This window comes from Dactylosporangium sp. CS-033363, assembly GCF_050942475.1.
Taxonomy (GTDB): domain Bacteria; phylum Actinomycetota; class Actinomycetes; order Mycobacteriales; family Micromonosporaceae; genus Dactylosporangium.
The window spans coordinates 4801726-4857210 of record NZ_CP192032.1; the positions used below are offsets into that span (position 1 = coordinate 4801726).

57 protein-coding genes (2 of these 57 cut by a window edge) are annotated in these 55485 nt (G+C 73.4%); 21 read left to right on the forward strand and 36 right to left on the reverse strand.

All coding sequences use genetic code 11. The features are described 5' to 3' along the window. A protein-coding gene (locus tag ACQPZ4_RS22215; RefSeq protein ID WP_433064325.1) for a transketolase crosses the window boundary here: on the reverse strand, window positions 1-751 show its 5' portion. It extends 1121 nt beyond the left edge of the window; 751 of the gene's 1872 nt are visible here — the first part of the coding sequence; the start codon lies at window positions 749-751; its stop codon lies beyond the left edge, outside the window. A gap of 114 nt (window positions 752-865) precedes the next feature. On the opposite strand from ACQPZ4_RS22215, the gene ACQPZ4_RS22220 reads away from it, so the two are divergent. The 6 genes from ACQPZ4_RS22220 to manD all read left to right on the forward strand — a co-directional run bounded on the left by ACQPZ4_RS22220 (window position 866) and on the right by manD (window position 7041). Beyond that, window positions 866-1849: a LacI family DNA-binding transcriptional regulator gene (locus ACQPZ4_RS22220; RefSeq protein WP_433064328.1), complete on the forward strand. Its 984-nt coding sequence runs from the start codon at window positions 866-868 to the stop codon at window positions 1847-1849. 75 nt (window positions 1850-1924) lie between these two features. Beyond that, window positions 1925-3088: an extracellular solute-binding protein gene (locus ACQPZ4_RS22225; protein ID WP_433064331.1), complete on the forward strand. Its 1164-nt coding sequence runs from the start codon at window positions 1925-1927 to the stop codon at window positions 3086-3088. Continuing rightward, window positions 3085-4128 carry an ABC transporter ATP-binding protein gene (locus ACQPZ4_RS22230; protein WP_433064333.1) on the forward strand — a complete coding sequence of 348 codons (1044 nt, stop codon included), beginning with the start codon at window positions 3085-3087 and terminating at the stop codon, window positions 4126-4128. The genes ACQPZ4_RS22225 and ACQPZ4_RS22230 overlap by 4 nt, the downstream gene beginning before the upstream one ends. Continuing rightward, on the forward strand, window positions 4128-5000 hold the full coding sequence (locus ACQPZ4_RS22235; RefSeq protein ID WP_433066605.1) for an ABC transporter permease: 873 nt from the start codon (window positions 4128-4130) through the stop codon (window positions 4998-5000). The genes ACQPZ4_RS22230 and ACQPZ4_RS22235 overlap by 1 nt, the downstream gene beginning before the upstream one ends. Beyond that, entirely contained in the window at window positions 4997-5830 is an 834-nt protein-coding gene (locus tag ACQPZ4_RS22240) for an ABC transporter permease (protein WP_433064336.1), read from the forward strand. The genes ACQPZ4_RS22235 and ACQPZ4_RS22240 overlap by 4 nt, the downstream gene beginning before the upstream one ends. 2 nt (window positions 5831-5832) lie before the next feature. Continuing rightward, window positions 5833-7041 (forward strand): D-mannonate dehydratase ManD, encoded by a 1209-nt coding sequence (gene manD / locus ACQPZ4_RS22245; protein ID WP_433064339.1) that lies wholly within the window; start codon window positions 5833-5835, stop codon window positions 7039-7041. On the opposite strand, the gene ACQPZ4_RS22250 is transcribed toward manD, so the two are convergent. Beyond that, a complete protein-coding gene (locus tag ACQPZ4_RS22250; protein ID WP_433064342.1) occupies window positions 6997-8238 on the reverse strand; it encodes an MFS transporter in 1242 nt (413 codons plus the stop codon). The two genes, manD and ACQPZ4_RS22250, sit on opposite strands and share 45 nt — an antisense overlap. Before the next feature lie 51 nt (window positions 8239-8289). Between ACQPZ4_RS22250 and ACQPZ4_RS22255 the strand changes: the two genes are divergently transcribed. Next, window positions 8290-9876 (forward strand): methyl-accepting chemotaxis protein, encoded by a 1587-nt coding sequence (locus ACQPZ4_RS22255; protein ID WP_433064344.1) that lies wholly within the window; start codon window positions 8290-8292, stop codon window positions 9874-9876. A gap of 8 nt (window positions 9877-9884) precedes the next feature. Continuing rightward, entirely contained in the window at window positions 9885-10373 is a 489-nt protein-coding gene (locus ACQPZ4_RS22260; RefSeq protein ID WP_433064347.1) for a chemotaxis protein CheX, read from the forward strand. Here ACQPZ4_RS22260 and ACQPZ4_RS22265 read toward each other — a convergent pair. From ACQPZ4_RS22265 to ACQPZ4_RS22275, 3 genes are all read right to left on the reverse strand, one after another. Next, window positions 10337-11923: a copper resistance CopC/CopD family protein gene (locus ACQPZ4_RS22265; RefSeq protein ID WP_433064349.1), complete on the reverse strand. Its 1587-nt coding sequence runs from the start codon at window positions 11921-11923 to the stop codon at window positions 10337-10339. The genes ACQPZ4_RS22260 and ACQPZ4_RS22265 overlap by 37 nt on opposite strands. Before the next feature lie 116 nt (window positions 11924-12039). Next, a complete protein-coding gene (locus tag ACQPZ4_RS22270) occupies window positions 12040-12288 on the reverse strand; it encodes a CsbD family protein (RefSeq protein ID WP_433064352.1) in 249 nt (82 codons plus the stop codon). A gap of 10 nt (window positions 12289-12298) precedes the next feature. Continuing rightward, window positions 12299-12880 (reverse strand): TetR/AcrR family transcriptional regulator, encoded by a 582-nt coding sequence (locus tag ACQPZ4_RS22275; RefSeq protein ID WP_433064355.1) that lies wholly within the window; start codon window positions 12878-12880, stop codon window positions 12299-12301. Window positions 12881-12956: 76 nt separating this feature from the next. Between ACQPZ4_RS22275 and ACQPZ4_RS22280 the strand changes: the two genes are divergently transcribed. The 4 genes from ACQPZ4_RS22280 (at window position 12957) to ACQPZ4_RS22295 (ending at window position 15159) form a co-directional block, all read left to right on the forward strand. Then, entirely contained in the window at window positions 12957-13079 is a 123-nt protein-coding gene (locus ACQPZ4_RS22280) for a hypothetical protein (RefSeq protein ID WP_433064357.1), read from the forward strand. Further along, the gene (locus ACQPZ4_RS22285; RefSeq protein ID WP_433066608.1) at window positions 13079-13570 is read left to right on the forward strand and encodes a DUF2269 domain-containing protein; all 492 of its coding nucleotides are present in this window, start codon (window positions 13079-13081) and stop codon (window positions 13568-13570) included. Before ACQPZ4_RS22280 ends, ACQPZ4_RS22285 begins: the two co-directional genes overlap by 1 nt. A 5-nt stretch (window positions 13571-13575) precedes the next feature. After that, window positions 13576-13908, forward strand: coding sequence for a hypothetical protein (locus ACQPZ4_RS22290; RefSeq protein WP_433064359.1), 333 nt, complete (start codon window positions 13576-13578; stop codon window positions 13906-13908). Between the two features lie 75 nt (window positions 13909-13983). Further along, the gene (locus ACQPZ4_RS22295; RefSeq protein WP_433064361.1) at window positions 13984-15159 is read left to right on the forward strand and encodes a sensor histidine kinase; all 1176 of its coding nucleotides are present in this window, start codon (window positions 13984-13986) and stop codon (window positions 15157-15159) included. Between the two features lie 95 nt (window positions 15160-15254). Here ACQPZ4_RS22295 and ACQPZ4_RS22300 read toward each other — a convergent pair whose 3' ends face one another. Further along, complete coding sequence (locus tag ACQPZ4_RS22300; protein WP_433064363.1) at window positions 15255-15947, reverse strand: SDR family NAD(P)-dependent oxidoreductase; 693 nt, start codon at window positions 15945-15947, stop codon at window positions 15255-15257. An 82-nt stretch (window positions 15948-16029) separates the two neighbouring features. On the opposite strand from ACQPZ4_RS22300, the gene ACQPZ4_RS22305 reads away from it, so the two are divergent. Both ACQPZ4_RS22305 and ACQPZ4_RS22310 read left to right on the forward strand, forming a co-directional pair. Continuing rightward, complete coding sequence (locus tag ACQPZ4_RS22305; RefSeq protein ID WP_433064366.1) at window positions 16030-16677, forward strand: TetR/AcrR family transcriptional regulator; 648 nt, start codon at window positions 16030-16032, stop codon at window positions 16675-16677. Next, window positions 16677-17672 carry an aldo/keto reductase family protein gene (locus tag ACQPZ4_RS22310; protein WP_433064369.1) on the forward strand — a complete coding sequence of 332 codons (996 nt, stop codon included), beginning with the start codon at window positions 16677-16679 and terminating at the stop codon, window positions 17670-17672. The genes ACQPZ4_RS22305 and ACQPZ4_RS22310 overlap by 1 nt, the downstream gene beginning before the upstream one ends. On the opposite strand, the gene ACQPZ4_RS22315 is transcribed toward ACQPZ4_RS22310, so the two are convergent. From ACQPZ4_RS22315 to ACQPZ4_RS22330, 4 genes are all read right to left on the reverse strand, one after another. After that, on the reverse strand, window positions 17659-19035 hold the full coding sequence (locus ACQPZ4_RS22315) for a hypothetical protein (protein ID WP_433064371.1): 1377 nt from the start codon (window positions 19033-19035) through the stop codon (window positions 17659-17661). The two genes, ACQPZ4_RS22310 and ACQPZ4_RS22315, sit on opposite strands and share 14 nt — an antisense overlap. A gap of 65 nt (window positions 19036-19100) precedes the next feature. Beyond that, the gene (locus ACQPZ4_RS22320) at window positions 19101-20240 is read right to left on the reverse strand and encodes an MFS transporter (RefSeq protein WP_433064373.1); all 1140 of its coding nucleotides are present in this window, start codon (window positions 20238-20240) and stop codon (window positions 19101-19103) included. Between the two features lie 4 nt (window positions 20241-20244). Beyond that, the gene (locus ACQPZ4_RS22325) at window positions 20245-21387 is read right to left on the reverse strand and encodes an RNA polymerase sigma factor (protein WP_433064376.1); all 1143 of its coding nucleotides are present in this window, start codon (window positions 21385-21387) and stop codon (window positions 20245-20247) included. Further along, complete coding sequence (locus tag ACQPZ4_RS22330) at window positions 21384-21791, reverse strand: YciI family protein (protein WP_433064379.1); 408 nt, start codon at window positions 21789-21791, stop codon at window positions 21384-21386. The genes ACQPZ4_RS22325 and ACQPZ4_RS22330 overlap by 4 nt, the downstream gene beginning before the upstream one ends. 133 nt (window positions 21792-21924) lie before the next feature. Between ACQPZ4_RS22330 and ACQPZ4_RS22335 the strand changes: the two genes are divergently transcribed. Beyond that, on the forward strand, window positions 21925-22791 hold the full coding sequence (locus ACQPZ4_RS22335; RefSeq protein ID WP_433064382.1) for a DUF72 domain-containing protein: 867 nt from the start codon (window positions 21925-21927) through the stop codon (window positions 22789-22791). On the opposite strand, the gene ACQPZ4_RS22340 is transcribed toward ACQPZ4_RS22335, so the two are convergent. Continuing rightward, entirely contained in the window at window positions 22788-23033 is a 246-nt protein-coding gene (locus ACQPZ4_RS22340) for a hypothetical protein (protein ID WP_433064385.1), read from the reverse strand. The two genes, ACQPZ4_RS22335 and ACQPZ4_RS22340, sit on opposite strands and share 4 nt — an antisense overlap. A 140-nt stretch (window positions 23034-23173) precedes the next feature. Between ACQPZ4_RS22340 and ACQPZ4_RS22345 the strand changes: the two genes are divergently transcribed. Further along, window positions 23174-24433, forward strand: coding sequence for a helix-turn-helix domain-containing protein (locus ACQPZ4_RS22345; RefSeq protein WP_433064388.1), 1260 nt, complete (start codon window positions 23174-23176; stop codon window positions 24431-24433). Here the strand turns inward: ACQPZ4_RS22345 and ACQPZ4_RS22350 are convergent. The 4 genes from ACQPZ4_RS22350 to ACQPZ4_RS22365 form a co-directional block, all read right to left on the reverse strand. Continuing rightward, on the reverse strand, window positions 24421-24714 hold the full coding sequence (locus ACQPZ4_RS22350; RefSeq protein ID WP_433064391.1) for a hypothetical protein: 294 nt from the start codon (window positions 24712-24714) through the stop codon (window positions 24421-24423). The two genes, ACQPZ4_RS22345 and ACQPZ4_RS22350, sit on opposite strands and share 13 nt — an antisense overlap. Before the next feature lie 124 nt (window positions 24715-24838). Beyond that, window positions 24839-26044 carry a helix-turn-helix domain-containing protein gene (locus ACQPZ4_RS22355; RefSeq protein ID WP_433064393.1) on the reverse strand — a complete coding sequence of 402 codons (1206 nt, stop codon included), beginning with the start codon at window positions 26042-26044 and terminating at the stop codon, window positions 24839-24841. 18 nt (window positions 26045-26062) lie between these two features. After that, on the reverse strand, window positions 26063-27562 hold the full coding sequence (locus ACQPZ4_RS22360) for an NADH-ubiquinone oxidoreductase-F iron-sulfur binding region domain-containing protein (protein ID WP_433064395.1): 1500 nt from the start codon (window positions 27560-27562) through the stop codon (window positions 26063-26065). Next, the gene (locus ACQPZ4_RS22365) at window positions 27555-28346 is read right to left on the reverse strand and encodes a hypothetical protein (RefSeq protein WP_433064398.1); all 792 of its coding nucleotides are present in this window, start codon (window positions 28344-28346) and stop codon (window positions 27555-27557) included. Before ACQPZ4_RS22365 ends, ACQPZ4_RS22360 begins: the two co-directional genes overlap by 8 nt. 128 nt (window positions 28347-28474) lie before the next feature. Between ACQPZ4_RS22365 and ACQPZ4_RS22370 the strand changes: the two genes are divergently transcribed. Together ACQPZ4_RS22370 and ACQPZ4_RS22375 are read left to right on the forward strand one after the other, a co-directional pair. Continuing rightward, complete coding sequence (locus tag ACQPZ4_RS22370) at window positions 28475-29203, forward strand: DUF4142 domain-containing protein (RefSeq protein WP_433064400.1); 729 nt, start codon at window positions 28475-28477, stop codon at window positions 29201-29203. A 35-nt stretch (window positions 29204-29238) separates the two neighbouring features. Further along, window positions 29239-29568, forward strand: a complete 330-nt coding sequence (locus ACQPZ4_RS22375; protein WP_433064403.1) for a LuxR family transcriptional regulator — start codon at window positions 29239-29241, stop codon at window positions 29566-29568. A gap of 2 nt (window positions 29569-29570) precedes the next feature. On the opposite strand, the gene ACQPZ4_RS22380 is transcribed toward ACQPZ4_RS22375, so the two are convergent. The 18 genes from ACQPZ4_RS22380 to ACQPZ4_RS22465 form a co-directional block, all read right to left on the reverse strand. Further along, the gene (locus tag ACQPZ4_RS22380) at window positions 29571-30266 is read right to left on the reverse strand and encodes a hypothetical protein (protein WP_433064405.1); all 696 of its coding nucleotides are present in this window, start codon (window positions 30264-30266) and stop codon (window positions 29571-29573) included. Window positions 30267-30297: 31 nt separating this feature from the next. Further along, window positions 30298-31116 carry an alpha/beta fold hydrolase gene (locus tag ACQPZ4_RS22385; RefSeq protein ID WP_433064408.1) on the reverse strand — a complete coding sequence of 273 codons (819 nt, stop codon included), beginning with the start codon at window positions 31114-31116 and terminating at the stop codon, window positions 30298-30300. Continuing rightward, on the reverse strand, window positions 31080-32012 hold the full coding sequence (locus tag ACQPZ4_RS22390; RefSeq protein WP_433064411.1) for a glycosyltransferase family 9 protein: 933 nt from the start codon (window positions 32010-32012) through the stop codon (window positions 31080-31082). The genes ACQPZ4_RS22385 and ACQPZ4_RS22390 overlap by 37 nt, the downstream gene beginning before the upstream one ends. Beyond that, a complete protein-coding gene (locus ACQPZ4_RS22395; RefSeq protein ID WP_433064414.1) occupies window positions 32009-32686 on the reverse strand; it encodes an SDR family oxidoreductase in 678 nt (225 codons plus the stop codon). Before ACQPZ4_RS22395 ends, ACQPZ4_RS22390 begins: the two co-directional genes overlap by 4 nt. Continuing rightward, window positions 32683-34014 (reverse strand): PfkB family carbohydrate kinase, encoded by a 1332-nt coding sequence (locus ACQPZ4_RS22400; protein WP_433064417.1) that lies wholly within the window; start codon window positions 34012-34014, stop codon window positions 32683-32685. Before ACQPZ4_RS22400 ends, ACQPZ4_RS22395 begins: the two co-directional genes overlap by 4 nt. Further along, window positions 34011-34595 (reverse strand): D-sedoheptulose-7-phosphate isomerase, encoded by a 585-nt coding sequence (locus ACQPZ4_RS22405; protein WP_433064420.1) that lies wholly within the window; start codon window positions 34593-34595, stop codon window positions 34011-34013. Before ACQPZ4_RS22405 ends, ACQPZ4_RS22400 begins: the two co-directional genes overlap by 4 nt. Next, entirely contained in the window at window positions 34592-35788 is a 1197-nt protein-coding gene (locus ACQPZ4_RS22410; protein WP_433064422.1) for a glycosyltransferase, read from the reverse strand. The genes ACQPZ4_RS22405 and ACQPZ4_RS22410 overlap by 4 nt, the downstream gene beginning before the upstream one ends. Further along, complete coding sequence (locus tag ACQPZ4_RS22415; protein WP_433064425.1) at window positions 35773-36720, reverse strand: glycosyltransferase; 948 nt, start codon at window positions 36718-36720, stop codon at window positions 35773-35775. Before ACQPZ4_RS22415 ends, ACQPZ4_RS22410 begins: the two co-directional genes overlap by 16 nt. Then, window positions 36717-38282, reverse strand: a complete 1566-nt coding sequence (locus tag ACQPZ4_RS22420; protein ID WP_433064427.1) for an HAD-IIIA family hydrolase — start codon at window positions 38280-38282, stop codon at window positions 36717-36719. The genes ACQPZ4_RS22415 and ACQPZ4_RS22420 overlap by 4 nt, the downstream gene beginning before the upstream one ends. Next, a complete protein-coding gene (locus ACQPZ4_RS22425) occupies window positions 38279-39169 on the reverse strand; it encodes a glycosyltransferase family 2 protein (protein ID WP_433064429.1) in 891 nt (296 codons plus the stop codon). The genes ACQPZ4_RS22420 and ACQPZ4_RS22425 overlap by 4 nt, the downstream gene beginning before the upstream one ends. After that, window positions 39166-40812, reverse strand: coding sequence for a carbamoyltransferase family protein (locus ACQPZ4_RS22430; RefSeq protein ID WP_433064432.1), 1647 nt, complete (start codon window positions 40810-40812; stop codon window positions 39166-39168). Before ACQPZ4_RS22430 ends, ACQPZ4_RS22425 begins: the two co-directional genes overlap by 4 nt. 144 nt (window positions 40813-40956) lie before the next feature. Next, a complete protein-coding gene (locus tag ACQPZ4_RS22435) occupies window positions 40957-42090 on the reverse strand; it encodes a SigB/SigF/SigG family RNA polymerase sigma factor (protein WP_433064435.1) in 1134 nt (377 codons plus the stop codon). Between the two features lie 23 nt (window positions 42091-42113). After that, window positions 42114-43991: a CheR family methyltransferase gene (locus ACQPZ4_RS22440; RefSeq protein ID WP_433064438.1), complete on the reverse strand. Its 1878-nt coding sequence runs from the start codon at window positions 43989-43991 to the stop codon at window positions 42114-42116. Window positions 43992-44000: 9 nt separating this feature from the next. Beyond that, on the reverse strand, window positions 44001-44744 hold the full coding sequence (locus ACQPZ4_RS22445) for an STAS domain-containing protein (protein ID WP_433064441.1): 744 nt from the start codon (window positions 44742-44744) through the stop codon (window positions 44001-44003). Then, complete coding sequence (locus ACQPZ4_RS22450; RefSeq protein ID WP_433064444.1) at window positions 44741-45760, reverse strand: chemotaxis protein CheB; 1020 nt, start codon at window positions 45758-45760, stop codon at window positions 44741-44743. Before ACQPZ4_RS22450 ends, ACQPZ4_RS22445 begins: the two co-directional genes overlap by 4 nt. Before the next feature lie 66 nt (window positions 45761-45826). After that, window positions 45827-46375, reverse strand: a complete 549-nt coding sequence (locus ACQPZ4_RS22455; RefSeq protein WP_433064447.1) for a dihydrofolate reductase family protein — start codon at window positions 46373-46375, stop codon at window positions 45827-45829. A 35-nt stretch (window positions 46376-46410) separates the two neighbouring features. After that, the gene (locus ACQPZ4_RS22460; protein WP_433064450.1) at window positions 46411-46656 is read right to left on the reverse strand and encodes a hypothetical protein; all 246 of its coding nucleotides are present in this window, start codon (window positions 46654-46656) and stop codon (window positions 46411-46413) included. A 126-nt stretch (window positions 46657-46782) separates the two neighbouring features. Continuing rightward, window positions 46783-48198 (reverse strand): carbohydrate-binding protein, encoded by a 1416-nt coding sequence (locus ACQPZ4_RS22465; protein WP_433064452.1) that lies wholly within the window; start codon window positions 48196-48198, stop codon window positions 46783-46785. Between the two features lie 232 nt (window positions 48199-48430). Here ACQPZ4_RS22465 and ACQPZ4_RS22470 point away from each other — a divergent pair, with 232 nt between their 5' ends. Beyond that, a complete protein-coding gene (locus tag ACQPZ4_RS22470) occupies window positions 48431-48820 on the forward strand; it encodes a hypothetical protein (RefSeq protein ID WP_433064455.1) in 390 nt (129 codons plus the stop codon). Here ACQPZ4_RS22470 and ACQPZ4_RS22475 read toward each other — a convergent pair. Further along, complete coding sequence (locus ACQPZ4_RS22475; protein ID WP_433064458.1) at window positions 48792-49607, reverse strand: SCO6745 family protein; 816 nt, start codon at window positions 49605-49607, stop codon at window positions 48792-48794. The two genes, ACQPZ4_RS22470 and ACQPZ4_RS22475, sit on opposite strands and share 29 nt — an antisense overlap. Window positions 49608-49835: 228 nt before the next feature. On the opposite strand from ACQPZ4_RS22475, the gene ACQPZ4_RS22480 reads away from it, so the two are divergent. Next, the gene (locus ACQPZ4_RS22480; RefSeq protein ID WP_433064461.1) at window positions 49836-54224 is read left to right on the forward strand and encodes a CHAT domain-containing protein; all 4389 of its coding nucleotides are present in this window, start codon (window positions 49836-49838) and stop codon (window positions 54222-54224) included. 12 nt (window positions 54225-54236) lie between these two features. Here the strand turns inward: ACQPZ4_RS22480 and ACQPZ4_RS22485 are convergent, their stop codons facing one another. Continuing rightward, on the reverse strand, window positions 54237-54629 hold the full coding sequence (locus ACQPZ4_RS22485) for a hypothetical protein (RefSeq protein ID WP_433064464.1): 393 nt from the start codon (window positions 54627-54629) through the stop codon (window positions 54237-54239). Between the two features lie 22 nt (window positions 54630-54651). Next, window positions 54652-55086, reverse strand: a complete 435-nt coding sequence (locus tag ACQPZ4_RS22490) for an NUDIX domain-containing protein (RefSeq protein WP_433064467.1) — start codon at window positions 55084-55086, stop codon at window positions 54652-54654. Between the two features lie 26 nt (window positions 55087-55112). On the opposite strand from ACQPZ4_RS22490, the gene ACQPZ4_RS22495 reads away from it, so the two are divergent. Beyond that, on the forward strand, window positions 55113-55485 hold the start of the coding sequence (locus ACQPZ4_RS22495) for a hypothetical protein (RefSeq protein ID WP_433064469.1). It continues 623 nt past the right edge of the window; only the first 373 of its 996 coding nucleotides appear in the window; the start codon lies at window positions 55113-55115; its stop codon lies off the right edge, out of view.

Sequence of the window (55485 nt, forward strand, 5' to 3'; positions counted from 1 at the left end):
AGCCCTTGCCCTTGACGGTCTTGGCCAGGATCACGGTCGGCGCGTCGCCGGGGTCGGTGGCCTCGGTGAGGGCGTCGTCGACGGCGGCCAGGTCGTGCCCGTCGACGGCGATGACCCGCGCGCCGAAGGCGTCGGCGCGGGCGGCGTAGGCGTCGAGGTCCCAGCCGAGGTCGGTCTCGCCGCGCTGGCCGAGCCGGTTGACGTCGACGATCGCGATGAGGTTCGACAGCCGGTAGTGCGACGCCTTGTCCAGCGCCTCCCAGATGGAGCCCTCGGCCATCTCGCTGTCGCCGCACAGCACCCACACGCGGTAGGGCTCGCGGTCGAGGTACTTGCCGGCCAGGGCGACGCCGACGCCGTCGGGCAGGCCCTGGCCGAGCGAGCCGGTGGCCACGTCGACCCAGGGCAGGATCGGCGTGGGGTGGCCCTGCAGGCGCTGGCCGAAGCGGCGGTACCCGTGGATGAGCTCCTCGTCGCCGACCACGCCGACGGCCTTGAAGACCGAGTACGCCAGCGGGGACGCGTGGCCCTTGGAGTAGATGAGGTGGTCGTTGCGCGGGTCGTCCGGGTGGTCCCAGTCGTAGCGCAGGTGCCGGGCGACGAGCACGGCGAGCAGGTCGGCGGCCGACATGCTCGATGTGGGGTGGCCGGAGCCGGCGCTGGTGGAGGCGCGGATCGCGTCGACGCGCAGCTGGGCCGCGAGCTCGGCGACGGTGTCCAGGCCGATGTCCGCCCTCGTGATCGTGGTCATGCGCGGTGCCCTACCCGCGCCGCGCGGGACGGTGAGCGAGGGAACGGGTGAAAAGACTCCTTGACAAGATTCTGAAAAGGTTTGCAGAATCGCGGTAATCGATGGGAGGCATCGATGCCGGTAACGATCAAGGATGTGGCGCGCGCCGCCGGGGTGTCCGCGTCCACGGTCAGCCGGGCCCTGGCCACCCCCGACCTGGTGCGGGCCGGCACCCGGCTGCGCGTGCAGCAGGCCGTGGCCGCGCTCGACTATCACCCGAACCGGGCCGCCCGCGGGCTGATCACCGGGCGCACCGGCAACCTCGGGCTGCTCGTGCCCGATCTGGCCAACCCGTTCTTCCCCGGCGTGGTCAAGGGCGTGCAGGCCCGGGCCCGGGAGTTCGACTACGCCGTGTTCCTCGCCGACACCGACGAGGACGCCACCGCCGAGGCCGGGCTGGTGCGCAACCTCAGCAAGCAGGTCGACGGGCTCATCCTGTGCTCGCCGCGGATGGGCGAGGACGAGGTCCGGGCCCTGGCCGGGGACACCCCGATCGTGCTGCTCAACCGCCGGGTCGGGCGGATGCCGTCGGTCACCGTGAACAGCGCCGACGGGCTGCGGCACGCGATCGGGCACCTGACGGCGCTCGGGCACCGGCGCGTCGCGTACGTGCCGGGACCGAAGAACTCGTGGTCGAACCGGGAACGTTTGCGGGCGCTGCGGCAGGTCGCGGCGGCCGCCGGCGTCGAGCTCATCGAGACCGGCAACGTGGCGCCGCGCTTCGCCGGCGGTGTCGCCGCGGCCGACCAGGTGCTGGCCACCGGGGCGACGGCCGTCTTCGGCTACAACGACCTGGTCGCGATCGGCATGCTCAGCCGGTTCGCGGCGCGCGGCGTCGCCGTGCCCGGGCGGATCAGCGTCATGGGCTTCGACGACATCGTGCTCTCCGAGATGGTCAGCCCGGCGCTGACCACCCTCGCCCAGCCCAAGGAGCAGACCGGCAAGGCCGGCGTGGACCTGCTCCTGCAACTGCTCGACGACCCCGCCCACCCGGTCCAGCGCCGGGAACTCGAGTCACACCTGATGGTTCGCGACAGCACCGGAGCCGCCTCGCAATGAGCGACAGCACCGGAGCCGCCCCTCAGTGAAGGGAATCCCGCCATGTCCCTCACCAGCAGTACAAAACGAGCGCTTGTGCTTGTGTCAGTCGTCGCCCTCGCCGCCTGCGGCGCGCCCGACAAGCCCGCCGGCACCACCGCCGAGAGCGGCGGCACCGTCCCCGACACCCCGAGCGCCCCGGTCAGCCTCAACATCCTCGACGTGGCCGGCAACCTGCAGCTCACCCAGGGCATGATCGACGAGTTCACGAAGGCGAACCCGAAGGTCATCTCCAAGGTGACGTACTCCAAGGCCACCGCCCCCGAGCTCGCCGGCAAGATCAAGGCCCAGCAGGACGCCGGCCGGGTCGACATCGACCTGGTCCTCACCGGCGTCGACGGCCTCGCCGCCGGGATCGACCAGAACCTGTGGCTGCCGATCGCGGGCAAGACCAGCGCCGACTACCTGCCCGGCGCGGCCGCGATGCAGAAGCTGGCCGGCGAGTTCGGCGTCACCGTCACGTACTACCCGTCCGGCCCGCTCATCGAGTACCTCCCGGCCAAGGTGCCCAGCCCGCCGAAGTCCGCGCAGGAGCTGCTCGAGTACGCCAAGGCCAACCCGGGCGCGGTGCAGTACGCGCGGCCCGCCAACTCCGGCCCCGGCCGCACGTTCCTGATGGGCCTGCCGTACCTGCTCGGCGACAAGGACCCCAAGGACCCGACCGCCGGCTGGGAGAAGACCTGGGCGTACCTGGCCGAGCTCAACAAGTACGTGACGCTGTACCCGTCCACCACCAGCGAGACGATGAAGAGCCTGGCCAACGGCTCGGCGAAGATCATCGCCAGCACGACCGGCTGGGACATCAACCCGCGCGTGCTCGGCCAGGTGCCCAAGGAGGCGGCGATCGGATCGCTGCAGGGCTTCCACTGGGTCACCGACGCGCACTACGTGACCGTGCCGAAGGGCGTGTCGGCCGACAAGCAGTCCGCGATCCTGCTGCTGCTCAAGTCCATGCTCACCAAGGAGCAGCAGGCCAAGGCGTACGACAAGGGGTACTTCTACCCGGGCCCGGCGGTCAAGGACGTGCCGCTGTCCCTCGCGCCCGCCGACAGCCAGAAGGCCATCGCCGACTTCGGCCGGCCCGAGTACGAGTCGCTGATCGCGAACAACCCGCTCGAGACGCCGCTGGACGCCAAGGCGCTGGTGGCCGCGTTCGACAAGTGGGACCGCGAGATCGGCGGCGCGAAGGTGAACAAGTGACCACGTTCGACACGTTGCGGCTGGATGGCGTGACCCGGCGGTTCGCCGGGCACGCCGCCCTGGCCGGGCTCAGCCTGGACATCCGCAAGCACGAGTTCATCGCCCTGCTCGGCCCGTCCGGCTGCGGCAAGTCCACCGCGCTGAACTGCCTGGCGGGCCTGCTGCCGCTGTCGGACGGCAGCATCTGGCTCGACGAGCGCCGCCTCGACACCCTGCCGCCGGAGCGGCGCGGCTTCGGCATGGTGTTCCAGAACTACGCGCTGTTCCCGCACCTGAGCGTCCGTCGCAACATCGCGTTCGGGCTGCAAATGCGGCGGCTGTCCCGCGACGAGATCCGGCGGCGCACCGACGAGGCGATCCGGCTGGTGCGCCTCGAGGACCACGCGGCCAAGCTGCCCGGCCAGCTCTCCGGCGGCCAGCAGCAGCGCGTCGCGATCGCCCGCGCCGTCGTCGTCTCGCCGTCGCTGGTGCTGATGGACGAGCCACTGTCCAATCTGGACGCGAAGCTGCGGCTGGAGATGCGCACCGAGATCCGGCGGCTGCACCAGCGCCTCGGCCTCACCACGGTGTACGTGACGCACGACCAGGAGGAGGCGCTGTCCCTGGCCGACCGGCTCGTGGTGCTGCGCGACGGGCGGGTGCAGCAGATCGGTACACCCGAGGAACTGCACACCCGGCCCGCGAACCCGCACGTGGCCGACTTCATGGGCTTCCGCAACCTGCTCCAGGCCCGGGCCGAGCACGTCGCCGGAGACCAGGTCCGGATCAGGATCGAAGACCAGACCTTCTCCGGTACCGCCATGAGCGACATCAGTCCCGGCGACCCCGTCATCGCGGCGGCCCGCCCCGAGGACCTCGCCCCGGCCGAGGACGGGCTGCGGTGCGTCGTGGAGGTCGTGGAGTACCAGGGAAGGGAAATGGCCGTCGAGGCACGCAGCGCGGCCGGGCTCCTGCTGCACCTGCGCACCACCGCGCGGCTGGCCCCCGAGGACCCCGTCGGCCTGACGTTCAGGAACCTGCTCGTCTACAAGGCGGCGTGATGGTCGCCCTCAAGCACCGCCTCGCCGAGCGCGGCGTCGACCGGCAGCTGTGGCTGCTCGCCCCGGCCGCCGCGTTCGTGGTCCTGCTGTTCATCTACCCGTTCGCCTACGGCGTGGGCCTGTCGTTCCAGCCGGAGAAGGGCGGCCCGTTCGAGGCGTACCGCAGCTTCTTCGCCGACGCCTACGACCGCGACACGATCTGGATCACCCTGCGCATCGCGCTGCCGGCCGCGATCGTCAACGTGGCCGCCTCCGTCCCGATCGCGTACCGCATGCGCGGCCGTTTTCACGGAAAACGGGCCGTCACCACGCTGCTCGTCGTGCCCATCACGCTCGGCACCGTGCTCACCGCGCAGGGCCTGCTCAACTACCTCGGCCCGACCGGCTGGCTGAACCGCACGCTGCTCGACGCCGGCCTCATCGACACGCCGATCCGGCTCATCCACAACTCGTGGGGCGTGTTCCTGTCCCTCGTCATCACCGGCTTCCCGTTCGCGTTCCTGCTGGTGCTGTCGTACCTGTCCGGCATCGACCCCACCCTGGAGCGCGCGGCGGCCACCCTCGGCGCCGGCTGGTGGCAGCGGTTCCGGCGGATCACGCTGCCGCTGCTCGCCCCCGGCCTGGCGACCACGTTCTGCCTGACGTTCGTGCTGGCCTACAGCGTGTTCCCGTCGGCCGTGCTGGTCGGCGATCCGGCGGGAGAGACCCGGGTCATCGCCTTCGCCGCCTGGCAGGCCCGCTACCAGCACTACGACTTCGCCCAGGGTTCGGCCATCGCGATCGTGATGGGGCTGGTCGAGCTCGTCGTGATCGGGGCGGTGCTCGGGGCGCGCTCGCTGCTGTACACCGGACCGACGGGAGGCAAGGGATGAGCCGGCGGATCGTGGCCAGCCCCGCGGCCTGGCTCGTGTGGGGCGTCGTCATCTTCTTCATGCTCAACCTGGCCGGGGTCGTCGGCTCGGTGCTCGTCAGCTCGTTCGGGAAGCAATGGTTCGACACCTGGCTGCCCCAGGGCTATACGACGCAGTGGTACGCCCAGGCGTGGGACGAGTTCGGCCTGCTGCACGTGCTGCTGGTGACCCTGGAGGTCTCCCTGGCCGTCGTCGCGGTCTCGCTGCTGATCGGTGTCCCCGCCGCCTACGTGCTGGCCAGGCGCCGCTTCCCGGGGCAGCGCATCGTGTACCTCGCGTTCCTGCTGCCCATCCTCATGCCCCCGATGACGTACGGGATTCCGCTCGCCACGGTGCTGTACAAGTACGACCTCGCGGGGCACCTGTCCGGGGTCATCCTGGCCAACCTGGTCCCCTCGGTGCCGTTCGTCATCCTCACCATGACCCCGTTCATCGAGCAGATCGACCCGGCCGTGGAGCGCGCGGCCCGGATGTGCGGCGCCGGCACCCGCCAGGTGTTCACGCGGATCCTGGCCCCGCTGCTCGTGCCCGGCATCCTCGCCGCGTCGATCCTCGTGCTCGTGCGTACGATCGGCATGTTCGAGCTCACCTTCCTCACCGCCGACGAGGAGTCCTCGACGCTCGTCGTCAAGCTCTACGCGGAGATGGCCTCGCCGGGCATCCGCGCCCAGCAGTCCATCGACGCGATGGCCGTGGTCTACACCGCGACCATGCTCGTGCTGCTCGTCCTCGCGCTGCGGATCGTCAACCCGACCCAGCTCGTCGCCCGTGTCCAGGAAGAGGTCGACTGAACGTGCGCATCGCCGACGCCCGAGTGATCGTGACCTGCCCCGGCCGCAACTTCGTGACGCTGAAGATCGTCACCGACGACGGTGTCACCGGGGTCGGCGACGCCACCCTCAACGGGCGCGAGCTCGCCGTGGCCGCCTACCTGACCGAGCACGTGATCCCGGCGCTCATCGGCCGGGACGCGGCGCGGATCGAGGACACCTGGCAGTACCTCTACAAGGGCGCGTACTGGCGGCGCGGGCCCGTCACGATGTCGGCCATCGCCGCCGTCGACACCGCGCTGTGGGACATCAAGGGCAAGGTCGCCGGGCTGCCCGTCTACCAGCTGCTGGGCGGGCGGAGCCGGGAGGGCGTCACGGTGTACGGCCACGCCAACGCCGAGACCGTCGACGACGTGCTCGCCGAGGTGGCCCGCTACGCCGACCTGGGCTACAAGGCGGTGCGCGTGCAGACAGGCGTGCCGGGGCTCGACACCACCTACGGCGTCAGCGGCGACAAGCTGTTCTACGAGCCCGCCGACGCCGCCATCGCCTCCGAGGCCACCTGGTCCACCGAGGCGTACCTCAACCACGTCCCGTCGGTCTTCGCCCGCGTCCGCGCCGAGTTCGGGCCGCGGCTCAAGCTGCTGCACGACGTGCACCACCGGCTCACCCCGATCGAGGCGGCCCGGCTCGGCAAGAGCCTGGAGCCGCACGCGCTGACCTGGATCGAGGACCCGGTCCCGGCCGAGCTGCAGGAGGGCTTCCGGCTGATCCGGCAGCACACCACCACCCCGATCGCGGTCGGCGAGGTGTTCAACACCATCTGGGACTGCGAGCAGCTGGTGCGCGAGCAGCTCATCGACTACATCCGGGCCACGGTCGTGCATGCGGGAGGCATCACGCATTTGCGGCGCATCTTCGACCTCGCCGGGCTGTACCACGTCCGCACCGGCAGCCACGGCGCGACCGACCTGTCGCCGGTGTGCATGTCCGCCGCGCTGCACCTCGACCTGGCCGTGCCGAACTTCGGGCTGCAGGAGTACATGCGGCACACCCCGGAGACCGACGCCGTCTTCCCGCACGGGTACCGCTTCGAGGCCGGCTACCTGCACCCGTCCGAGGAGCCGGGGCTCGGCGTCCACATCGACGAGGAGCTGGCCGCGCAGTACCCGTACAAGCCGGCCGCGCTACCCGTCAACCGCCTCCTGGACGGCACCATGCACTCCTGGTGACGCCGGGAAGTCGCGGTCGGTGCGGGCCTCGGTGGCCAGCAGCGGCAGCGGCGCGGCGACGTAGAGGGCGGCGAGGACCCACATCGCCGTCCGGACACCGATTGCCGATGCCAGCAGGCCGGCGGTGGCCGCCCCGAGCGGTACCGTGCCGAACACGAAGATCCGGGAGGCGGCGGTGACCCGGCCCAGGAGGTGCCCGGGCACGAACGTGCCGCGGAAGGTCATCGTCATGACGTTGGCCATCGTGGCGCCGCCGAGGGCGACGACCGAGCCGGCGACGAACGGCGCCAGCCGCCAGCCGGGGCCGCCGAGCGGCAGCAGCAGGACGAACGGCGCCGCGGCGAGGCTCGCGACCAGGTAGGTGCGGGCGCTGCCGAAGCGCCGGGCGGCCTGCGCGGCGACGGCTGCGCCCGCGATCGCCCCGAGGCTGCCGGCGCCGATCGCCAGTCCCGCAGTGCCCGGGGCGACGCCTTCAGCCCGTACCAGAAAAATGACCCGGAGCGCGGTGAGGCCGAGCATCGCGAAGTTCGTGACCGCGGCCACCACGAGCATGGTCTTCAGCAGCCGCCCGCGCATGATGAAGCGGATGCCGTCGGCGATCTTGAACGTCGCCCGGTGGCCGCTGCGCGGCTCCGGCCCGGCGCGCAGCGCGAGCAGGCAGGCCGCCGACACCAGGAACGTGCCCGCGTCGAGGAGCACGCCGCTGACCGGGCCGGCCGCCTGCGCGAGGAGGCCGCCGAGGCCCGGCCCGGCCACCAGGGCGATCGACGCGGTGGTCTGCAGCCGGGCGTTGCTCTCCATGAGGTGCTCGGGCCCGACGAGATGCGGCAGGAACGCGTTGAACGCCACGCTGGTGAAGACCCCGGCGACCCCGGCGAGCAGCGCGGCCGCCAGCAGCAGGGGCATGGTGAGGATGCCGGTCCACGCGGCGATCGGCACGGCGACGAGCACGGCTGCGGACGCGAGGTCCGCGATCAGCAGCGTGCGGCGGCGCGGCCAGCGGTCGACCCACACCCCGGCCGGCAGCCCGATGAGCAGCCACGGGACCCAGGTCGCCGCGGTCAGCAGCGCGACCGGGGCCGGCCCGGCGTGCAGCGTCGAGACCGCCACCAGCGGCAGCGCCACGGACGTGACGGCCGAGCCCACCGCGCTCGTGGCCTGGCCGATCCACAGCAGGGCGAAGTTCCGGTTGCGCACTCGGCCGAGGAGAACACTCAAGGCAACCCACCTGCAACCGATTTGGCAGGCATGATCGGTTGGCTGGCGAACCGGGCGGTGCGCACGAAGGTGCTGCTCGTGGTCGCGGTCCTGGGGGTGGTGGCGCTGGCCGGCAGCGCCGTCGCGTCGGTGCGTCTGCACCAGGTCAAGGACGAGGCGGAGCGGCTCTTCGACCGGGGGCTGCTGCCCGTGGCGTACCTGAGCGACGTCCGCGACGATCTGGCGAGCGTGCGGATCAACGTGCTCAACAGCGTGATCAGCACCGACGCCGCCGCGAAGACCAAGTGGGAGCAGGCCTCGGCGGCCGCGGCGGAGCAGTTCGGCACGGATCTGACGAAGTACCGGGCCGCCAGCACGGACCCGGCGTCGGCCGACAAGCTGCGCACCGCGTTCCAGGCCTACGCCGACGCCATCGCGAACCAGCTCGTCCCGGCCAGCCGGTCCGGGAACACCGCCGAGGTCGAGCGCGTCCGCGACGAGGTCACCGCGCCCCTGGCCACCACCACGTTCAACCTGATCAACCAGCTGGGCCAGGCCGAACGGCAGGCCGGCCTGGCCCGCCAGCACAACGTCGGCCAGGCGTACCGCAACGCCCTCGCCTGGACGTGGAGCCTGCTCGGGGCAGGGCTGTTCCTGGCCGTACTGTTCGCGCTGGTGGTGGCGGCCCAGCTGGTGCGGGCCGTCACCGCCGTCGGGCACGTGGTGTCCGGGCTGTCCACCGGCGACCTGACCCGCACGGCCGACGTGCGGGGCCGCGACGAGCTCGGCGCCATGGCCCGCGCGCTCAACACCGCCATCGCCGGGCTGCGGGAGACGGTCGAGGCGGTGGGGGCGCGCAGCAGTACGCTCGCCGGCGCCGCCCACCAGCTCTCGGCGGTGTCGAACCAGATCGCGGCCAGCGCCGAGGAGAGCAGCAGCCAGGCCTCGGTCGTGTCGGGCGCCGCGGACGAGGTGTCCAGCAACGTGCAGACGGTGGCGGCCGGTACCGAACAGATGGGCGCGGCCATCGGCGAGATCGCCCGCAACGCCGCCGACGCCGCCCGGGTCGCCGGGAACGGGGTCGCGACCGCCCAGTCGGCCACCGACACGATCGACAGCCTCGGCCGCTCCAGCGCCGAGATCGGCAACGTGCTCAAGACCATCACCGCGATCGCCGAGCAGACCAACCTCCTGGCGCTCAACGCCACCATCGAGGCGGCCCGGGCCGGCGACGCGGGCAAGGGCTTCGCGGTCGTGGCCGGCGAGGTCAAGGACCTGGCCCAGGAGACGGCCAAGGCGACCGGCGACATCGCCGAGCGGATCGAGGCCATCCAGCGCGACGCCTCGGCCGCGGCCGCCGCGGTCACCGAGATCGCCGAGGTGATCGACCAGACCAACATGTACGCCACCACGATCGCGGCCGCCGTGGAGGAGCAGAGCGCCACCACCGGCGAGATGAACCGCAGCGTGGCGTTCGCCGCCGGCAACGCCGGGCAGATCGCCGAGAACATCACCGGCGTGGCCCGGGCCAGCCAGATCACCAACGACGGCGTCGTGCAGGCCCGCACCGCCGCCGACGAGCTGGCCCGCATGTCCGGCGAGCTGCAGCAGATCGTCGCCCGGTTCCAGCTGGTGTAGGGGGTCTGTTGGAGGAGGAGCCGCCGCTCACGCCCGCGGATCTCGAGGGCATCATCTGGCAGGTCTGGACCGCCTATCTCGGCACCAGCCCGACGGTGAGCGGCATCGACGACCCGCCCGGGACCGACGCCGAGATCACCGCCAGCGTCGGCGTCGCCGGTGCGTGGCTCGGCATGGTGGTGCTGCGCGGCGGCCTCGGCGCGGCGGCCGCGATCGCCGCCGAGATGCTGGAGCTGTCGGCGGTCAAGCCCGACGACATCCAGGACGCGACCGGCGAGCTGATGAACATCGTGGCCGGCAACGTGAAGAGCTTCCTGCCCAAGCCCAGCCACCTGGCCCTGCCCCAGGTCGTCGTGGGCCGCGCCGAGATCCTCTGGCCGGGCACCACCCTGCTCAGCCGGGTCCTGGTCCACTGGGACGGCCACCAGGTCACGGTCGAGCTCCTGGAGGGCAAGGCCCCTCAGCGCACCGGCACGTCCGCGGTCACCGTCGCCTGATCGAATTCGGACACCCGCAAGGTGATCGTGAGCTTCCACGTGCCCGGCAGCGGGAACGTGATGTTGCCCAGCCCCTGGTTCCCGGTGACGGTGAAGACCGGGTTGTCCATCGGCTCGACCCCGCGCTCGGGCAGCGCGGCGGTGACCGTCCACTGCTCGACGGGCAGCGGCCTGCCCTCGGGCGTGAAGACGAAGGCATGGAAGCTGTTGTACTCGCTGACGACCGCCGGGTACACCTCGAACTGGACCGCGTAGAGCGGACTGTTGAGGGTGGCCGCGAAGCCCTGCGCCCGGACGGCGGCCTTGGCCTCGAGGTCCGCCGTGCGGCCGGGGCTGAGCTGCACGAGGACGGCGCTGACGGCGAGCACGAGCGCGGCGGCGCCCGCCTCCAGGCCGACCGTGGTGCGCAGTCTAGCGGTTGTTCCGTTTTGTACCAGGCGGCGGGACCAGGCGGCGGCGAGCAGGATCAGCGCGACCAGGCCGACCTTGAGCAGGAGGGTCTGGCCGTACGCCGTGCCGGTGATCGCCGCCCAGCCGCCGATCTGGATCAGGGCCTGCAGGACGCCGGCCGCCACGAGCCAGTACACGGAGGCCATCGCCCACTTCGACCAGGACGGCAGGATGACGGCGAGCTCCCGCTGGTCGGCGCGGCGGAGGAGGACGGCCCAGAGGCAGATGAGGCCGCCGATCCACAGGCCCATGGCGGCGATGTGCACGACGTCGGCCACGACCACGACGGCCGTGTATGGCGACGCTATCGGATGCCCGGTGAGGGGCCAGGTCACGAGCATGGCGACGACGGCCGTCGTGAGTGCGACTTGCCTGGCTCCGCGCGTGATTTGCCGGATTTGTGTGGCTATGATGGCGAGCGCGGCCAACCTTGCGAGCAGGGTGATCCCGAACGGACTCGTCAGCACCTGCCCGAGCTCGCCGGGGGAGACGTTCAGCAGCGCCGACCCGGACGCGAGCGGCGCCTGCAGCCAGATGGAGGCCACGGTCCCGGCCCCGATCGCGACGATCCCGGCCCGCGCCAGGCGCAGCAGCGGTTCCCGGTTCAGGCGGCGGGGGTACCAGAGGGCGAGCATCACCGCCGGCCCGATCAGCAGCACGAGGCCGGCGTACCCGGCGTACTTGGCCACGGGAACGGCGACGACGACGATCGGATCGGTCCCGACCGGTTCGGTGCCGGCCGCCGGTTGCGAGGGCGCCCCGACCGAAAACATGAAGGATCCCGCAACAGGATGACTGTCCCCGGAGATGACCCGGTAACTGACCACGTACGTCCCGACCGGCGGATCGGCGTCACGCAACTTGACGAGCAGTCCACCGTCGACCGCGGCCGGGTCCCCGTCGTTGCGCCGCTTGCCGTCGGGCCCGACGACCTGCGTCCTCCCGGGCACCATGCGGACCGCCTCGTTGAACTCGAGCCGGATCTCCTTGGGCAGGCTCGGCAGTACGGTCCCGGCCATCGGGCTCGTGGTGGTCAGCACGGCATGGGCAGCGGCGGGCCGGGCGGGCGCGATCAGCAGGGCGAGGAGGCCGAACGCCACTGCCAGCACCCACCACACAGCCCGCCGCATATCTCGTTGTACGGGACGCACTGCGGAAGAGTTCAAACGCAGAAGGGGCCCCCGCGGCGGGAGCCCCTTCTGCTGTGTCGCTTGGCTTAGCTGAGTGCGTCCTTGACGTCGTGGGCGGCGTCCTTGACCTTGTCGCCGGCCTGCTTCACGTTGGCCTCGTCCTGGTCGGCCTGGCCCTCGGCCCGCAGGTCCGGATCACCGGTGGCGGTGCCCCAGCCCTCCTTGGCCTGACCCTTGACCTCTTCCGCCTTGTGCTCGACCTTGTCCCCGAAGCTCATCGCCATCTCCCAGGTTCGCGTCTTGTACTGATACTGATGCCCGGGATCGACTGCCATAAACGGTGACTCAGTCCGCGGCGTCCGGGCGCAGGGCGGCCAGGGTCAGGTTCACCAGCCTGGTGCGGGCGGGCCGGGTGGCCGGCAGGTCGGTCGCGGCGCCCAGGGCGTGCAGCGCGAACGCGGCGAGTTCGGCGGCCGGCACGTCGGTGCGCGCCTGGCCGGCCTCGGCGGCGGCGGTGATCGCCTCGACCAGCAGCGCATGCACCTCGTGGCGGGCCCGGTGCAGGTGCTCGGCGCGGTGCAGCGGCACGGCGAGTTCGGGGCCGTGGTGCCGGGCGCCGCTCAGCTCGGCGTACGTGACCAGGACGGTCCGCAGCCGTGCCCCGGGGTCGGTCTCGTTGCCGGCGGCCGCGGTCAGCCGGGCGAGGTGCTCGCCGACCTGGCGCTCGTGCCAGGCGACGAGGATCGCCTCGACGTCCGGGAAGTACTTGTACAGCGTGGCCCGCCCGATCCCGGCCCGCGTGGCGATCTGCGACATGGTCACCGCGGCCAGTCCCGCCTCGGCGGCCAGGGCCGCGGTCGCGTCCAGGATCGCGGCGTGCACGGTGCGCCGATGCTCGTCGATCGTCGCGTTCCACAGCCTCGGCACCCATCCACCATACACAACGCCCTTAGTGCGACACAGTGTCTTGTAAAAAGACAACCTGTATCGCAAACTGGGCACCATGACTCCTCGATGGGTGAAGGCGTTCGCGATCGCCGGGGCCGTGCTGGCCGTGCTGGTGCTGGTCGCGCTGCTGACGGGACACGGGCCGGGCCACCACCTGCACCACGGGGCGGCGCGGTGATGCGCCCGTCCCTGCGCCGGCTCGGTCTCGTCCTGCACGTCGGCACCGCGGTCGGCTGGCTGGGCGCGGTGGCGGTCTCGCTCGCGCTCGGGATCGTCGGGCTGGCCGCGTCCGACGCGGGCGTGGTGCGGGCGGTGTACCTCGTGCTCGAACCGCTCGGCTGGGCCACCCTCGTGCCGCTCAGCGTGGCCGGGCTGGTGACCGGGGTGGTGCAGGCGCTCGGGACCCGCTGGGGCCTCGTCCGGCACTGGTGGGTGCTGTTCAAGCTGCTCATGAACCTGTTCGCGACCGGGATCCTGCTGCTGTACATGCAGACCCTCGCGATGCTCGCCGGGCTGGCCCGCGACCCGGCGGTGGGCGCGGGCGAGTTGCGGACCGCCTCGCCCGTCGTCCACGCGGCCGCGGCCGTGGCGCTGCTGCTGGTCGCGCTCGTGCTGTCGGTGTACAAACCGCGCGGCGTCACGCCCTTCACCTCGAGCGGCGACGCGTAGAGCCCGTGCTTTCGCCGCACCGCGGCGGCGTCGCGCCTGGCCCGCGGCGGCTCTCGGTGGCCTGTGCTCGTGCGCTGCTCATGGTGCCGTGCCGCTGGGTACTGTTGCAGCGGATGGGCGAGTTCGGCTACGTGTGGGCCTGGCGGCACCGGACGATCGGGCCGCCGTACCCGGTGTCGGCGCCCGTCACCGTGCCGTGGTTCGGGGACGGGATCGATCGGGCCGGGCGGCGGTGCCGGGTGCTCGCGGCCGGCAGCCGGAACAGCGTGCTCATCGAGTTCGAGGACGGTTTCCGGGTCGTCACCAGCCGGCGGGGGCTGCGCAAGGCCGCCGGGTAGTCATCACTGCGATGTAGGCGACGTCGTCATTCGAGCCGATGGCCCGGCCATGATCCCGGCGGGGAGAATGGCTCGATGCGCGTCACCGCGGCGACCGGGCCGCTTCCCCGGCCCTCACGGCGGGAGTGGGTGTTCGACGCGGCGCTGGCGGTGGCGGTCGGGGCGGTCGGCGTGCAGTACGCGTGGGAGCAGAGCCGGGCGCCCGTTCCCGTGATCGCGGCGGCAATTGCGGCCGCGGTGCTTGCAGTGCGGCGGCGGTACCCGCTCGCGGTGCTCTGGGTCGTCGCCGCCACGCTCGTCGTGGCCCCGGCGGAGCAGTTGCGGCCCGAGTTCTACGCCGCCGTCGTGGCCGCGTACTCGGCTGCCGCGTACAGCCCGTACCGAATCCCGGCGCTCGGCAGCCTCGCCGGTGTTGCCGTACTCGCGGCCGCGGCGCCCGATTCGTCGTTGCCCACCGTGCCGAACGAGTACGTGCCGTTCGCGATTCTCGTGCCGATCATCATCGCGGCGAACGGGCGGCGGGCCTGGCGGCAGCGGGCGGCTGCGGAGGCCGAGCGGGTGAAGGTACAGGAGCGGGCTCTTCTGGCTCGGGAACTGCACGACGTCGTCACGCACCACGTCAGCATGATGATCATCCAGGCCGGGGCGGCGCGGATCAGCCTGGCCAAGGCGCCGGAGCAGGCGGCCGGGGCGCTGCTCGCGGTCGAGGCGAGCGGGCGGGAGGCGATGGCCGACCTGCGGCAGGTGATGGGGTTGCTCGCGCCGCCCGCGTCCCCGCGACCCGGGTTGACCGGGCGGCTCGAGACGCTGGTCGAAGGTGTTCGCAGCACCGGCATCCAGATTTCGTACCGCACTGCCGGCGTTCCCCGCGGCCTGCCCGAGCCGGTGGAGCTCGCGGCGTACCGGGTCGTGCAGGAGGCGCTCACGAACACCGTCAAGCATGCCGAGGGCGCCGCCGCCGAGGTCGAGGTGCGCTTCGCGGCGGACGGGGTCACGGTCGAGGTCACCGACACCGGCGGCAGCGCGGGCGCCGCGGCCCGCACCGGTGGTACGCCCCGCACCGGCGCATCGGCCCGCACCAGCGGCTGGCTCGGCGCCGCGGCCCGCAGCGGCGGTGGACGCGGTCTCAAAGGGCTCCGTGCGCGGGTCGAGGCGCTGGGCGGCACGTTCGCGGCCGGACCGACCGCCGCCGGCGGGTTCACCGTGACCGCGACGTTCAGCCCAAAAAACGTGACCGCGGCCTTCAATTGAGAACCGTGACCGCGACCTTCAGCCGAAGACGTGACCGCGTCCCGTAGCTGAGAGCCGCGGCCGCGACGGTCAGGCGAGGACGGAAACCGCGACGTTCAGCTGAGGATCTGCTCCGCGCGGTCGCGGGCGGTGTACATGGACCACATGGTGTCGGCGATCGCGGCCGGGTCGATCTGGGGGAAGTCCGCCGCCGCGGCGCCGAACGTGCGGTGGGCGGCGCTGCCCGTGACCATCGCGCCGACGTGCACCACGCCCGCGTACACGCCGGTGCCGGCGAGCTCCTCGTGCAGGGCCAGCACCCAGTTGCGCGCCGCCGCCATCGACGGGCCCAGCGCGCCCAGCCGCGGCATCGGGTGGACCGCGGAAATGCCCTGGGCCAGCAGGAAAGCGCCGTTGCCGAGTTTCTGCCAGGTCGGCAACAGGTTTCCGACGAGCTCGATCGGGGTGAGCAGGTGCAGGTTCAGGTGGGCCTGCACCGTGGCCGCGTCCAGGGCGGCCATGGAGCCGAACAGGCCGGTGGTGATCGGCGCGTACTCCAGGACGTCGATCGGACCGAGACGTTGCTCGATCTGCTGGAGCATCGGCGGTACCGAGGCGGCGTTTGTGAGATCAGCCGGAAACGGGATTGCCTCGATTTCCTCGTCGGCCAGGGTCGCCGCCAAGGTGTGCAGGCGGTCGGCGGTGCGGGCGACCAGGGCGACCCGGAAACCCTCGCGGCCGAAGCGGCGGGCGACGGCGGTGCCCAGGCCGGTGCCGGCGCCGAGCACCGCGATGGTCCTGTCGGTCATGCTGCTCCTCAAGTTGAAGGTTGCCTCAACGTATTTCATAACTTGAGGGTGGCGTCAAGTTCGTGCGCCGTAGGCTTGGGCCGTGACGGAAGGGGTAAGGCTTCGTCGTGACGCGCAGCGCAACCTGGAGCGGCTGATGACGGCCGCGGCCGAGGCGTTTCGCGAGCGCGGGCTGCAGGTGCCGCTCGAGGAGATCGCGCAGCGGGCGGGGGTGAGCGCGGGCACGCTGTACAACCGGTTTCGCAATCGTGAGGCGCTGATCGATGCCGTGATGCCGGCCCTGGTCGAGGCCGGGGTGCGCGACGCGCTCGCTCGGGCGCAGGCGATCGAGGACCCGTGGGAGGCGCTGACGGTGTACGTCACGCTGGTCTGCGAGCTGCAGGCCGACAACCCCGCGCTCAACGACGCCGTCAGCCGCCGGTTCGCGGACGCCGAGGCGCTCACGGCCATGTGCGACGCGCAGATGGAGCACGCGCGCGGACTGTTGGAGCGGGCTCGAACGGCGGGTGCGCTGCGGCCGGACTGCACGGTCGAGGACCTCATGTACCTCTTCTGGTCGACCTCCACCATCGTGCGCGCCACCGCCGGGGTCGCCCCGCGGACCTGGCGGCGCGCGCTCGCGATCAACCTCGACGGGCTGCGGGCCCGGGCGGTGGGCGAACCGCTGCCCGAGCCGCCGCTGACCCCGGCGCAACTGCACGAGGCATTGCTCATGAAAGGGACGTACTGATGCGTTTTCGCAAGCTCGGCAGCTCCGACCTCGAAGTCTCGGAGATCTCGCTCGGCTCCTGGCTGACGTACGCGGGCGGGATCGAGGCCGACCAGACCCGCGCCTGCACCGAGGCCGCATTCGACGCCGGGATCAACTTCTTCGACACGGCCAACGTGTACGGCCGGGGTGCCGCCGAGGAGGCCTGGGGCGAGATCCTGGCCAAGCACCCGCGCGACTCGTACATCCTCGCGACCAAGGTGTGGGGCCAGATGTCCGACACCGACCAGGGGCTGTCCGGCGCGCAGATCGCCAAGCAGATCGACGCCTCGCTGCGCCGGCTGCGGACGGACCACGTCGACCTGTACCAGGCGCACCGCTTCGACACCTCGGTGCCGATCGAGGAGACCATCGAGGCGCTGCAGAAGGTGGTGGAGCAGGGCAAGGCGCGGTACCTCGGCTTCAGCGAGTGGTCGCCGGAGCAGATCCGGACGGCCATCGACATCGCCGGGCCGGAGCTGTTCGTGTCGTCGCAGCCGCAGTACTCGATGCTGTGGCAGGCCCCCGAGGCCGAGGTCTTCCCGCTGACGGCGAAGAACGGCATCTCCCAGATCGTCTGGTCGCCGCTGGCGCAGGGGGTGCTGACCGGGAAGTACAAGCCGGGCCAGCCGATCCCGGAGGGCTCCCGCTTCGCGAGCGACTCGATGAGCGGATCGAAGGAGCTCGTGCTGCGGGAGGAGTTCCTGGAGGCGGTACAGCGGCTGGTCCCGATCGCCGGCGGCCTCGGCGTGACCCTGCCGACCCTCGCCCTCGCATGGGTGCTGCGCCGCTCCGAGGTCGCCTCGGCCATCACCGGCGCGTCCCGCCCCGAGCAGGTGCACGCGAACGCGGCCGCGGCGGGCGTGGAGCTCAGCAACGACATCCTGGCCCAGATCGACGCGGCGCTCGGCGACGTCCCGATCAGCCGGCCGACCCTGGCCCCGTTCGCCCAGGAGGGGGTGCTCAGGCGAAGCTGACCTTCAACTGGCCGTCGCTGGTGAGCTCGACGTGCCCCTTGGGCGCGACGGGCGTGTCGCCGGCGTTGGTCGCCACCGTCGTACCGTCGTCCTGCCGAACCAGCTTCATGTCCCAGTGCGCGACACCGTCGGCGCAGGTGAACGCCACGCGCTCGCCGGCGTCGACGGTGTACGTGCACGCCGGTGCCTTCGCGAGCGCGACCTTGATGTCGGCGGCGAGCATCGTGACCGTCGCCCCGGCCGGGATCTCGACCGGCTCGGCGTCGGCCGGCGGCTCGACGGGGACGAAGTCACCCCGCTGGAACAGGTCGATCTCGGGACAGGTGGGCTGCGGCTCGAAATGCTGCTTCGCGCACAGTTCGAGCGCGGCCTTGATCGCGGCGTCCGCCTTGGCCTGCCCGTCCGCGGACAGACTCGGCGCGCCCAGGTTGACGGTGGCCGCCCCGGCGGGCCCCGGCACGGCTTGGGCGGTGCGCGCGTTGAACAGCACAGTGCCCTCCACGGCGACCGCGAAGGCACCCGGGAACGCGGGCCCGCCCTTGGCCGGATCGACGTCGATCCCGTTCACGGTGACCCTGGCCGCTCCGGTGCCCGGGATGACGAGCCGGACGAGCGGGGCCTCCAGCAGGTACCGGCGGCCCTGGCGCTGGGCCTTGAGCGTCTGGGTGACGGTGGAGCCGCCCGCCCGGTACTGCACCTCCATCGTGGCCGTGTCGCCCGCCTCGGTCACCTTGTTGATTGACATGTCCTGCGGTCGCAGCGCGGGATCACGCAGCGCGGCATCGCTCAGCAGCGGCGCCGCGGTCGGCAGGTCGGCGGCGAGGGAGGCCTTGTCGATGGTGCGCAGGGCCCCGGTCGCGTCCCCGGCGGCGAGGCGCCCGAAGTACTCCTGCGCGACGGACCGCGGGTTCGGCGTGAGCACCCGCCACACGAGCACCCCGCCGGCCGCGACGAGCGCGATGGCGAGCACCGCGGCCGCGACGGCGATCCGGCGCCGGCTCCGCCGAACTTCCGGCTCGGCCACGACCGGAACGGGCTCGTCGTCACGCTCGACCGCGTCGTCGTCCCCGGTCTTGTCCTCGTGCTCGACGATCGCTTCCGTCGCCGCGGGTTCCGGCGTCGCGACGGGTTCTTCCGGCGCGGGGGCGTCGGTCACGTGGCCCTCGTCTGTCGCCGCGGGTTCCGGCGTCGCGACGGGTTCTTCCGGCGCGGGGGCGTCAGTTACGTCGCCCTCGTCTGTCGCCGCGGGTTCCGGCGTCGCGATGGATTCCTCCGGCGGGCGCGCGTCGGACACGTCGCCCTCGTCCGTCGCCGCGGGTTCCGGCTTCTCGGTCCGTTCTTCCGGCGCGCGGGCGTCAGTCACGTCGCCACGGTAAGGGAGCCGGTTCCCGGGCCGCCGCCCCCGGCTCGCACATCGACGTCTGACCGTTATGCAGTCCGCCGCAGGAGCAAGGGCAACAGCACAAGGCCGCAGCTGTACGCGATGATGAGCGCGAATCCGCCCGTATGACCGTGTGCCTGCACGGCCGCGCCTCCCGCCAGGCCGGACAGCGCGATGCCGGCGGCGCTCAGGGCCGACATCAGCGCGAAGGCCTGCGTCAGGCGGGACTTGGGCACGCGCGCCTCGAGCAGGGTGCCGATGAGGATGATGACCGGGCCGACGCCGAGGCCGATGACGAACAACCCGGTGAACGGCTCCAAATGCATGAGCGCGGCCCCAATCGTCGCGAGCAGTCCCGCTCCGGCGAGGCGAGCCCAGGGCGGGACGGTCCAGCGGACGGTGCCGTACAGGGCGCTGGCCACCAGGCTGCCCACGCTCATGGTGAGGTAGTAGACGCCGGCCAGGGCGACGCGGTCCTGCTCGCGGGCCAGGGCGGTGACGGCGAGCTGGGTGGTGCCGAACAGCAGGCCGAGCAGGACGTTGGCGAGGCCGAGCGCGGCGACGGTACGCCAGACGGGTCTTTCGCCCTTCGGTTCTTGAGGTGCGGGCATCGTCGCGCGCTGGGCGGACAGGCCGAGGGTGGCGCCGACGACCAGGACGCAGGCGGCGGCCACGCCCGCGGTCGGGGTCAGCAGGGCCACGGCGCCCGACGCGGCCAGCGGGCCGGCGATGAACGCGGCCGAGTTGGCCAGGGACTCCAGCGAGAACGCGGTGTCGATGCGCGGGTCGCCGTGCAGCAGGTGGCTCCAGCGCGCGGCGGCGAGGGCGCCGAGCTGCGGGACGCTCGCGCCGGCGGCCACCGCGACCAGGGCGGCGAGCCAGACCGGGGCGGCGGTGGCCAGGACGGTGACAAGTCCCGTAAGTGCGGCCAGATGCGCGACGGCGATGAGCGGCAGGGCGCGGCGCTGGCCGGCCCGGTCGACGAAGCGGCCGACGACGGGGCCGCCGACCGCCTCGCTGGCCGCGAACGCTCCGCCGACCAGGCCGGCGCGGAGGTAGTCGTCGTAGCCGGACGCGGCGGCGAGGATGACGCTGAGGCCGTACATCGACACGCCGAGGCGGCCCAGGGCCGTGGTGGCGAAGAAGCCGGCGGCGCCGGGGATGCGCAGGACGGTGAGGTAGGCCAACCCGTCAGCGCGCTCGGGAGTTGAGACGGGCGGCCTGGCGGAACAGGTGGTCGCGCTCGGCGAGGTTCGGGGCCTGGCGGGCGGCTTCGGCGTACAGGGCCGCGGCCGTGGTCAGGTCGCCGGCGCGCTCGTGGAGGTGGGCCGCCACCGCCGTGTACCGGGGGAGCCGCGCGTCCAGTTCCGCCAGCGCGGCCAGGCCGGCGTTCGGGCCGTCCGCCTCGCCGAGCGCGACGGCGCGGTTGAGCCGGACGATGGGACTGGCGGTGAGGGTGAGGAGCTCGTCGTACCACTCGACGATCTGCACCCAGTCGGTCTCCTCGGCCGTGGGCGCGTCGGCGTGCAGGGCGGCGATCGCGGCCTGGGCCTGGAACTCGCCCAGCCGGTCCTGGGCCAGGGCGGCCTGCAGGATCGCCACGCCCTCGGCGATCGCGGTGGTGTCCCAGCGGGTGCGGTCCTGCTCGGAAAGCGGGACGAGGGCCCCATCTGCGGCCGTCCGCGCGGCGCGGCGGGCGTGGTGCAGGAGCATCAGCGCCAGCAGGCCGGAGACCTCGGGGTGGTCGATGACCGCGGCGAGCTGGCGGGTGAGCCGGATCGCCTCGGCGGCGAGGTCGACGTCGCCGGAGTAGCCCTCGTTGAACACCAGGTACAGCACGCGCAGCACGGTCGCCACGTCGCCCGGCTGGTCCAGGCGCACCCCGGCCACGGTGCGTTTCGCGCGGCTGATGCGCTGGGCCATGGTGGCCTCGGGGACCAGGTACGCCTCGGCGATCTGCCTCGTGGTCAGCCCGCCGACCGCGCGCAGCGTCAGGGCGACGGCGGAGGACGGGGTGAGCGCGGGGTGGGCGCACAGGAAGTACAACTGCAGCGTTTCGTCCTGTTCCGGAATCGGTCCGGGGACCGGCTCGGTCTCGACGAGGTCCTCGCGGCGGCGTCGGGCGGCCTCGGAGCGCGCGGCGTCGAGGAACTTGCGCCAGGCCACGGTGACGAGCCAGCCCTTCGGGTCCCGGGGCGGGTCGGCCGGCCAGGCGCGGACCGCCTCGACCAGCGCGTCCTGCACGGCGTCCTCGGCCGCCGCGAAGTCAGCTCCGCGGCGGACGAGGACCCCGATGACGCCCGGCGTGAGGCTCCGGAGCGCGGTTTCGTTCACTCGCCGGTGGTGGCGTGTTCGGCCATGATCGGGCGCAGCTCCAGCCACTCGTGGATCGGCTTGCCGTCCTTGCCCGGCGCCGCGGAGAGCTCGGCGGCCACCTCGAGCGCGCGCTCGTAGCTGTCGACGTCGACGATCGCCCAGCCGGCGATCAGGTCCTTCGTCTCGGCGAACGGCCCGTCGGTGACCGGCGGACGCCCTTCGCCGTCGTACCGCACCCAGGTCCCCTCCGGCAGCAGCGCATGCCCGCCGACGTACTCCCCGGTCTTCTCCAGCCGCTGCGCCCAGTCCCGCATGAACTGGACGTGGGCCGTAATCTCGGCCGGCGTCCACTGCTCCATCGGCACGCCGTTGCGCGCCTCGGGGGCGCCGCGGTAGTGCTTGAGCAGCAGGTACTTCGCCATGGTGGTTCCTCCTCGGTTCGTTGCTTCTGCCGCGGGGACGGAACCGGGCACGGCTTCTCGACATTATTTCCCGGCTCATCCGATTTTTCTTGCGCGCCGTTTGGTCCCGCCGGCCTCGGGGATGGGGACGGTCATGGGCGAGGTGAAGGTCGGCACGGCGTCGTGGACCGACAAGACGCTGCTCGACTCGGGCTGGTACCCGCCGACGGCCGACTCCGCCGCGGCGCGCCTGGGCTACTACGCCTCGCAGTTTCCCCTGGTTGAAGTGGACTCCACGTACTACGCCCCGCCGGCCGAGCAAACGGTTTCCCTCTGGGCGTCGCGGACTCCTCCCGGCTTCACCTTCAACGTCAAGGCGTTCAGCCTGCTGACGGGCCACCCGACGCGCGTCTCGGCGTTGCCGGCCGACCTGCGCCCTGCCGTCGAGAAGGCAACCGTCTACCCGAAGGATCTGCCTGGTCCCGCTCTCGACGACGTGTGGTCCCGCTTCCTGTCCGCGCTTTCCCCGCTGGTTTCCGCCGGCAAACTCGGCGCGTTGCTCTTCCAGTTTCCGCCGTGGTTCACCCTGCGCCGCTCGAACAAGGAAACCCTGCTCGCGGTGGCCGCGCGCTGCAAGCCCCTGCGCGTGGCCATCGAGTTCCGCCACGCCTCGTGGTTCGCCGGCGGCAACGCCACGGAAACCCTTTCCTTCCTCCGCGACCACGACTTGCCGTTCGTCTCCGTCGACATGCCCCAGGGCCACAGCTCGAGCATCCCCCCGGTGGTCGAGGCCACGTCAGACCTCGCGGTGATCCGCTTCCACGGCCACAGCGCCAAGTGGACCAGCAAGGACATCCACGAGAAGTTCGGCTACTTGTACTCTTCGAGCGAACTCAAAGAATGGGCCCCACGAATCCAGGCCTTGGCGGCCGAGGCGTCGAGCACCCACGTGCTGATGAACAACTGCTATGCCGACTACGCCCAGCGCAACGCGGCCGAACTGGAAGCGTTGCTGGGCTAGGCGGCGGCGTCGTCGTACGTCCAGCCGATGAACCGGGCCTCCGCCTGCTCCTCGGGCAACGCCAGGTCGCGATTGGCCCGCAGCATCCACGTGCCGAGCATGGTGCGCAGATCCAGCCGGAGCGCCTCGCCCTGATACCGGGCCAGCAACCGCCGGCGCCGGTCCGCGCAGGGCCAGGCCTCGCCGCACCCCGCGCACTGCCACGACGGGCGGACAAACGTGTGCCGGATTTTCCTACTCATCGCGCGCCTCCACCGGCGTTGATGTCGTTCGACGTCCATCACCGGTAGCGTTGACGACCGGCACACGGTGTGACAGGGGTGACCGTGTTGCCGGGGCAGCCCGGCAACACCTGGCAACACCACGACCCGAGGCGGTGCAGGTGACCTTCGGCGAAGCGATGCGCGCGCGGCGCGAGGCCGCCGGGCTCAGCCTGCGCGCGCTCGCCCGGCAGGCCCACGTCGACCCCGGGCATCTGAGCCGGATCGAGGCGGGCACGCGGCCACCCACGGCGGCCGTCGCCGAGGCCGTCGATCGGGTGCTCGGCGCTGACGGTGCGCTCGTTGCCCTCTGCGGGCGGCGCAGCGGAACGGCGTGGCGGATCGACGGCGAAGGCTGGCGCCGCGACGACGCCGAGGTGCTCGCGGCCGCGCTCGTCGCCGCGCCGCCCACGCCCGGCAGCGCGCTTCGGCTTGCCCATGAGTGGCTGATCGCCGAACCGCCGCAGGTCTTCGCGGTGCGCGCCGGGCGGCGGATCGGTGCGGACACCGTCGAGCAGGTGGAGCGGCGGGTCCATCAGCTGCGGCTCCTCGATGACCATGTCGGCGGCGAGGAAACGTACGAGCTGCTGACCGCCGAGGTCGGGGCCACGGCCGAGTTGTTGCGCACCGCCGCCTATGCCGAGGAGGTCGGGCGCCGGCTGCTGGTGGCGCTCGGGGAGCTGTGCCAGGTGGCCGGGTGGGTCGCCTCGGACGCGGGCCGGCTCCGCGAGGCCGAGCGGCTGTATCTGGCCGGGATGCGGGCCTCACACGCCGGGGGCGACCGGGCGGCCGCCGCGAACAACCTCTCCAGCCTGAGCTACCAGGTGGCGAACGCCGGCGATCCCCGGGAGGCGGCGGTGCTGGCGCGGTCGGCCTCGTGCGGCGCCGACGGTCACGCCTCGGCGACGGCCCGTGCGCTGCTGCTGGAGCGGGTCGCGTGGGCGCAGGCCCGGGCCGGGGACGGGGCCGCGTGCGACCGCACGCTGGGCGCCGTCGAGCGGGAGCTGGAGCAGCGGCGGCCGGACGAGGACCCGGTCTGGGTGTACTGGCTGAGCGCCGGCGAGGTCGAGATCATGGCCGGACGCTGCTGGACGGAGCTGCGGCGCCCGCTGCGGGCGGTGCCGATCCTGGAGCGGGCCACCTCTGGGTACGGCGACGAGGTGGCTCGGGAGTCGGCCCTCTACCTCACCTGGCTCGCCGTCGCGCTCGTCCAGGCGGGCGAGGTCGACCGCGCCGCCGACGCCGCGCTGCGGGCACTGCGGCTCGCCCGGCTGGCGCATTCCGCGCGGGCGACCGATCGGGTCGGCGAGGTGCGTCGGGCGCTGGAGCCGTACCGCGGCAATGTCCTGGTCGACGAGTTCGACGAGGCCTATCGGACCTGATCGGTGGGTGGGGCGGCCGGACTGGAAGCGATGCTGACCTGGACGGCGGCGTCGTACGTCCAGCCGATGAACCGGGCCTCGGCCTGCTCCTCGGGCAGCGCCAGGTCGTGCTTCGCCCGCAGCATCCAGGTGCCGAGCATGGTGCGCAGGTCCAGCCGGAGTGCCTCGCCCTGGTACCGGGCCAACAGTCGTCGCCGCCGGTCCGTGCAGGGCCACGCCTCGCCGCAGCCCGCGCACTGCCACGACGGGCGGACAAACGTGTGCCGGACTTTCCTGCCCATCTCGCGCCTCCACCTCGACCGGCGGCCCTCTTGGATGATTCCGTAGCCTGCCGGGCGCGGGCCGTGATCGGGGTGTTCTGGCCGTCCGCCGGTGTCCGCTGACTGTCCGCGGACGGGCGGACACTCAGGTGGTCGGGAGGGCCGGGCGGTGGGCCTCGAACGCATCGCGCAGCTCGATCGCCGCCGGGGCGCCGGACCGCTTGACGCCCTGGTAGACCTCGACCGCGCGCCACCAGTTCGAGGGCACGATGCGGCCGGAGGTGACGGCGGTCAGGGCCTCGGCCGACGCCTCGTCGGGGCGGCCGGCGGCGAGGAGCGCCAGGCCCAGGTCGAGCCGCGCCGAGGCGACCCGGCGGGGCCGCGGCACGCCGCCCGGCGCAGCCTCCAGTTCGGCGATCGCGTGGCGGGCGAAGTCCTCGGCGGCCGGATCGCCGACCCAGGACAGCGTGGTGGCGGTGTAGCTGATCGCCTTCGCCGGGTCGTACCGGTAGTGGTGCTCGGGGTTCTCCGGAGTGGCCAGGTTGCTGACGAGGCGGGTGACCTGCTCCAGGGAGCGGCGGGTCTCGGCGGCGGCGCCCATCCGTGCCCAGGCCCGGCCCTCCTGCGCGGTGGCCTGGATGAGGGCGGACGACCCGGCCGGAGCGATCGCCTGCGCCCGCCGGGACAGCTCCAATGCGTCCCGGTACCGGCCTGCGGTCAGCACGTCCCACGCCCTGGTCTCCAGGCACCAGGCCCGGATCTCGTCGTGCCCCGCGTGATCGGCCATCTGCTCGGCCGTGGCCAGCCACGCCTCGGCGGCGTCCCCCTGGCGCAGGTCCACGTGCAGGGTGGCCGCAAGCAGGGCCAGCCATCCACCGGTGACGAGCAGCCGGCGCCGCTGGGCGAGCGTCATCCGCGCCTCGTTGAGCGTCGTCACGTAGGCGATGTGTTGCCGGACCCGGGGCAGCAGCTCGGCCGGCGGCGTGCCCGCGTACGCCATCGCCATGTGGTCGGCGACCTGTTCGAGGCGGTGCAGCGTGCCGTCGCTGACGTCGGAGGCCTCGATGCGCCGGGCGAGTTCCAGGGCCTCGAACTCGGCGTCGGGACCGTCGACGGGCGCGTTGCCGGGCGGGGCGCTCGCGGCCGCCAGCGCGACGAGCTCGCCGCCGGCGCCGAGGGCCTCGTCGAGCCGCCGTGCCACGTCCGCGGTGGGCGCCTTCCGCCCGGTGGCCAGGTCGTGGACGTGGGTCTTGCCGTGGTGGACCCGGGCGGCGAGCGCGCGGTAGGACGTCTGCCGCTGCTCGATCAGCCCGCGCAGACGAGCGCCGAACCGCGGGTCGACGTCGCTCATGCTCGAACCGTACCCCTGTCAGTGGGTGGGGCGGCCGAGGCGGAGGGCCATCGTCGGGCACATGTCGACGGCGCGGCGGGCCTGGGGCTCAAGCCAGGACGGTACCGCGCCGTCCGGGATCGTCGGGAAGCCGTTCTCGTCGAGGCGGACCAGTTCCGGCAGGATGTGGGCGCACAACCCGTGCCCGTCGCAGCTGCTCCAGTCCACCGACAGCCGGCCCGCGCCCGGCTCGTCCGGGCCCTCCGGGATCGGCAGGACGCCGCGGACCGGGCGGCCGCAGCCGTGGTGGTACAGGTGGGCGTTCACGTCGTCCGCGAAGACCTCCAGGGCCGACAGGACGAAGCGGGAGCTCCCGTCCGGATGGCTGCACGCCCCGCGGCCGCGCATCGCGGCGCACAGGGCGCGTACCGCCTCCGGGGACGTGCCGCCCGACAGGATGCCGGTCAGCAGCTGGGCCATTTCCGGCATGCCCAGGCGGCAGGGGCCGCACTGGCCGGCTGACTCGGCGGCAAGGTAGTGCGTCACCCTCGCCACCTCGCCCAGGGCGCAGGTGTTGTCAGGGAGGGGCACGATGATGCCGGCGCCCAGGGAGCCGCCCACCTCCTCGAAGCCGCGGCGCGAGATCTCGGCCTGGCCCGCGTCCTCCGGGGTGATCCAGGTGCCGTGGTACCCGCCGGTCAGGACGCCCTGGCCCGTCGGGGCGCCGCAGACTCGGAGGATTTCCTTCAGCGGGGTGCCCGTCGGGGTTTCGATCACGGCCGGGCGGCGGGCGGCGCCGGTGACGGTGAGCAGGACGGTGCCGGGCTCCTCGTCGGTGCCGATCTGAGCGTATTCGCGGGGGCCGATCGCGGCCGCCACGGCCAGCTGGGCGTACGTCTCCGCGTTGGAGACCAGCGTCGGACAGCCCCCGACGCCGGTGTCGCTGGCGCGGACCTTGCGGCCCGGGGGGATGTGGGGCTCGCCGTTGATGCCGCGGACCAGGGCGCCGGCCTCGCCGGAGAGGAAGCGGTGCGGGACCATCACGACGCGGGTGGGCATGGACGTGCCGCGGCGCTCCTCCAGCGCGTCGAGCAGGGACTCCTCGGCCACGCCGTCGTCGGCGATGGCGACGATGAGCTCCGGGGACCGCAGGGCGCTGGCGGCCAGGACGGCACCGTCCAGTACCAGATGGGGGACCATGCTCAGGAGCATTTTGTCCTTGCAGGCGGCCGGTTCGCCCTCGGTTCCGTTGACGACGACGATCGCGGGGAGGCCGCGGCGGTGGGACGACTTGACGACCGCGTCGAGCTTGCGGGCGAAGGGGAAGCCGGCGCCGCCTCGGCCGCCCAGGCGGATCTGGGTCGCCAGGTCCACAAGAGCCGGGAGCGGAATCGGTACCGGCTCGCCGTACACCTTCGTCTGGGCCCATAGGTCGAGGCGGCCGTATTCGCGGACGCCGGCCATCAGTCGCGCCGGGCCGTGGCAGCCCAGGTTGATGACCGGTTCGGTGCTCAGTTCGACGGCGCCGCGGTCAGCCACTGTGCCGGCCCTGGGTGAGCTGGCGCTGGTTCGGGTTCCGGCGGGCCGTGCGCTGCACCGGGACGCGGGGCGGCAGGACGGCGGCAGTGGGGGTGGGGCGGGCGCCGATCGCGTAGCGGCCGAAGCGGGACATGATGCGGACGATCAGGCCGATGCCGACCAGGACGAGGCCGGCCAGGTAGCTGACCGCGACCCAGGTGGCCGCCTGGCGACCGGCGTTCAGGCCGTGCAGCATCGCGATCGGCCAGGACAGGTACGCGCAGCCGTGCAGCAGCCGCCACACCCAGGGCCGCACCTTGCCGGTGAGGCGGCTGCGGGCCAGGCCGGACCAGTACGTGATGAGCATGAGGTAGGCGGCGATGGTGCCGAAGCCGATGAACAGCGACCGGCCCTGCGAGAAGAACGGGATCACGGCGTCACCTAGGGCCGCGTGGGCCTCGAGGACCTTCACGGCGATGTGCACGCCCAGGGCGGCCATCGCCAGGATCGCGGTGGCGCGGTGCACGGTCTGCAGCAGTACCCGCTGCCCGATCGCCAGCAGCAGGCGGTCCGTCGAGGCCAGGCCGATCATGACCGTCAGCGACAGCGCGACCAGCGCCACGACGCCGGCGTAGAAGTGCAGGACCACGAACACGTAGGCGGTCGCCAGGCGGCCCACGTGCGTGTACCCGGCCGCCGCCAGCAGGGCGCCGGCCGCCAGGATCGCGATCGTCGCCGGCCAGCGGCGGCGCTTCGGGGGCCGCCCCTCGCGGCTGCTCCTGGTCAGCCTCAGCTCGTCGCGCACGCCCACCTTCTCTCGCCCGTACCGCTCTCACTCGCGGGTACGGGCCGGCCGTGGCCGGAGGTTCATTGCACGGGCACAAATTTCCCGGAATTTGAACCCAACGGGTGCCGCCATCCGAACAGCTGGATGTGAGACGTCTGCTGAGAGCCCTGTTCGTACTGTTCGGTGCCGGCCTCGCCGCCCTCGCCGTGCCCGCCGTGGCCCTCGCCGGCCCGAACATCCCCACCCAGCTCAGCAACGCCGACCTGACCCTGCTCAACGGCGTGCGTACCGCCGGGCTGTGGGAGATGCCGGCCGGCCAGATGGCCGCGGAGCGCGGGGCCCATCCGATCGTCCGCCAGATCGGCGCGACCATCGCCCAGCAGCACGTCAAGCTGGACCAGGACGTCGTGGACGCGGCCAACCAGCTCGGCGTCACGCTGCCCACCCAGCCGACCGACCAGCAGACCGGCTGGCTCAACGAGATGCGCGGGGCCTCCTCGAACCAGGAGTTCGACCAGATCTTCGTGGCCCGCCTGCGCGCCGCCCACGGCAAGATCTTTCCGATCATCGCCGCGGTGCGCTCCGGCACGCGCAACGAGATCGTGCGCAAGGTCGCCCAGGAGGCCAACACCGTCGTCGAGGGACACCTGTCGATGCTGGAGAGCACCGACCTGGTCCGCTACGGCGAGCTGCCGCCGATCGCCCTGCCCGAGGTCGACATCGCCAACGCGGGCTCCCTCGTGCAGACCGCCCAGGGGCGCGCCGAGGCGGGCAGCGGCTTCAGCCCGACGGTCGTCTGGGTGGTGCTGATCGCCGCCGTCGTGACCGCCACCGCCAACTCGTACCGCGTGTTCCGCCCCCGCCCCGCGCGCTAGCCGGAACGGCCCGCCCCGCGCGCTAGCGTGGACGGATGGAGCTATCGCTGCACGAGCGGGTCGGCGTCCATCTGGAGCGCGCGGCCGCGTCGTCCGCGGGCCGCAGCGCCGAGACGCTCTACGGCGGTCGGGGTCACGCCCTGCACCAGACGCTGATCGCGCTGCGGGCGGGTGCGTCGCTGGCCGAGCACGAGAACCCCGGCGAGGCGACGCTGCTGGTCCTGTGCGGCCGCGTCGTGCTGCGCAGCGGCGCGGAGTCGTGGGAGGGCGGCCGGACCGACCTGCTGGTCATCCCGCCCGCCCGGCACAGCCTGGAGGCCGTCGAGGACTCCGCCGCGCTGCTGAGCGTGGCCAGAAGCGACTGACGTCAGCGGTTGATGGTGAAGTCGACCGGGCCGCTGGTCTTGGTGCCGACGCGGGCCATCACCTGGTACGTGCCGGCCGCCGCCGGGGCCGCGGCCGGGGCGCAGGTGTGCGGGGTCGTGCGGTAGCTGCTCCAGACGAAGCGGTACCGCACCGCGTCGCCGGCCGCGAAGGCGCGCACGTCGGTGGTCTTCTTGGTGTCGCAGTCGTCCGAGGAGAACAGCAGGTTGCCGTCGTGCAGGACCTGGACCTCCTGGGCGCCGGGGCCCAGGTCGCGCGAGCACCAGTCCGACGACTTGCTCGCGATGCTGATGTTGAACGTGAAGGTGCCGCCCACCACGCCGGGGGAGGGGGTGGTGGTGACGGTGACGGCGATCTGGTCGTCCGTGCACGGGGCGACGTTGGCCGGCGGGGCGCTGCGCTCCACGGCGGGGGCCGAGGTGGTGTCCGGGGTGGCGGGGACGATCTGCGGCGGCGCCGAAGGCTCGCCCGTCGAACCAGCGGCAGCGGACGACTGAGGCGCGGCAGAAGCGGGGTTGCTGCTCACGGCGGACGGCTTGGCACCATCGTCGCCACCGCGGACGAAGATCCATACGATGAGCAGGACACCCACGACGGCGACCGCGACCATGGCGCGGCGGCGCCAGTACACGGAGGGTGGCAGAGGTCCGACGGTCCAGCCATTCGCCGGTCGTTGCATTCGGGCAGTTTGCCAGAAGCCGTGCGGCGCTTCAGCCCCGGATTCCCTTGAGTGTGACGCCGGCCGTGGCGGCGAACCAGCCGGGGTCGTCCAGCCACGGAAAGTGACCGGCGCGCGGAGCGAGGGCCAGGGAACCGTTGGGGAACAGCGCGGCGTAGCGGGCCGCGTGGGCCGGGGGGAGCTGGATGTCGAGCTCGCCGCCGACCACCAGCACGGCCGCCGTCACGCGATCGAGGCCGGATCCGACGAGGAAGTCGCCGCTGTAGTACGCCGCGGCGGCCGTCCGGTTGGTCCGGCGCTCCCCTTCGGCGGCGTGGGCGGCCGTGCCGGCGTCCCACCGGCCGTACACGAACGGGGTGATCGCCGCCCAGTCGTCGTCGGCGGGCGCTCCGGCCCAGATGCGCTCCAGGGCCGCGAACGCCGCCGGGAACCAGGGCTCGTCGCGGCGCTGCACGGCGATGGCGCGCCGGTCGTCGTCGGTGACCTCGATGCCGACCGCGCGGGGGGAGGGCGTCACGAGGGTGAGGCGGGCGACCCGCTCGGGAAACCGCGCGGCGTAGTGCACCGCGATCGCCGCCCCCGCCGAGTGCGCCAGCAACGACAGCGCCTCCAACCCGAGGTGTACGCGCAGCGCCTCGAGGTCGTCGGCCTGCCGCTCGCAACGATACGAAGCAACATCCGCCGGCACGGCCGAGTCGCCCGTGCCGCGCAGGTCGAGGCGCAGCGAACCGAGACCGTCCAGGTAGGCGGAGGCCTGCATCGGCCCGCCCGGCACGCAGATCACCGGGTCCGGACTCGCAGCACCGACAACGGTCAGGACGGTGCCATCGAACGCGGTGAACGTCGCCACCCGGCGATCCTACGGGCCGCCGCCACCACCTCGCCGACCTCGACGGCCAGCAGCGCCGGATGGGGCGTCTCGCTGGGCGTGTCGCCGGGCTCGGAGCCACGGCCGCGCCAGATGGCCACGTGCTGCTGGCGGTCCGGCGGCGGGCCCCACAGCCGCGGCGGGACCGGGCCGAACAGCACGACCGACGGCGTGCCGTAGGCGGTGGCGAGGTGGGCGATCCCGGTGTCGCCGCTGACCAGCAGCCGGGCGTGGCCGACCAGCCCGGCCAGGTCGCGCAGCCCGGTGCGCCCGGCGAGCACGGTGGCGGGGGAGAGCCCCGCCTCCCGGGCCACCCGGTGCGCGAGGGCGGCCTCGGCGGACGAGCCGGTGACGACGACGTCGTGGCCGAGGGCGGTGAGGGCCCGGGCCGTGGCCGCGAACCGGTCGGCCGGCCAGCGCCGCAGCCCGGACTTGGACCCCGGGTGCACGATCGTGGCGCCGGGCCGCGGGGACGGTGGCCGGGTGAGGGACAGGTCGTCGGGGTCGGGGCTCAGGCCGTACCACTGCAGCATCCGGCACCACCGCAGGACCTCGTGCTCGTCGGGGCGCCAGTGCGGGCCGCCGCTGCCGAAGCCCAGGGTCCACTCGGGTCGGGCCGTCTCCAGCAGCCAGTGCGACTGCGGTCCGCGGCCGTGCAGGTTGACGGCGACGGCCGGGTGCAGCTCGGGCAGTTCGTCGTCGAGGCCGGTGCAGGGCAGCAGCGCGTCGACGGCCCCGGTGAGCTCGGCCAGGGGCGCCAGCCAGCGGGGGGCGGCCAGGGTCAGCGGCTCGCCGGGGAAGGCGCGGCGCAGCGCCCGCAGCGCCGGGACCGCGGTCGCGAGGTCGCCGACGCCGAGCGCGCGCAGCACGAGGATCACGGGTACGAGCTCTCCGTCTCCGCGCACACGACGAGCTCGCGCACCGCACAGCCGCGGGGCTGCCCGATGGCGAACATGACGGCGGCCGCAACATCGGCCGGATCGTTCAAAACCGCTTCCGGGCCCGGCTTGTACCGCGCGTCGCGCTCGTCGAAGAACCGCGTGCGCATCCCGCCGGGGACGACGAGGGTGACCCCGACCTGCCCGGCGAGCTCGGCGGCCAGGGCCCGGGTGAAGCCGACGACGCCGAACTTGGCCGCGCAGTAGGCGGTGGCGTCGCTGACCGCCTTCACGCCGAGCGTGGAGGAGATCGTGACGACGTGGCCGTGGGTCTCGGTGAGGGCGGGCAGCGCGGCCCGGATCACCGCGGCCGGGGCGAGCAGGTCCACGGCGACGACCCGCTCCCAGGTCTCGGCGGGCACGTCGGCGAGGCGGCCGGGCACGTCCGTCCCGGCCGCGGTGACGACGGCGTCGAGCCGGCCGAGCTCGTCGATCGCCTTGCGGGTGGCGGCCTCGGCGGCCCGGGTGTCGGCGAGGTCGCACTCGATCCAGGGCACGCCGCCGGGGTCGCGGCGGTCGATGACGTACGGCCGCAGCCCGGCGTCGATCGCCGCCTCCACGACGGCGGCGCCGAGGCCGCTGGCGCCCCCGGTGACGAGAATCGCTCGGCTCATGTCCGGATCCCTCCGATCAGACTGGTGGTGGAGCGGCCCTCGAGGTACGGCACGATGACCGTCTGCCCGCCCCACCGCTCGACGAGGTCGGCCTCGGGCAGCTCGGGCCCGCCGTCGGCGTAGTCCCCGCCCTTGACCCAGATGTCGGGCCGCAGCCGGGCGAGAACGGCCTCGGGCGTCGGCTCGTCGAACACGACCACGGCGTCGACGCACCACAGCGCCTCCAGCAGCCGGGCCCGGTCGGCGGCGGGCACGACGGGCCGCTCGGGGCCCTTGAGGCCACGGACGCTCGCGTCGGAGTTGAGGCAGACGACGAGGCAGTCGCCGAGGGAGCGGGCCGCCTCCAGGGTGGCGATGTGCCCGGCGTGCAGCAGGTCGAAGCAGCCGCCGGTGGCCACGACCGTGCCGCCGCGGGCCCGGACCCGGTCGACCGCCTGCTTCTCGGCCGAATCGACGAAAAAACGGCCGACGTACGCGGAGGCCGCCCGCACGGCCGCCGTGACCGCCTCGGTCGGCAGCGCGCCCTGGGCCAGCGCGCCCGCGGCGGCCGCGGCGAAGCGGTCCCCGGCGCCGCAGGAATCCCCCTCGGCAACCTGCGGCGCGGGGACGATGAGCGGGGTCGGCCCGGCGTGGCAGAGCACCGCCCCGCTCGCCCCGGTGGTGACGGCGACGGCCGCGGCCCGCCAGCGGCGGCGCAGCTCGTGCCCGGCCCGGGTGGCGGCGGCGATCCGGCCCCCGCCGCCGGCGTCCTCACTCAAAAGCCGCGCCTCGGCCTCGTTCGGGGTCGCCAGCCTGGCGCCGGGCACGGGCGCGGCTCCGCGCGGGTGCGGGTCCCACACGAACGGGGTCCGGGTCGCGTCGAGGGCGGCCCGCAGGCCGGGCCGGCCGGTGAGCCCGCGGCCGTAGTCGCTGACCAGGATCGCGTCGGCCCGGTCGAGCAGCGCCGAGATGCCGGCCGGGTCGGTCGGCGGGGCGGGGTCGGCGCCGCCGCGGTCCAGCCGCAGCAGGACCTGGCCGCCGGCGCGGAGGCGGACCTTCTCCGGGGTCGGGCCGGGCAGCGTGACCGCGTGCAGCCGCACCCCGGCCGCGCTCAGCAGCTCGGTCAGGCGCAGCCCGCCGGCGTCGTCGGCGAGCGCGGTCACCAGCGTCACGTCGAGCCCGTCGGCGGCCGCGAGCAGCGCCGCGAGCCCGGCCCCGCCCGGCCGGTCCACAGTGGACTCCTCGTCGAGCACGAGGGCGGGCGCGTCCGGGCTGACCCGGCGGACCGTGCCGTCGACGTCGCTGTCCAGGAGGGTGTCGCCGATGACGACGAGCCGGGCGGCCGTCATGAGTACGCCACCAGCGGCCGCCGCCGCGCGATGTGGGCGTCGATGTGCTCGCAGATCACGTGCGCGGCCACCAGATGCAGCTCCTGCACCACCTGGCCGTCGCCGGGGCAGCAGATCGCCTCGTCGGCCGCGAGCGCCAGCGGGTTCGGGCCCGGCCCGGTCAGCGCCCAGCAGACCATCCCGGCCGCGTGCGCCGCCTCGACCGCGGCCAGGACGTTCGGGCTGCGGCCGCTCGTGGACAGGGCGAGCAGCACGTCGCCCGGGCGGCCGTGGGCGCGCACCTGTCGGGCGAAGATTTCGCGGTACCCGTAGTCGTTCCCGATCGCCGTGACCGCCGAGGAGTCCGCGGACAGCGCGATCGCCGACAGCGGCGTGCGCTCGTCCCGCAGCCGCCCGGTGAGCTCGGCCGCGAGGTGCTGCGCCTCGGCCGCGCTGCCGCCGTTGCCGCACACCAGCAGCCGGCCGCCGTCGCCGAGGATCGCGGCCAGCCGCCCGCCCCAGCGCTCCAGGTGCGCCGACGCCAGCCGGAACGGGCCGATCGCGGCGGCGAGCGCGCTCAGGTGCGCCTCGAGGGCCCTCACCGGGCCACCGCCTCGACCCGCACCCCGGCCGCCGCCTGGTAGACCGCCTCGACCTGGGTCGCCGTGCGCTGCCACGAGTAGCGGGTGCGGGCGCGGTCGAGGGCGGCGGAGGAGTACCCGAACCGCCGCATGTCACTGCGCAGCAGCCGGCGCAGGGCGTGGCCGAGGGCGCGCGGGTCGCGGGGCGGCACCAGGTCGCCGGTGACCCGGTCGACCACGGTGTCGAGGAGCCCGCCGACGGCGGTGGCCACGACCGGGCGCCCGCACGCCATCGCCTCGAGCGGGGTCAGGCCGAACGGCTCGTACCACGGGACCGACGCGACGACGTCGGCCGAGCGGTACCAGGCCGGCATGTCGGCCACGGCGACCTGCCCGATCAGCCGGACCCGGTGCTCCACGCCGCACCGCTCGGCGACCAAGCGCAGCCGGCGGGCCTCGGCGGTGCCGGCCGCACCGGCGATGACGCACTCGGCGTCGGGGACGTACAGCATGGCCCTGATCAGGTCGGCGAAGCCCTTGCGCGCGACGAGCCGGCCGACGGAGAGGATGCGGGGCCGTCGCCCGGGCGGCTCGGCGACCGGCCCCTCGGGGGTGAACAGGTCGAGGTCGACGCCGGAGGGCACCAGCGAGATGCGGGCCCGGGGCACGCCCATGCCGACGAGCTCGCGGGCCTCGTCGCGGCACTGGGCGACGACCCGGTCGGCGAGGCGGCCGAGGCGCCGCTCGAAGCCGACCCGCCGGGCCGGGCTGGTGTCGGCGGTGCCCTGGTGGCGGCGCTTGACGATGCCGAGGGCGTGGAACGTCTGCACGACCGGGATGCCGTGCGGGTTGGCGGCGGTGAGCGCGGCCAGCCCGCTCATCCAGAAATGGGCGTGCACCACGTCCGGCGTCCACGGGTCGCGGTCCCAGCGGTCACCGAGCCAGCGGCCGAACTCGCCCATGTACGGCAGCAGCGCGTCCTTCGGCAGCGGCGCGGGCGGCCCGGCCGGCACGTGCACGACGGTGACCCCGTCACGCACCGCCACCATGGGCGGGTGGCCCGGGCCGTCGCGCCGGGTGTAGACGCGGATGTCGTGGCCGAGCCCGGCCAGGGCCGCGGCCAGCGCGGCGACGTGGGTGTTCTGTCCGCCGGCGTCCTCGGTGCCCGGCGCGGCCAGCGGGCTGGCGTGCTCCGAGATCAGCGCGATGCGCACAGCTCCTCCTCCAGGAGTCGGTCCCAGTCGGCCAGGAACCGGTCGAGGCCGTAGCGGCGCAGCGCGGCGGCCCGGCCGGCGGCCCCGAGGCGCCGGGCCTCCCCGGGCGATGCGATGAGCCACCGCGCCGCCTCGGTCAGCGCGCCGACGTCGGTCGACAGCACGCCGGCCTCCGGGGGTACCGCCGCCACCGCCTCGGTCGTCGCCAGCGCCACGACCGGCAGGCCGATCGCCATCGCCTCGATCAGGCTCAGCCCGAGCGACGTCCACCGGCACAGGTGCAGGTAGGCGCGGCGGCGGGCCAGTTCGGCGTGCATGGCGGCCTGGGGCAGGTCGTCGAAGACCGCGATCCGCTCGGCGGCCAGCCCGGCCACGCCCATGCCGAAGACGTCCAGGGGCGCGGCCGCGGCGAAGCGCGGGAACAGGTCGGTGCCGGTGACCCGGCCGCGGCGGACCGGCTCGTTGGTGACCACGGCGAGCCGCTCCAGCTCGCCGGTGTAGCGCGCCCGCGGCGGCACGATGCCGTGCTCGATGACCGTGGTCCGGGTGCGGCCGCAGTCCCAGAACAGGTCGTTGAAGTGGGTGACGTGGACGATGACGACGTCGTCGCGGTCGGCCAGGGGATGGCGGCTGTCGGGCACGGCGGTGCGGGGCGTGTTGTGCTCGACGTACACCTTCGGCAGGCGCGCGGAGGCGGCCCACAGCTCGAGCAGGTCCAGCTCCTCGGGGCGCTGCAGGAGCACGAGGTCGATCTCCGCGCCGGCCAGGTGCTCGTACGGCACCTCCTCCACCGTCTCCGGCCAGTCGAAGGTGCGGGCGCGGCCCCGCCCCCACGGCCCGCGGTCGTCGGTGACCGGCAGGAGGTACCGGTGCTTGCCCTGCACGAAGGCGGTGGTCCACGCGCCGTGCACGTGCCACAGCAGGATGTTCACCGGTCCCTCCGGGCGGTGCGCAGCAGCTCCACGGCGGCGACGACCGCGCCCGGCTCGATCTCGGCCAGGCACGGGTGGCCGCCGATCGGGCACAGCGCGGCGCGGGTGTCGCGGCAGGGGACGGTGGGGTCGCCGAGCCGCACGACCGGCACCCGGAACGGGCCCCACTGTCCGAAGGGGACGGTCGGCGCGTAGAGGCTCACGACCGGGGTGCCGACGGCCGCGGCGACGTGCGCCGGGCCGGTGTTGCCCACCACGACGCAGTCGGCGCGGGCCACGATCGAGGCCAGCCCGGCCAGGCCGGTGGCGCCGCCCAGGTCGGTCCCGAAGTCGCCGGCCACCTCGGCGGTCAGCTCCTTCTCGGCCGCGGTGCCGGTGACGAGCACGCGGTGCCCGGCGGCGGCGAGGGCCTTGACCACGGCCCGGTACACGTGCGGCGGCGCGGCCCGGGCCGGGACCGACGCGCCGGGGTGCACGACCACGTAGGGGCCGTCGTCGGCGATCGGCGGCGGCGGTTCGACGATCCGCAGCCGCAGGTCGTCCCCGGCGGGTGGCGGGAATCCGGCCGCGAACGCGAGCGACAGGGCCCGTTCCGCCTCCGGTACCCCCGAAGGCACCCGATGCCGCACGTCGAGCAGCGCGCCGGGGTAGTCGTCGCTGATCGCGCTGATCCGCGCGATCCCGGCCATCCGCAGCAGCAGCGCCGTCGGCAGCGCGGACTGGTGGAACGAGGTGAACACGACCGCCTCGTCGGCCCCGATCGCGGCCAGCCGGGCCACCAGCCCGGTCATCGCGGCCGGGTCGAAGACCTCGGGTTCGGGGTCGATCCACGGCAGCCGCCACTCGACGACCTCGTCGACGCCGGGCAGCATCTCGGCCGCGGCCCGCCCGCGCGGCCCGCACAGCAGCACCACCCGGCCCGCCGAGGCCGCGACCGCGCGGATCGCCGGGCCGGTGACGAGCACGTCGCCGGCCGAGTCGGGGCGGACCACGAGGACGGTGCCGGCGGTGTGCGGGGCCCGCTCGCCCGACGGGAGCAGCTCGTCGCGGCGCAGGATCAGGTCCACGGCCTGGCACAGGTCGGCCGCGACGGCCGGGGCCGCGCCGACCTCGCGGGCCAGCGTGACGTGGGTCGGGACCAGGATGCCGGCCGCACCGGCGGCGAGCGCGGCCTCCATGTCGCGGCCGATGTCGCCGACCACCGCGCACCGCTGCGGCGTGGTGCCCAGCTCGCCTGCGGCCTGCTCGATCAGGCCCGGCTTCGGCTTGCGGCACGGGCAGCGGGCCAGGTCGTCGTGCGGGCAGACCTGCCACGTGTCGAACGGCCCGAGCAGCTCCTCGATGCGGGCGTTGACCCGCCCCAGCTGCTCGGCCGTGACCAGGCCGCGGGCCAGGCCGGACTGGTTGGTGACGATGCCGAGGCGCAGGCCGGTGGCGCGCAGCCGGTCCAGCGCGGCCCGGGCGCCGGGCACCGGGCGGACCAGGGCGGGGTCGTTGTTGTACGGCACGTCCTCGACCAGGGTGCCGTCGCGGTCGAGGAGCACGGCGTCGAAGAGGTTCATGCCACCCGCCGGGGCCGCAGGCCGGCGAGCCAGTGCCCGACCGCGAGCGGGGGGATGAGAATGCTGGTCAGGGCCATGGTGGTGACCTCCGCTGGGGTGCGCGGTCCGGGGGCGATGCGCGCGGCGGCGAACTCGGCGGTGCCCGCCGCCCAGGCCAGCCCGAGCGCGGGGGAGAGCCGCCGCCACCGGCCGGGCAGGGCGAGCGCGGCCAGGGCGCCGAGCCCCGCGGCGGTGACGAGGGCGTGCCGGGCCCGGCGGCCGCGCGGGATGCCCAGCAGCAGGCGCCAGTCCGGCCCGTAGAGGCGGCGCAGGAAGGCGTCGTCGGCGTTGCCGCGCTGGGTGCGCAGGCTCACCCAGGGGGTCTCGGGCCGGACCGGGTGGGTGACCGCGCGCTCGCCGCGGACCAGCCGCCAGCCCGCCCGGCGGACCCGGTGCGCGAACTCGGCGTCCTCGCGGAACGCGCGGGGGAACCGCTCGTCGAACCCGCCGGTTTCGAGCAGAACCCTTCGCCGGTACGCCATGTCGGCCGTCAGCCACGCCCCGCGCTCCAGGCCGATCGTGGCCCGCTCCCAGTCCGTCGGGCGGCGGCCGGCCGGGCGGGGGACGTGGACGCGGCCCTGGACCCCGCCCACCTGCTCGCCGACGGCCAGGTCGGCGCGCAGCCGGGCGAACCAGCCGGGCTCGGGGACCACGTCGTCGTCGAGGAACACGACCCACTCGCCGGTCGACTCCCGCCAGCCGGCGTTGCGGGCCGCGGCCGGGCCCCGCCGCGCGCGGTCCTCGACGACGATCACCTCGGCGTCCGGCGGCAGCGTCCCGAGCGCGTCCAGCAGCGTGCGCAGGCTGGTGCGGCCCAGCGTCGGCACCACGAGGCTGACGCCGGTCACCGCCCGCCGCCGAAGGCCGCGGCCCGGTGCACCGCGAACGGCCCGATGGCCAGCAGGTCGACCGGGGCGGAGCCGAACAGCTCCATCGCCTCGCGAGGGGTGTCGACCATCGGGCGGCCGGCCGTGTTCAGCGACGTGTTGACCACGACCGGCAGGCCGGTGCGCGTCTCGAACGCGGCCAGCATCCGCGCCACCAGCGGCTCGTCCCGCTCGTGTACCGTCTGCACGCGCGCGGTCCCGTCGACGTGCACGACGGCCGGGATCCGGTCCGTCCACTCCGGACGGACGCGGTGCGCGAAGAGCATGTACGGGCTCGGGCACACGCCGTCGAAGACGTCCGCGAAGCGCTCGGCGCGCACCATCGGCGCGATCGGGCGGAACTGCTCGCGGCCCTTGACGTCGTTGAGCCGGGCCGTCATCGCCCGCTCGCCGGGGTGCGCCAGCAGCGAGCGGTGGCCGAGGGCGCGGGGGCCGAACTCGCTGCGGCCCTGGAACCAGGCGACGATCCCGCCGGCCGCCAGGACGTCGGCGGCGGTGGCGGCGATGTCGGGCGGGCGGGAGTACGGCAGCGCGGCTCTTCGCAGCTCCTCCTCGAGCTCCTCGTCGCTCCAGCCCCGGCCCAGATCGACGCCGCGCATGGGCTCGATGCTGGCCTCGAGCGCGGCCGCGACGTGCAGGGCGGCGCCGAGCGCGGTGCCGGCGTCCCCGGCCGCGGGCTGCACCCAGACGCGGCGGAACGGGCTCTCGGCGGCGATGCGGGCGTTGGCCACGCAGTTGAGCGCGACGCCGCCGGCCATGGTGAGCGTCGGCGGGCGCCCGGCCATCTCCCAGGTCCAGCGGGCCAGGTCCAGCAGCACCTCCTCCAGCCGCCGCTGCACCGACGCGGCCAGGTCGGCGTGGTCGGCGGTCAGCTCGCCGCCGGCCGCGCGGGCCTTGGCCAGGGCCGGCCAGTCGATCGGCTCGACCGCGAAGCCGCCGGCCTCGGTGGGGTACACGAGGTCGCGCAGTTCGGGCAGGAACCGGGGGCGGCCGTAGGAGGCCAGGGCCATCACCTTGTACTCGTCGCTGGAGCGCCGGAAGCCCAGGTGCCGGGTCAGGTCCTCGTACAGCAGGCCCAGCGAGTGCGGCAGGCGCTGGGCCGCGAGGGTGGTCAGCGCGCCGTCGCGGTAGACGCCGGCGAGGTGGCTGGCGGTCTCGCCGCGCCCGTCGAGCACCAGCACCGCGCCGTTGCCGCCCGCGGCCAGCCCGGCCGAGGCGGCGTGGGCGACGTGGTGCGGCACGAACCGGACCTGCTGCGGATCGAGGCCCGGCAGCGCCTCGGCGAGGAACCGCGGCGCCCGGCGGGCGTAGTCGACCCGCAGCGCGTCGGCCGGGTCGTGCACGCCGAGGGCCGCCAGGTCGCCGCAGAGGGCGGGGTCGAACGAGTATCCGACCGCGTCGAGGTCCTCGGGTCGCAGGCCCGCCGCGCGCAGGCACCAGGCGGCGGCGAGCTCGGGCAGTTCCCAGGCGGAGAACGGGACCGGCCGCTTGCCGTGCTTGCGCCGGCTGAACCGCTCCTCCTCGGCGGCGGCGACCGTGCGTCCGTCGATGACGAGGGCCGCGGCGGGGTCGTGGAAGATCGCATTGATCCCGAGGACTCTCACGCCCCGGCCGACTACCCACGCTGTTTCTTGCCCAACCAAAACGGTTCTCGGGGAGAACCGATCCCGCCTGGTGGAACTGTTTGAGGTCGCCCGAACGGGGAACTCGGCCTCGCCGTGCAGCGCGCTTGCCCTACGGGCCGGTGGTCAGTCTTCCTGCAGATGCCGTCGCAGGAAGTCCAAGGCGTGGGCGAGGAGCCGGGAGACGTGCATCTGGGACAGGCCGACCTGCTTGGCGATCTCCAGCTGGGACAGGTTGCCGTAGAAGCGCATGGAGAGGATCCGCTGCTCGCGCTCGGGGAGGCGGGCGATCACGCGCTTGAGCGACTCGCGGTACTCGACCAGGACGAACTCCGGCGACTCGCCGCCGAGCGTGTCGAGCATGGTGCTGTCGTCGTCCATGCCGGCCGTGGGCACGTCGAGGGAGAGCGGGCGGCACGCCTGGGCCGCCCCGATCGCCTCGATCACCTGCTCCTCGGCGAGGTCGGTGTAGTGCGCGATGTCGGTCACCGTGGGGGAGCGCCCGAGCTGCTGGGTGAGCGTGTCACGGGCCTGGTTGACGGCCATCCGCAGCTCCTGGAGCCGGCGCGGCAGCCGTACCCCGGAGGCCCGGTCGCGGAAGTGCCGCTTGAGCTCGCCGGTGATCGTCGGCGTGGCGTAGGTGCCGAACTCGGTGCCGTGTTGCGGGTCGAACCCGTCGACCGCCTTGACCAGGCCGAGCGCGGCGACCTGGGCGAGGTCGGCGGACGGCTCGCTGCCGCCCTCGTAGCGGCGGGCCAGGCGGTGCGCGGCCGGCAGGCACTGGCGGATGACCTGCTCGCGGACCCGGAAGCGGGCCGGGTCGGCGGGGGCCATCTCGGCCATCCGCAGCAGCCGCTCGGTGACGCCCGCCGGCCACTGCCCGTGGCCGAGCTCGATGGACTCCAGGTCGAGGGTGCGGCGCTCGCGCTGCGGGACCGGCCACTCCAGCCGGTCGTACGCGTGCAGCGCCTTGGCCGCGCCGGCGATCTCCAGCGCCGACAGCCCGACCCCGCCGGCCCCGCTGACGTGCACCTCGGCGTCGAGCTGCTCGCCGCGCCGCCGCAGGTACAGCAGGATCTTGATGGCCGCGGCGTCGATCAGCCGGACCCCGGCCACGTCGATCGCGATCTCGGAGGTCCGCGCGTCGAACTGCTCAAAGACGATCTGACGCAGGTACGGCGCTGAGGCATAGTCCAGCACCCCGGCGCACTCGAGCAAGGTCGCGTCCGGGCGCTGTGAAGCCTTGATCGTCAGATCCATGGGCACGCCCCCTCCTACCCACGCTATGCCGAGGTGGGCGGCGGCGCACCGTGTGCGCCAGAATTCGCACCCGGGCCCACCTCCATCACCAGGATCGCCCCGATCACCCCGGCGGTCTCGCTGGTGAGCGGGGAGCACACCACGCGCAGCTCGATCGTGCGGCCCCGGCGGTTGACGGCCGTCTGCTCGGTCTCCTCCCGGTCCGAGCGGCCGGCCAGCACCTCGCGGATGGCCGGGCGCAGCTGGGAGGTCGACAACCCGATGTCGATGTTGAGGAAGTGCTGGCCGACGGCCTCGTCCGGGCGCAGCCCCCAGAGGTCCTCGGAGCGGCGGTTCCACACCAGGATGTGCATCTCGCGGTCGAGCACCACCACGCCGGCCTGCAGGCTGGTGAGGATGGCCTCCATGAACGAGTTGGCGTCGTTGAGCTCGGTGGTGCGCTCCCGCAGCTCGTCGTTGATCGACTGGAGCTCGTCGTTGGTCGACTGCAGCTCCTCGTTCATGGTCTCCAGTTCCTCGTTCGTGGACTGGAGCTCCTCGTTGGTGGTCTCCAGTTCCTCGACCGTGGACTGCAGTTCCTCGTTGGTGGTCTCCAGTTCCTCGTTCGTGGACTGCAGTTCCTCGTACGCGGTCTCCAGCTGCCGGTTCGCGTGCTCGAGCTCGTCCTGCAGGCGCCGCGACGCGGTCATGTCCTGGAAGATCACCACGACGCCGAGCAGCCCGGCGTCGGAGTCGATCAACGGGTGGATCTGGATGTTGAGGAACTGCTTCTCCGCTGCCCCGGTCGCGAGCTCCACGTCGTCGATGCGGGTGACCCGGCGCTCCACCTGGGCCTGCTCGATGTACCCCCGGAGCTCGACCGGGCGGTAGGACAGGTCGAGATCGCGGAACGGCCGGCCGATGTCGCGCGGCGAGACTCCGAACAGCGTCTCCGCGTGCCGGTTGGTCAGCGCCACGAGCCCGTCGGCGGTGACCACGACCTGCGCCACGGGGCTCGCCATGAACGCCTCGTGGCGCAGCCGGTCCAGCCCGAACAGCTCGGTGCGCGGCGGCGTCTGCGGCGGCTCGGCCAGGTAGGCCCCGCCGTTGAGCACCGGGCGGGACACCTTGCGGAACATCCGCCGCTTGAGGTCCAGCGGGGTGAACAGGTTGGCGTGGCTGAGCAGCATCTCGGCCTTGCCCAGGAACAGCACCCCGCCCGGGGCGAGCGCGAAGTGGAACCGCGACAGGATGCGGGTCTGCGTCTCGGCGTTGAAGTACATCAGCGCGTTGCGGCACACCAGCAGGTCGATGCGGCTGATCGGGGCGTCCTGCACGAGGTCGTTGCGGCCGAAGATGATCGAGCGGCGAAGATCCTTGCGGAAGGTGTACCGCGCGCCGGCCGGTTCGAAATAGCGCTCGACCAGCTCCGGCTCGAGGTGGGCGAGATCGCGGTCGGTGTAGGTGGCCTGCCGGGCGTGGGCCAGGCTCTCCTCGTCGACGTCGGTGGCGTAGATCTTGACGCGGTCGCGGAACCGGTCCGGCCCCATCGTCTCGGCCAGCACGATCGCGAGGGTGTAGGCCTCCTCACCCGACGCGCAGCCGGCGCTCCACACCCGCAGCGGACCGTCGTGCTCGTCCACGAGGCGGGGCAGCACCTCGCGGCTCAGCGCGGTCCAGGCGTCCGGGTCGCGGAAGAACCCGGTCACGTTGATCAGGATGGTGTTGAACAGGGCCGTGAACTCATCCGGGTGGACCTGGAGGTAGTCCAGGTACTCGGCGTAGTTCTCCGGCGGCACCTGCGACATGCGCCGGTCGACCCGCCGCATCAGGCTGGAGCGCTTGTAACCAGTGAAGTCGAAGCCGCGGGCCTCCTTGAGGTAGACCAGGAGGGCCTCGAAGTCCGGGTCGGTCTGCGTCACCGCGCCACGTTACCGCTTCACCGGGAGGCGCAGTGTCGCCCACACCACCTTTCCGTCGCCGGTATGCACACAGCCCCACGCCGACGACATCCCCTCCACGATCAACAAGCCCCGGCCGGGCTCCTCGTCCTCGCCGCCGGAGCGCTCCAGCGGCAGCGGGCTCTCGTCGCGCACGGCCAGGTGCAGGTGGCGATTGCGCAGCACGACGCTGATCTGCATCGGCGTGCCGGCGTGCTCGACCGCGTTGGCCACCAGCTCGGTGACGATCAGCGCCGCGGTGTCGGCGAGGTGGGTGACCTTCCACTGGGTGCAGGCCCGGTCCACGAGGTCGCGGGCGGCGCTGGTGGCGTCCGGCTCGGCGGCGAGGGCCACCTCCATCCGGCGCGGGCCGGGCAGCCGGGCGTGGGCGGCGAGGGCGCCGGGCGCGTCGTGGTGCACCGGCACCTGGCGGGCCACGCCGAGCCGCTCCAGCAGCTCGCGCAGGTGCGGGTCCGGCCCGACGAGCATCACGTCGGTGCCGGTGTCCACGCCCTGGCGGGCCAGCATCGGGAACGCGGTCAGGGTGATGTCGTCGACCGCGTCGAGCCCGGCGAGGTCGATGAGCAGCACCTCGGGGTGGTCGGTCAGCGCCTTCTGCGCGGCCTGGCGCAGGCGCGGCACGGTGGCGAAGGTGAGCCGCCCGACCGGGCGCAGCACAGCGACCGGGAAGTCCGGCTCGTGGGTGCAGATCAGCTCGTCGGCGTCAAGGTTCATGGCACGGCGTCCTCTGGCACGTCGTTCTCCAAAGCTCCGAGCCGCTCGATGAGCTGCCGGATGGTCTTGCCGGCGGTCTCGGCCTCGCCGGCGGCCTCAGCGTAGTGCCGGGCCATCGAGCCGCTGCCGCGGACGGTGGCCGAGTCGGCCAGCCGCCGGCTCAGCGCCGCCTTCTCCTCGAGGCTGCGCAGGGCCATCCACAGCGCCCCCTCCAGCGACCCGCCGAGCTCGTCGAGCAGCCCGGCGGCCGACCAGGCGTGCCCGACCCGGCACCGGAACCGCCCGGGCGTGCCGGGCATCTCGAACAGCGCCCCGTGGCACGACGGACATCCGAACCCGGCCGGCATCGCGCCGATCCGGTCGGCGGTGATGTCCTCCAGTGCCGCCATGGCGTCCTCCGCATCCAGTTCCGCTCGTTCCACGCTCTCGCGCGGCGCGGGTCCCGGCAATCCACCGAGCAGTTCGGCCAGCGCGGCGCCCATCATCCCGGCGGGCAGCGACCGCGCCGTGGGCACCTGGGCGGCGGCGTGGCGCGGCATCGACGGGTACAACGCCTCCTGCGGGTCCTGGATGATCCCGGAGCCACCCTGCCGCGCGATCTCGGCCAGCCCGTAGGCGCCGTCGTCGCGGTTGCCGGACAGCACCACGCCCAAGGCGGCCGCACCCCACCAGCGGGCGGCCGAGCGGAACAGCGGATCCGCGGCCGGCCGGTGGCCGTTCTCCATCGGGCCGTGGGACAGGCGCAGGCGGCCGTCGCGGATCAGCAGGTGGTGGTTGGGCGGGGCCACGTACACGTAGCCGGCCTCGATCGCCGCCCCGTCGGTGGCGTGCACCGCGGGCAGCGGCCCGGACCGGCTCAGGATCTGCGGCAGCGCGGTCGTGCCCGTCCGGGGCACGTGCAGGACGACGCAGATCGCACCCGGCAGGTTCGGTGGCAACCCGGCGGTGAACGCGCGCAGAGCCTCCACGCCGCCGGCGGAGGCGCCGACGACGACGATCCCCCGAGGCTCGGTCACGCTCGATGATTCTACGCTGTCCATGGCCCATCCACGGGTCGCCCATGTACCCCGCCGGGGCCCCGGCTAAACCGTTCGATACCGCACGAGTACGACGCCGCTCACGAAGGGCCGAACCTCCACTCTTTCGAGCTTCTGGTCCTTTTGCGGGTTTTCGAACAACCGGCGGCCTTCGCCCCGCACGACCGGGTACACGAACAGCCGGTACTCGTCGACCAGCCCCGAGCGCGCCAATTCCTGCACCATTCGCACGCTGCCGGTGGCGACGATGGTCCCGCCGGGCTGCTCCTTGATCCCCGCCACCTCGTCGACGTTGCGCAGGATCGTGCTGTTGTCCCACCCGGGCTCGCTCAGCGTTCCCGACAGGACGTACTTGTGGACCCGGTTGAGGTACGCCGACACCCCGGTCGTGTCGCCGGTCTGCTTGGGCCAGTACCCCCGGAACGCCTCGAACGTCTCCCGCCCGAGCAGCACGGCGTCGGCGCCGGCCATGTGCTCGCGCAGCGCCGCGTTCAGATCCTCGGTGCCGGCCGAGGAGGCCGGGCTGAACCAGTCCCCGTCGGCGTCGATCACCCCGTCGACGGTGATGTTCTCGGTCACCACGAGCTCACGCATCCTGCCATGGTGCCCGCTGGCCACCCGGCCAACCGTCAGCCACGCGGCCGGAAGATGATGAGCGCCAGCGCGATCACGGCGCACAGGACGGCCCCGCCGCAGGCGACGGCGGCCCACAGGAACGAGACGATCGCCCACCCCTCGTCGTGCACGACGTTGGCGACGATGAACAGGATGACCGCGGCCAGGGCGCCGGCGCCGCCGACCCCGAAGAAGACGGTGGTCAGCAGCGATTCCGGGGGCGGGCGGCGCGGCGCGGGGCTCGGTGGTGGCCGGCTCATGGGGCACCTCGAAGGCAGGGACGCTCTACGTCAGTGCACTCCTGCTCCGGCGGCCCGGCAATCGTGCGAACGGGCGAGGGGGCCGGCGCCCACGGCACCGGCCCCCTCGGTCGATCTCAGCTGATCTCAGCCCGTGAAGGTGGCCGTGATCTGGGTGTACTGCCAATTGTTCTGCGAGACGCCGGAGCAGTTGGAGACCACGCCGCCGCCGGGGCAGGGCCGGTCGCGGTTGACCGACCAGAACGCGAGGCGGGCGAGGTGGTTGTTCTGCGCGTAGTCGCGGATCTGCTGCCACTGCGCCGGGCTGGTGTTCTCCTGCTGGTCGGACAGGCCGTTCATGCCGGAGATGCCCATGTGCCGGTAGGCGGTGGCGTCGTCCCACCCGAAGGAGGACTTGAGCATGGTCTTGAGCCCTTCGGAGGCTGAGACGGTGCTCTGGTACATGTTCGCGCCGCCGCCGAAGTCGAACGGCATGATCGTGAACACGTCGATGTTCGCGCCGGTGGACTGGGCCCGGCTGATCAGCTGCTGGGCGTAGTACCCCGGGCCGGTCGTCGCGGTGCCGAACGTGACGATGGTCTTGATCGACGGGTTGTTCTGCTTGACGATCTTCAACGCGTCGACGATCCGGTTGCGGACGGTGTCGTTCTCGAACTCGTCGGTGTTCTCGATGTCGATGTCGATCGCCTTGAGCCCGTACGCGTTGATCACGGTCTGGTAGGCGCCGGCCAGGGCCTGCGGGGTGGAGCAGTTCGGGCCGAGCTTGTTGCCCTGCCAGCCGCCGAAGGACGGCACGACGTCGCCGCCGCCGGCGCGGATCTGGTTGATCGCGGTCTGGTCGGCGCCGCCAGTGAGCGGCCGGCTGCCGTCCCAGGCCGGGGTGCAGCCGCCGCTGGACAGCACGAAGGCCATGGTGAACCACTTGATGCCGGTGGCCTGCTGCACGGTCTGCGGGTTCGGCGGGTCACCCCAGCCCATGTACAGGTACGGCGCCGCGGTACCCCCGCCGGTCGGAGTCGTCCCGCCGGTGGTGGTGCCGGTGGTGCTGTTGGAGGCCGCCGACTCACCCGAGCCGTTGTAGGCCTTCACGGTGTACGTGTGCGTCGTGCCCGCCCCGAGCCCGGAGACCGTGGTGCTGGTCCCGGTGACGGTCGCGCGCACCGTGCTGCCCTCGTAGACGCGGTACCCGGTCACGGTGCCGGTGGACGCGTTCCAGGCGAGCGCGATGGTGCTGTTGGTGGTCCCGGTGACCCGCAGGTTCCCGGGCGCCGACGGCACCCCCGACGGCGTGGTGGGCGGCGGCGTGGTGGGCCCGCCGCCTCCGGTACACGTGCCGAGGTCCTTCCACAGCGCCGGCGTGCTCGACGGCGTCCAGCCCGCACCCGGGTAGGCGGTGTGCGTCTGCAGGGCCTGGTACGTGTGCCCCTGGTAGGTGACCTGCGTGCCGGCCGTGTACGTGTTGCCCTCGGCCCAGGTCGGTGCGGTGCAGGCGGCCAGAATGGCGGTACTGCCCGCCTGGGCGAGCGTGGGCACGAGGATCATGGTGCTTACGATGGTCAGTGCCGCGCCCGCTGCCAGTGCGAATGTACGACGACGAGATCTCATTGAACTCCTCACCATCGATGTATCGATGGATCGGTACGCTATCAGTTAACATTATTAAATGTAAGTGTCACGCGCCTTAAAGCCAGCGCCGCACGTTGCTCCGGTGGTCCGGATACGCCAGCCCGAACCGGTCCGGCTGAGGCGTGCGCGCGGCGGCTACCCTCGCCCTGTGGTCGGTCGGTTGCTGGTCGGGGCGATGATGGCCGTGCTGGGCGCCTGGAGCGTCCGGCACCTCCTGCGTCCGGCGCGCGCCGTGTGGCGCGGGGACCCGTCTGGCATCCGGGTCAGCCCGTCCGTCGCGCCGGCCTCCTACATCGCGTTCCTCACCTGGGCCGTGCCGCTGATGGCCGGCGTGGGCCTCATCGGCCTCGCCGTGCTGCTCATCCCGCTGTTCGGCGGGGCGGTCGGACTGCCGGGCCTCGCGCTGCTGGCGCTGGCCGTGCCGGGCGTGGCCGCGCACATCGCCGTCTCCGCGGGCAACCGGCCGCGATTTCTGGTGCCGCCGCCGTACCGTGATGCACGCGGTTGGCTCATCGCTCTTGTGACCCGCCGCCGTTGAGCCTGGCGGCGATCGGTTCGAGGTCGGCGATGAGCTGCTCGACCTCGACCGGCGTCAGGACCGTGTAGGCCGGCTCGGCCAGGTCGTCGGTGAGCGCCTCGAGGTTGTCCTTGGTCTTGCGGCCGACGTCGGAGAGCAGCCCGTCGCCGTCGACGAGCCCGCGGGCCCGCATCCCGTCCACGACCGCCGCCAGCTGCTGCGCCGGCAGGTGGTGGACCCGGCCGAACTGCTCCGCGCGCATCCCCTCGGACAGCGCGTGCAGCACGTGCGCCTCCGTCCCGCCGATCCCGGCGGCGACCAGCGCCGCGTTGTGCCCGTCCCCGCGGTGCTCGCGCAGCAGGGTGGCGGCGTGCCACAGCCGGGCGAGGGGTTCGGCGGGCAGGGGGAGGGCGCGCAACGCGGCGTACAACGGCCGCCCTTGCATCGGAGCGCTGACGGCCGCCTTCGTGGCGAGCTCGGCCGCCCGCGCGATGCTGGACATGTCACCGAGACTGCGCCGAAGCGCCGCGACGCACCCCTCCTGCCGGGCGGCGATGGCCTGCTCGGGCGTGGTGAGGTCCCAGATGCGGGGGATGTGCCGGGCGACCTCCCCGGGCGCGAAGTTGTAGAAGATCGCGTCGACCACCGCGGCCGGGACCCGCCCGAGCGGCGCCGCCCGCCCGGCGAAGTAGGCGTCCCAGGTGTTGCGCAGGCCGAGCGCCAGGAGCGCCTCGTCCGGCTCCTCGGCGAAGTAGGCCACGAGGTGGATCGGCTCGACGAGCTGGTGCAGGCGGCGGACGGTGCGCATCCGGATCATCTCCTTGGTCGGGTACCTTCACCCCTCCTACGAACGACCCGCCCCCGATCCGACACCTCCTCCCTGGAATCTTTCCCCGGTTCGTCGCCGGCGCGTCGGACGATCGGCGGTCGGCGCCGGCTCGTTCGCCGCTGGTGTCGGCACGACCGCCCGTACCGCCGCCACATCGCGGTCGGCACGATGGTTGCGGTCGTCCGGCGAGCGCGGGAGGTCGGGCCAGTGGGGTTGCTCCGGCGGGGTCGACCGGACCGGGCCGCGGTCCTCACCGACGAGGCGGCCGATCAGTTCGACAGCTACCTGGAGACCGGCGACTTCGACACGCTCACGCAGGCGGCCAGACTCGCGGCCGACGCGGTGGTCGCGACCCGCGTTCCCGATCCCCTCTGGCCGTCCCGCCTGTTCAACCTGAGTTACGTCCTGCTCAAGGTCTATCGGGTGACCGGAAGCGTCGACGTGCTGCGTTCGGCGGCCGTGCAGGGCCGAGCCGCCGTCGAGGCGACGGAGCCCGATGACGCCGACCGCGCGCAGCGCCTGACGAACCTCGTCGCGATTCTCAACTGCCTGGCCGCCGCGGACGGCGACGTCGCGACGTTCCGGGAAGCGGCGTCGTTCGCCCAGGCGGCCGTCCTGGCACCGCCCACGGGATCGCCGGGACGGGCCACCCGCCTGTACAACCTCGCGGCCGCGCTGGACGACCTGTTCGACGCGACGGGCGACCTCGACGTGCTGCGTGCGGCGGCCGCCGCGGGCCGGTCCTGTCTGGAGGAGGCTTCACCGGGCGACGCCGGGCGCGACCAGTACGCCGACCATCAGTGCCGGCTGCTGCAGAAGGTGTTCAAGCGGACCGGCGACCTCGAGGCGCTGCACGAGGCGATCGCCGTGGCCAGAGCGACGCTCGCCGACGCGGCCGGCGAGGAGCCGCTGCGGGGCAGCTTCGCCGACTCCCTCGGCAGTTGCCTGCACAGCCTGTTCCAGCACACGGGAGACGTCGCGGCGCTGCGCGAGGCGATCGCCGTGCGCCGGGCCGGCTGCGCGGCCGTGCCCCTCGGCCATCCGAGCCGGCCGCGATGCCTGTTCAACCTGGCGGTGACGCTGTTCGGCGAGTTCGAGGCGACCGGCGGCCTGGACGCGCTGCGCGAGGCCATGTCGTGCGACCGGGCGGCCATGGCGGCGGTGTCCACGGACGACGTGCACCACGCGATGTACGCGCATCACCTGTCCTGCTGCGCGACGGAGCTCTTCGAACGAACCGGTGAGCCACCAGCGCTCGCGGAGGCGGAAGCCGCGGCCCGCATCGCGGTGAGCGGCCGGCCCGCCGATCCCGCCTCGCTCGCCCGGCACCGCCATCAGCTCGGCGTCGCGCTGCGCCTGGCGTTCGACGAGGACGGGAGGCTCGACACGCTGCGCGAGGCGGTCGCCGTCGGGAAGGCCGCGCTGGACGCCACGCCGGACGACGACCCGGACCGCGCGCAGCGAGTCGTGGAGACGTCCTTCGCCCTGGGCCTCCTGGGCGCCGGAGCCGGCGAGCCCGACGCCCTCGCCGACGCGCTGGCACTGCTGGCGCCGGTCATCGCCGCCACCGGGGCCGGCGATCCGGCGAGACCCGGCCTGATCCGGGCCTTCGGCGTCGTGATGGCCGGACTGGTCCGGCCGGTCACCAGCGGCATCTTCGATGAGCGGGTCGACCCGGCGCCGCCGCAGTCGTCGGGGCCCGCGCGGCACGTGGCCGCGGTCCGCGGGGCGATCGCAACCGCGTTCGCCGGCGTCGGCCGGCCTGCGGCGCTGCGCGAACTCAGCGCCGCCTGCGCGCTGCTGGCCGAACAGGTGCGCAGCCCCGAACAGGCGGAGCTCGCCGTCGCGGTCAACGATGCGGCGCTGCGTCACACCGACCCCGAGACCGACGCGCCCGCGCACCGGCTCCTGCTCGAGGAGAAGGCTCGGACGGCGGACCTGACGGCCGCCGCCGCGGACCTGGACCCGTCGGCGAATGCCGTGCCGCCGGCCGCCCGCATGCCCGCCGACCTCTCGGCGGCCGAGCGGGACGCCATGAGCGCCGCCCTCGCCGCGCACGGTGCCGATCCGCAGCGGCCCGACCTGCTCAGCGAGCACGCCGTGGCGCTGCTGAGCCGATACCGCATCGTGCGCGCCATGGCCGACCTGACGACGGCCATCGGTCTTCTCCGTGCGGCGGCCGGCAGCGAGGACGTCGACGATCCCGGCCGGGCCGAGTACTGCAAGAGCCTCGGTTACGCCCTCGAACTCCGCTACACCCGTTCGGAGTCGCTGACCGACCTGGACGCCGCCGTCGACGCCTACCGGACCGCCGTCGAGCTGTCGCCGCGCCACGGTCGCCTGTGGGCCACCTACCAGGCGAATCTGGGTGACGCGCTGGTACGGCGAGGGAGCATCGCGCGGAATCTCGGCCGGATGATGCTGGGAAACATGCTCCGGGCGGCCGACGAGATGCTGCGGGCGGGCCGGACCTCCGGCGGAAGCGGAACGATCACTCGCGCCGAGCTCGACGCCGACCTGGACGGCGGGATCCTGGCCCTGCGCGAGGCCGAGGCGGCCATGCCGATCGTCGACGGCCCGCGCCGGGCGTTGGTCCTGCAGCAACTGGCCGACGGACTGTGGTCGCGGTACGTCCGTGATCGCGACCTGAGCGACCTCGACGAGGTGATCGGCCTGTACGGGGCCACCCTCGCCGGTGAGCGCCCGAGCGGTCGCGCCAGTATCCACGGAAACCTGGCCGACGCGCTTGTCACACGGTTCATGCAGACCCGTGACCCTCGCGACTTCACGATGGCGCTGCGGCTGTACCGTGGCGTCGCCGACGATCCGGCGGTCGCGCCACTGGAGCGTATCGACGCCGCACGGACGGCGGCCCGATGGCTCGAATCGACGTCGCCCGGCCTCGCGGCGGACCTCCTGGAGCAGGCGGTCCAGCTCCTCCCGGGCCTGTTCTCGCCCGAGCTGGACCGCAGCGACCTGACGCACCTGGCCGAAGCGAGCAGCCGGTTGACCCGCGACGCCGCCGCGCTGGCCCTGGCCGACCCCGGGACAGACGATGCGCGCCGGGCCGGTCGCGCGCTCCGGCTGCTGGAGACGGGGCAGTCCGCCCTGGCGAACCAGGCCTCCGGACTCCGGCTCGACGCGGCCAGGCTCCGCGGCGCCCACCCCGAACTGGCGGAGCGCCTCGCAGCCATCCGGGCCCGGCTCGCCGACGACCCGACACTGTTCAAGCCGGGTGCCGCCCCGCTGCGCCCGGTCGGTGCGCCGGGCCGGCACGACGCCGCGGCCGGGCTCGCCGCCCTGCTGACCGAGGTGCGCGCGCTGCCGGGCTTCGGATCGTTCGGTACGGCCGCCGGCCCGGACACGTATGCGGGCGAGGCCGCGCACGGCCCGATCGTGTTCGTCAACATCAGCCCCGGACCGGACAACGAGTTCATCAGCCGCGGCCGTGCCCTGGGAACGCTGGCCGAGTTGCAGTCCGACCTCAGGGCCGCGTTCGGCATCGCGGACAGCGAACCGGCCGCAGGCACCGGCACCGGCGGTCGCAGCGACGCGATCCTGCTCACGGCGACCGGAGTGCGTTCGCTGGCACTGCCCGCGCTGACGCCCGAGGCGGTCGCGCGGCACGTGCGCGACCTGTACCAGGCGACGTCCCGCGGCGGCCTGGAGCCCGAGACCGCCGAGCAGACGATCACCCGGACGCTCGAGTGGCTCTGGGACGCCGTGGCCGGTCCCGTCCTGGAGGCCCTCGGACACTCCGGCGAGCCCCCGGCCGGCGAGGCCCTGCCCAGGATGTGGTGGGCACCGGGCGGCCTGCTCGGTCTCCTGCCGTTGCACGCCGCCGGCTACCACCGCGACCAGCCGGGCGGCCGGCGCTCCGTCATGGACCGGGTGGTCTGCTCCTACACGCCGACGATCGACGCCCTGCACCTGGCGCGGCGGCGCATGGCCGCGAGCGCGCCCGCCGCGACCTCGCTGATCGTCGCCGTGCCGACGAACGCGGACTCCGCGGGCGCCCTGCCGGGTGCGCGCTCCGAGGCCGCGTCGCTGCAGCGGATCCTGCCGGCGCCCCGGCTGTTGACCAGCGACGCCACGTCCCCGGAGGACCTGCCGACCGTGGCGAACGTCGCCGCCGCACTGTCCGGCCACGCGATCGCGCACTTCGCCTGCCACGCGCGGACCGACCCGACCGATGCGGGCAGCAGCTGCCTGGAGCTCCAGGACGGCAGCCTCACCGTCGCCGACCTGCACGCCGTCGACCTCGAAGGCGCCGGCCTCGCCTATCTGTCGGCGTGCAGCACCGCGCTGATCGGCACCGCCACCGCGCACAGCATCGACCTCATCGACAACCTGCTCAGCGTCGCCGGCGCATGCTTCTCCGGGGGATACCCGCACGTCATCGCCACCCAGTGGGAGGTGAAGGACAGCGTCTCGCGGCGCGTGGCCAGGGACTTCTACGCGCACCTGCGCACGGACTCGGCCGCGCTCGACATCAGCCGGGCCGCACACGCGCTGAACGTCACCGCCCGCGCGATGCGGGACCGGTTCGTCGACGATCCCTCCGCCTGGGCGTGCTACCTGCACATCGGCATCTGAGCGGCGGCGAGGCTACCAGTCGCGCCATTCGGCGGCGGCCTCGTCGACGCCGCGGGTGTCCAGCAGGGCGATGACGTCGAGGCCGGCCTCAGTCAGGACGTCCTCGATGTACTCGCTCAGCTCCTCGCGGGAGATGGTCTCGATGGGGTGGCCGTGGGCCTCGTCGGCGTCGTTGAGGGCCAGCACCACCCGCTCGACCGCGGCCCACACCGCCTCGTCCGTGGGCGGGTCGAGGGCGGCGATCTCCCGCTCGTACGCCGCCAGGGCCCGGTCGGCCGCGGCCACGAACGCTGGCGGGAAGGCGTTCAGGGCGTAGGCCTCGTCGCGGGGCAGGGAGCCGGCCGCGACCGCGGCCTCCTGGTCGGCCCGTTCGCGTTGCCAGCGGTGGGTCAGTCGCTCGATCACGCCGACAGCATAGGTGCACGGCTCACGCGGTGAGGGCCGGCCAGTTCGCCTCGATGAAGGCCTTCAGGGGCTGCGGTTGGAGGTTCACGCCGACGGTACCGTCCCCGCCCACCACGATCCGCTCCAGGTCGAAGCCGCCGAGGTCCGGCTTGGCGAACTCCGGGCCGTTGCGGCGGGACAGGTCCAGGGTGAGCAGCCGGCAGACGAAGAAGTGCTGCAGCGCCGCGGTGCCGTCGTCGAAGGTGCGGGTCGTGCTGAAGACCAGGCGGGCCGGGCCGGCGGTGGCGCCCAGTTCCTCCAGCAGTTCGCGGCGCATCGTGGATTCCAGGTCGGCGTCGGCCGGCTCGACGGTGCCGCCGGGCGTGCTCCAGTAGACCGGGCGGTCGGTGCGTGTCCGGCGGATGAGCAGCAGCCGGGACCGGTCGTCGAGCAGGATCGCGCGGGCGCTCTGGCGCATTGGCGCACTCTAGCTACCGTGTTCGCATGGGCGCGGAGCAGGTGCTGCACACTTCGGCGGGCGCGGACGGGCGGGTGCGCACGCTCGCGGTGTCCATCGAGGACGGTCCGCGCCGGCTCGTCTTCACCGAGAAGCACGTCGGGGACGGCTCCGGGTGGATGGGGCGGTTCACGTCGTTCCGCGCCGAGGCGCGGCTCGACTCCGAGCCCGGGCCGCTCGTCGCGGCCGTGGCCGAGCTCGCGGAGCGCGGCAAGCTCGACCTGCCGCCGATGGGGGCGCGGGAACGGGTCGCGGATCTGCTCGCCTCGGCGGGGCTGCTGGTGCGGCGGGACAGTTCCGTGCCGTGGGTGCATCTCGCGGCGCGGGCCAACCTCGTCGTGGCGCCGGACGGGCGGCCGC

Coding starts and splice junctions, on each gene's coding strand:
- ACQPZ4_RS22420 (WP_433064427.1), bottom strand. CDS start 38,282: ATGAACCTCTTCGACGCCGTGCTCCTCGACCGCGACGGCACCCTGGTC.
- ACQPZ4_RS22490 (WP_433064467.1), bottom strand. CDS start 55,086: ATGCGCCAGAGCGCCCGCGCGATCCTGCTCGACGACCGGTCCCGGCTG.
- ACQPZ4_RS22465 (WP_433064452.1), bottom strand. CDS start 48,198: ATGATCCTCGTGCCCACGCTCGCCCAGGCGGGCAGTACCGCCATTCTG.
- ACQPZ4_RS22400 (WP_433064417.1), bottom strand. CDS start 34,014: ATGACGGCCGCCCGGCTCGTCGTCATCGGCGACACCCTCCTGGACAGC.
- ACQPZ4_RS22300 (WP_433064363.1), bottom strand. CDS start 15,947: ATGACCGACAGGACCATCGCGGTGCTCGGCGCCGGCACCGGCCTGGGC.
- ACQPZ4_RS22270 (WP_433064352.1), bottom strand. CDS start 12,288: ATGGCAGTCGATCCCGGGCATCAGTATCAGTACAAGACGCGAACCTGG.
- ACQPZ4_RS22335 (WP_433064382.1), top strand. CDS start 21,925: ATGGGCGAGGTGAAGGTCGGCACGGCGTCGTGGACCGACAAGACGCTG.
- ACQPZ4_RS22240 (WP_433064336.1), top strand. CDS start 4,997: ATGAGCCGGCGGATCGTGGCCAGCCCCGCGGCCTGGCTCGTGTGGGGC.
- ACQPZ4_RS22395 (WP_433064414.1), bottom strand. CDS start 32,686: ATGAGCCGAGCGATTCTCGTCACCGGGGGCGCCAGCGGCCTCGGCGCC.
- ACQPZ4_RS22280 (WP_433064357.1), top strand. CDS start 12,957: ATGACTCCTCGATGGGTGAAGGCGTTCGCGATCGCCGGGGCCGTGCTG.
- ACQPZ4_RS22285 (WP_433066608.1), top strand. CDS start 13,079: ATGCGCCCGTCCCTGCGCCGGCTCGGTCTCGTCCTGCACGTCGGCACC.
- ACQPZ4_RS22455 (WP_433064447.1), bottom strand. CDS start 46,375: ATGCGTGAGCTCGTGGTGACCGAGAACATCACCGTCGACGGGGTGATC.
- ACQPZ4_RS22350 (WP_433064391.1), bottom strand. CDS start 24,714: ATGGGCAGGAAAGTCCGGCACACGTTTGTCCGCCCGTCGTGGCAGTGC.
- ACQPZ4_RS22460 (WP_433064450.1), bottom strand. CDS start 46,656: ATGAGCCGGCCACCACCGAGCCCCGCGCCGCGCCGCCCGCCCCCGGAA.
- ACQPZ4_RS22330 (WP_433064379.1), bottom strand. CDS start 21,791: ATGGCGAAGTACCTGCTGCTCAAGCACTACCGCGGCGCCCCCGAGGCG.
- ACQPZ4_RS22295 (WP_433064361.1), top strand. CDS start 13,984: ATGCGCGTCACCGCGGCGACCGGGCCGCTTCCCCGGCCCTCACGGCGG.
- ACQPZ4_RS22355 (WP_433064393.1), bottom strand. CDS start 26,044: ATGAGCGACGTCGACCCGCGGTTCGGCGCTCGTCTGCGCGGGCTGATC.
- ACQPZ4_RS22475 (WP_433064458.1), bottom strand. CDS start 49,607: ATGCGCACCGTCCGCCGCCTGCACCAGCTCGTCGAGCCGATCCACCTC.
- ACQPZ4_RS22445 (WP_433064441.1), bottom strand. CDS start 44,744: ATGAACCTTGACGCCGACGAGCTGATCTGCACCCACGAGCCGGACTTC.
- ACQPZ4_RS22220 (WP_433064328.1), top strand. CDS start 866: ATGCCGGTAACGATCAAGGATGTGGCGCGCGCCGCCGGGGTGTCCGCG.
- ACQPZ4_RS22340 (WP_433064385.1), bottom strand. CDS start 23,033: ATGAGTAGGAAAATCCGGCACACGTTTGTCCGCCCGTCGTGGCAGTGC.
- ACQPZ4_RS22310 (WP_433064369.1), top strand. CDS start 16,677: ATGCGTTTTCGCAAGCTCGGCAGCTCCGACCTCGAAGTCTCGGAGATC.
- ACQPZ4_RS22255 (WP_433064344.1), top strand. CDS start 8,290: ATGATCGGTTGGCTGGCGAACCGGGCGGTGCGCACGAAGGTGCTGCTC.
- ACQPZ4_RS22235 (WP_433066605.1), top strand. CDS start 4,128: ATGGTCGCCCTCAAGCACCGCCTCGCCGAGCGCGGCGTCGACCGGCAG.
- ACQPZ4_RS22435 (WP_433064435.1), bottom strand. CDS start 42,090: ATGGATCTGACGATCAAGGCTTCACAGCGCCCGGACGCGACCTTGCTC.
- ACQPZ4_RS22380 (WP_433064405.1), bottom strand. CDS start 30,266: ATGCAACGACCGGCGAATGGCTGGACCGTCGGACCTCTGCCACCCTCC.
- ACQPZ4_RS22375 (WP_433064403.1), top strand. CDS start 29,239: ATGGAGCTATCGCTGCACGAGCGGGTCGGCGTCCATCTGGAGCGCGCG.